Consider the following 52,363-nt stretch of genomic DNA (forward strand, 5'->3'; position numbering starts at 1 on the left):
GATTTGCGCGCTGTCCGGCAGCGCATCAGCCCCCATTACCGGCTTCTCGCCGCTGCCCGCAGGCAGGATCAGCAACGCCGGATTTTCCGGTAGCGCGATGTTATTCAGCGCCAGCTGCAGCAGATTGCCGTAATCGCTGGTGTCACCGACCAGCACCGCGCCCAGCAGCGTGCGGTTATCTTCGCTGACGATCAGGCGCTTATAGATATTTTTCTGCTCATCGAGCCACACGAAGCTGCGTGCGCCTGGCGTGCGGCCATGCGCATCACCAATGCCACCGACATCAACGCCCAGCAGTTTCAGCTTGGCGCTCATATCTGCTCCGGCAAACGCGTTGTCGCGGCCAACCAGCCGATCGCTGGCGACCTGCGCCATTTTGTAGCCCGGCGCGACTAAGCCATAAATACGGTTCTGCCAGGCGGCACACTCACCAATGGCGAAGATATCCGCATCGCTGGTCTGGCAATGATCGTCAATGGCGATACCGCCGCGCGCGCCCAGCTGCAGGCCGCACTGTTTGGCCAGCTTGTCTTGCGGGCGAATGCCGGTGGAGAAGACGATAAAATCGACATCCAGCGCGCTGCCGTCAGCAAACTCCAGCGTTTTACCGCCTTGCGCGTGATGGACGATCTGCTGGGTGTTTTTGCCGGTGTGAACGCATACGCCCATCTGCTCGATCTTACGACGCAGCTGCTCGCCGCCTTGCGGATCGAGCTGTTCTGCCATCAGCACCGGCGCGAACTCAATGACGTGGGTTTCGACGCCGAGGTTTTTCAGCGCGCCTGCCGCTTCCAGTCCCAACAGTCCGCCGCCAATTACCGCGCCGCGTTTGCTGCGGCGTGAACAGGCTTCAATGGCGTTGAGATCTTCAATGGTGCGATAGACATAGCAATCACTGCCTTCCGCGCCGGTAATCGGTGGAATCCACGGATAAGAGCCGGTGGCGAAAATCAGCGTGTCGTAATGCACCGCGCGACCGCTATTCGAGTGAATCAGTTTTTCATCGCGGTTAATGGTGATGGCGCGTTCGCCGAGCAGCAGCTTTACCTGATGCTTTTCGTAATACCCTTCGCGAACCAGTGAGAGTTCTTCGGCGGTGTGATGGGAAAAATAGGCGGAAAGGTGGACGCGGTCATAGGCGACGCGGGGTTCTTCACAGAAAACGGTTATCGCAAACTGATTAGATTCATCTTTATCGATAAGTTCTTCTATAAAGCGGTGGCCGACCATGCCGTTGCCAATAATAACGACACTGTGCTTGCTCATGCTTGCCTCAAAAATTGCGGTATCTGCGCCTACCTTAGCGCGGCGCTTTTGGAGCTTATTGATATACATCAAGCGCACCCTTATATACCTATTTCGAGTTATGTAACTGATTTTGAACGAATTAGTTAAGTGGCTTATTTGGTTGATAATTACCTAATCATTTTCTTCGCCGTACATTCCGTAGCGGTACGATTCATCGCGCAATACATTGCACCGCTACGGAATGTGCCCGCGGTGACAGGGGTTTTCATGCTAGCTTTAGGTTTTGTGTTTTACAGGAGTACGGCATGGCCAACCCGTCACTGAAGTGGATCAACAACCTGCGCTTAGCGGGCCAGCAAGGCTTGTGGCAGATCGAAATCGCCAACGGCAAGATTGCGCAGATTCGCCCGCAGCCGCCGCAAACTGCAGCCCAGCCTGACGCGCTGGATGCGGAGGGCGGACTGGCGAGCGCGCCGTTTATCGAGCCGCATATTCACCTCGATACCACGCAAACCGCTGGCGAACCCGCCTGGAACCAATCCGGCACGCTGTTTGAAGGCATCGAGCGCTGGGCGGAGCGCAAAGCGCTACTGAGCCATGACGACGTGAAACAGCGCGCGCAGCAAACCCTGAAGTGGCAAATCGCCAACGGGATTCAGCATGTGCGGACTCACGTCGATGTCTCCGATCCCACGCTGACCGCGTTAACAGCGATGCTGGAGGTGAAAGCGGAAATGGCGCCGTGGATCGACATCCAGATTGTGGCGTTTCCGCAGGAAGGCATTCTCTCTTATCCCAACGGCGAAGCGTTGCTGGAAGAGGCGCTACGCATGGGCGCGGATGTGGTAGGTGCGATTCCGCACTACGAATTCACCCGCGAATACGGCGTGGAGTCGCTGCATAAAACCTTTGCGCTGGCTAATCGCTACGATCGGCTGGTGGATGTGCACTGCGACGAGATCGACGATGAGCAGTCGCGCTTTGTCGAAACCGTGGCGGCGCTGGCACACCGCGATGGCAACGGCGAGCGCGTCACCGCCAGCCACACCACGGCGATGCACTCCTACAACAATGCCTACACGTCGCGGCTGTTCCGTCTGCTTAAGCTCTCGAATATCAACTTTGTCGCCAATCCGCTGGTGAATATCCATCTGCAAGGGCGCTTTGATAGCTATCCGAAACGTCGCGGCATCACGCGGGTGAAAGAGCTGCTGGAAGCGAATATCAACGTCTGCTTTGGCCACGATGATGTGTTCGATCCCTGGTATCCGCTCGGCACTGCTAGCATGCTGCAGGTGCTGCACATGGGATTGCATGTCTGTCAGCTGATGGGTTACGAGCAGATTGATAATGGATTGCAGCTGATTACCGCCAACAGCGCCAAAACCCTGCAGCTGACGAATTACGGTATTGAAGCAGGTAATGATGCCAGTCTGATTATCCTGCCGGCGGAGAGTGGATTTGATGCGGTGCGGCGTCAGGTGCCGGTGCGTTATTCAGTACGTAAAGGTGTATTGGTCGCTGCGACGCAGCCCGCCAGCAGCGAGATCTATTTAGCAGGAAAAGAAGCGGTAACCTTCAAACGCTGAAGAGCAGGGCGGACCGCGGTCCGCCCGTCAAACTTAGTGGGTGACGTGACCGTGCTGGCGATGTTTGGTCACAAAGCCGAGCAGAACACACATCACAAACACCACGGCGTACAAACCGTTAGCCGTTGAGAGCGCAGCATGTGCGCCACCTTGCGCCACGATTGGGCCGGTTACTACGAAGGTCAACATGGTGCCGACGGTGCCGCAGGTCAGGATGAAGTTCACCAGCTTCGGTGAAGAGACCTTGGTTTGCAGCGATCCCAGCGTGATGATGGTGGTGTAAATCGCGCTGGAGCTGAAGCCCAGCGTCATGATGATCCAGTGCAGCATGCTGGCGTCTTTGGAGGTGACGAACCAGTACATCAAGCCGGTGGCCAGCGCGGCCAGCACCATCAGGATGCGCTGCAGATCGAAGAAGCGCAGCACGAAGCTGAACACCCACATGCCGACCATGTACGCGGTCCAGAAGTTACCTACCAACTGACCGGCAGCGGCGATATCCATGCCCATCGATTTGGTAGCGTATTCCGGCACCCACGAGATGAAGCCGAGCTGGCCGAGGATGTAGCAGAGTGCTGCAATCGACAGGAACAGAACGCCGATGCCCCATTTCTCTTTCTCAACGCCTGGCTTAGCCGCTTCGCTTTTCAGCACCGGGAACTCAATGAATAGCGTCAGCACAAAGATCGAGACATAAATGATGCCGATGCAGGCGTAGACCCAATACCACGGCAGCGCGCGCGCCAGCAGGATACCGGCGATGATCGGAAAGATGGTGCCCGCCATGCTGAAGAACGAATCGGTAAACAGCAGACGTGCGCCGCGCTGACGGCCATCGTACAGATGGGTGATCAGGAAGGTACCGATCGACATCGTGATGCCGCTGACGACGCCGAGGATGAACATGCACAGCGAGAAGACGGTGAGATCGTGGCTGGTCATCAGACCGGCAACGGCGAGGATCATCAGCACAAAGCCAAAGATCAGCTGGCGCTTCAACGGCACAATCACCATCAGCCAGGCGTTCAGGAACACCGACACCAAAATGCCCGCATTGAGGAATGTGAAAGTGTTGCTCATTTCTGAAATAGGGCGCTGGAAATACTGCGCGATATTGTCCAGCACCATACCGGTAACGATCACCAGTGCGCCGGTGAGCGCATAGGAGAAATAGCTAATCCAGGTAAGGCCAATGCGATTACGGTTTGTCATGTTCTGAACCTGTTAAGCGACGAAGTTGGCAAAAAGTGTCATGAATTGTAAGTGTTGCTGTGATCTTAATAAACAACGAGTGTAACAAGGCGGAAATATTTCATTGAGAGTGTGATTTTCATCACGCAAATGATTGCGTGACGGCAAAAGTATGACAATAGCAACATCCGCGTAAATATCGGTAAAACGCTGGCTCTTGGATCACATGCTCTTTACAATCAATCTCGTTTTTGAGCTAGCTCTCCATGGTAAGGAATCTTTCATGCTTAAACGTACTTTGACAGCGGCGGTTGCCCTGTTAGCGCTCTCTTCCGTATCGTCTGCCGCGCTCGCCGCAAAAGGCGATCCTCATGTGCTGCTCACCACCTCTGCGGGCAATATTGAACTCGAACTGAACAACCAGAAAGCCCCGGTTTCGGTGAAAAACTTTGTTGATTACGTCAACAATGGTTTCTACAACAACACCATTTTCCACCGCGTTATTCCTGGCTTTATGATTCAGGGCGGCGGTTTCACTACCGACATGCAGCAGAAGCAAACGGTAGCGCCGATCAAGAACGAAGCCGACAACGGCTTGCGTAATCTGCGCGGCACCATTTCGATGGCGCGTACCGCAGATAAAGACAGCGCCACCAGCCAGTTTTTCCTCAACGTAGCCGATAATGCGTTCCTCGATCACGGTCAGCGTGATTTCGGCTATGCGGTATTTGGTAAAGTTGTGAAAGGCCAGGATGTGATCGACAAGATTGCGCAGGTCCCTACCAAAGATGTGGGACCGTACCAAAATGTGCCGTCAAAACCGATTGTTATCCTCTCCGCCAAAGTCCTGCCTTGATTCTGAAACGCGCCATTTTCGCATGGCGCGTCATTGGCTCTCCGGCAAAGCAAAAAATTGCTGCTTATACTTAGGGCTCATTGCTTGCCGGAGGCGCTATGACTAGCAAACTCACTGAGAAACAGAAAGCCACTTTGTGGCAGCAGCGCCGTGCTGCGAGCTACCAGGCCAGCTGTCGACTGGCCGGATATACCTATAGTGAAGCGCTTATCGATGCCGAACATGCTGAGGAGCGACTCGAGTCGCTGAGGAGGCAATATGGTGGATAACAGCTTAGCGGTACGCGATCCCTATTTGTGGCACAACGACAATGTGTTGAAGAATCGCCTCGATATTCATGATGAAGCCCAGCTGCGCAAAGCGGAACTGGCTTTCAGCACCGCGCGCCTGGCGACGTTAGAACTTGGCCAGCGCAGCATCGGTTTGCCACGTCTTTGCCATATTCATCGCACGCTGTTTCAGGATCTCTACAGCTGGGCGGGTGAATTGCGCACCATTGATATCTGGCGCGATGAAACGCCGTATTGTCATTGCGAATACATCGAGAAAGAGGGCAACACGCTGATGCAGGCGCTGGAGGAAGAGCGCGGCCTGGCTGACCTTGAACAGGAAGCGTTCGTGGCGCGTATCGCACATTACTATTGTGAGATCTTCGTGCTGCATCCGTTCCGCGCCGGCAATGGCCGCGCGCAGCGCATCTTCTTCGAGCAGTTGGCACTGCATGCCGGGTATCAGCTTTCGTGGGAAACACTCGAACGTGATGCGTGGCGCGCTGCGATCTCGGCGGGCGTCGCCGGCGATCTGGCACCGCTTACCGCGCAGTTTGCGAAAGTGGTGAGCCCGGCGAAGTAAAATGGGTAGAATAGCGCCGCTTTTACTGGCCTGAGGGCGCTATGCTGCTGCTAATCGATAACTACGACTCCTTCACCTGGAATCTCTACCAATACTTCTGCGAGCTGGGCGCGGATGTGCGTGTGGTGCGCAACGACGCCATTACGCTGGATGAGATGGCAGCGCTGCCGCTGACGCATCTGGTGATTTCGCCGGGCCCATGTACGCCGGATCAATCTGGCATCTCGCTCGCGGCTATTCGCCATTTTGCCGGGCGCTTGCCGATCCTCGGCGTTTGCCTTGGACATCAGGCGATTGCGCAAGCCTATGGCGCGCAGGTGGTACGCGCGCGGCAGGTGATGCATGGCAAAACCTCGCTGATTCAGCACACCAACCAAGGTGTGTTTCGTGATCTGAATAATCCACTTACCGTGACCCGCTATCACTCATTGATTGTGGCGCGCGATACGCTGCCCGCTGAGTTTGAAGTCACCGCGTGGAGCCTGCGCGACGGCCAGCCGGATGAGATCATGGGCTTCCGCCATCGCAGCTTGCCGCTGGAAGGCGTGCAGTTCCATCCGGAAAGCATCCTCAGTGAGCAAGGGCATCAGCTGCTGGCTAATTTCCTCAACGCGTAACTTATGTTTGCCTTCGTGTGACTTTTTATGCATATTTTGTGATTATAATTTCACACTAGCTCAACAAATAACCCGATGAGGTCGTCAATGGCAGCGGAAAAAATAGCGGTAACCCGGGAAACGTTCGATAACGTAATTTTGCCTGTTTATGCACCTGCGCAGTTTGTGCCGGTAAAAGGCAAAGGCAGCCGAGTGTGGGATCAGCAGGGCAAAGAGTATATCGATTTCTCTGGCGGTATCGCGGTGACTGCATTGGGCCATTGTCATCCGGCGCTGGTGGAAACGCTGAAAACCCAGGGCGAAACGCTGTGGCACACCAGCAACGTGTTCACCAACGAACCGGCGCTGCGTCTGGCGAGTAAACTGATTGCCGCGACCTTTGCCGATCGGGTGTTTTTCGGTAATTCTGGCGCGGAAGCCAATGAAGCGGCATTCAAGCTGGCGCGTTATTACGCCTGCAAAAAACACAGCCCGTTTAAAAGTAAAATCATCGCCTTCCATAACGCCTTCCACGGTCGCACGCTGTTCACCGTGTCGGTGGGTGGCCAGCCGAAATATTCTGATGGCTTCGGTCCAAAACCGGCGGATATCGTGCATGTGCCGTTCAACGATCTCGATGCGGTGAAAGCGGTGATTGACGACCATACCTGCGCCATCGTGGTCGAGCCGATTCAGGGCGAAGGCGGCGTGATGCCGGCTACGCCAGAATTTATGCAAGGCCTGCGCGCCCTCTGTGATGAACATCATGCGCTGCTAGTACTGGATGAAGTGCAGAGCGGCATGGGACGCAGCGGCAAACTCTTTGCGTATGAACATTACGGTATCAAGCCCGATATCCTCACCACCGCCAAAGCGCTGGGCGGCGGTTTCCCGGTGAGTGCGATGTTGACCACCAATGAAATCGCCTCAGTAATGGCGCCGGGCGTGCACGGCACCACTTACGGCGGCAATCCGCTGGCGTGTGCCATTGCTGAAACCGCGCTGGACATCATCAACACGCCAGAAGTGCTGGAAGGTGTGGAAGCGCGTCGTCAGCAGTTTGTTGAAGCGCTGCAAGCCATCGACAGCAAATTCGCTATCTTCAGCGAGATTCGCGGCAAAGGTCTGTTGATTGGTGCCGTGCTGAAGCCGCAGTTCGCCAGCAAAGCGCGTGACATCCTCAACGCTTCCGCCGCGGAAGGGCTGATGATTCTCACCGCAGGTACTGACGTGATCCGTTTTGTGCCGTCGCTGGTGATTGAACCGACCGATATCGCCGAAGGCATGACGCGTTTCGCCAGCGCGATTGAGAAGGTGCTGGCCGCTTAATCCGCTTTCGGACGTAACACCTTGAGCCAGCGGCCATGATGCGGTCGCTGGCTCCACGCCAGCGAAGAGATGGTGTGCATCACGCTGAGGTGCTGCAAGATCCGCTTCACATGCTGTTCAACAATCGTCACCGGCCCTTCATTAAGATTCTCCGGCGCTTCCAGAATATTGCTGTCGTTACCCGGACCGTCATACGCCAGCCGCTGCTGACAACGCTGCAGCGCGATTTCACAGGATTGCAGATAACGTTCTGCCAGCTTCGATGTCAGCATGGTGTGCTCGCGCGCCAGAATCGTCATGGCATTAATATGCTCGACGATGAACTGACTGTGCGTAACCCACATGCGCATATCTTTCAGATATTGCAGGTTAAAGCCCGGCTCGCTCGATGCCTGGTTCAATGAGTTGAACAGCGCGTTGTGCGCCTGATTAACCTTTATGCGCTGATAAGCCAGTTTATCGGGCGACTGTTCCGGCCCCAGCAGCAGTTGCAGCGCCTCCTGATAGGCTTCCAGCGCATCGTGCGCGTTCTTGCGCAGCAGCCCGCTTTGCCACTGCGGCCACAGCCAAATCATCCCGGCGAAGGCAATTAAACAGCCCATCAAGGTATCCATCATGCGCGGCAGCAGAAACTGTGCGCCGTTCAGCGACAGCAATTGCAGCGAATACACCGCCGTGACGGTAAAGCCAATCATCGACCAGCCATAATATTTCCGCGTGATCAGATAGCTCGCCAGCGTAATCCCCAGCATAAACAGCAGCGTGATCGATTCCGGCACCGCCAGCTGCAGCGACGCGGCGGCGATCAGCAATCCGGCGAAAGTACCCAGCGCACGGTGCTGAATACGCACGCGCGTGGCGTTGTAACCGTTCTGGCTGACGAACATGATGGTCATCAGAATCCAGTAAGGTTTGGGGATGTTAAAGAACAGCGCCAGCGAGCTGCCAAACATCAGCATCACAGCGAAGCGGGCTGCGGTGCGTAACGCGGTGGATTTGAATGACAGATAACTGCGCAGCGCCGGCAACAGCGGCAAACGGCGCTGGCGATCGGCCATTAGGTCACGCGTGTAGAGCGGCTTCTGCGTACGCAACACGCGGGCGATGCGACTGAAGTGATACAGGCAGAAGTTGCCGACCGGATTATCCGGATGCTGGCGTGCAATTTTCTCCAGCGCGCCGAGCTGTTTCTCCATGTGAAAACGGTCCGGCAGCTGATGGTAGAGAATCGCATCCGCCAGCACGCGCAGCCGCGCCGAGATAATCTTGGCGTTCCAGCGAATCACCGCTTCGGCGTGGCTCTCCTCAACCAGCTTCTGCACCTCTTCGGGCTGATGCAAACTCACGGAGATGTGTTCCTGTAAATCCAGCGCCACCTGGAAAGCGCGCGTCAGGCGTTTGTGGCTGTTATCGCGGCTCGCCGACAGCATATGCATTTGCTGATAACAGGTGGTAATGAGGTCGACCGCCTTTTGCTGGCGCGCCAGCAGCGGCGGCAGCGCTTTCTCCGGATCGGTCAGCTGCGTCAGTAAGGTGTATTTGGCATCGCAGTAATCCGCCAGCTCGCGGAACAGCAGGCTGAGCGATTCGCGCATCGGCTGCTCTTTCCACAGCCAGAACCAGAACCAGTTGAACAAGCCGTACCACAGCGTGCCGCCAATGTAGAGCAGCGGCGGCACCCACATCGGCATGCGTCCCACTAAGCTGAGCGTAAAGATGGCGGCGATGAGTGTGGCGGGCAGCAGGCGCGCGTGCAGCGGGCCGATTTCGCCGGTTACGCCAATCAGCAGCGGCAGCGCCAGCAAAATCAGCGGCAGCGGAATCTGGTAAGCGGTGAGGATTTGCATCAGGAAACTGCCGGTGGCAAACAGCGAACCACCCACAATCAGGCGTTTGAAGAAGCGTTTGTGCGGCGTATCCAGTCCCGCCATGTTGCAGCAGGCGGGCACTAACGAGAACAGCAGACCTTTTTGCAGATCGCCAAACAGCCAACCGAGAGCCACAGGCAGGCACAGCACCAGCGTTTGCCGCAGCGCATAGTTAACTTCGGGATGATAGATGATTCGGCGCCACATCAGCTCATCGCAAATAGAAACGGCGCGATGTTGCCATCACGCCGTGGGTGAGAAGAAATTAGCGGGTGCCGTAAACGACGATGGTTTTACCGTGTGCGGAGATCAGGTTCTGATCTTCCAGCATTTTCAGGATACGACCCACGGTTTCGCGTGAGCAGCCCACGATCTGACCAATCTCCTGACGGGTGATTTTGATTTGCATCCCGTCTGGGTGAGTCATCGCATCTGGCTGTTTGGCCAGATTTAGCAGCGTTTGCGCAATACGTCCGGTGACATCGAGGAAGGCGAGGTTGCCCACTTTCTCAGATGTCACTTGCAGACGACGCGCCATTTGCGACGAAAGTCGCATTAAAATATCCGGGTTTACCTGAATCAGCTGACGGAATTTTTTGTATGAAATTTCAGCCACTTCGCAGGCAGACTTCGCACGCACCCAAGCACTACGTTCCTGGCCTTCTTCGAAAAGACCGAGTTCGCCGATGAAATCCCCCTGATTGAGGTAGGAGAGAATCATCTCTTTGCCTTCTTCATCTTTAATCAGTACCGCTACGGAACCTTTTACGATGTAGTACAGCGTTTCCGCTTTCTCACCCTGATGGATGAGCGTGCTTTTGGATGGATATTTGTGAATATGGCAATGGGACAGGAACCATTCGAGTGTAGGGTCTGTTTGCGGTTTGCCGAGAACCATTCGCTATTATCCTCTGTTGTAATCGTGCCCAAAACACAGGGGGCGTTTTTTCCCTGTCAGGCGGTTTAATCGTCGAGCGTTTCCAGTAAAGGAAAAATTATTCCGGGTGGACTCTTAAGCTACGCTTTTGATTCTTCCGGCCTTCGTCTGTGATGACGAAAATATTTTCAGCACTGTTTGTAGCACAGCTTTTGCGAGCTGTCTTGTGTTGTCTCGCTTCAGCAGAAGGGGGATTACTCTGGATTGCTGTTTGTCAGGTGAAAGCGTACTCTGGCGGCAAAACCGCCGCTTCAGGAGAAAGAATCATGCAGGCACGAGTGAAATGGGTGGAAGGTCTTACCTTTCTCGGAGAATCCTCATCCGGCCATCAGGTATTGATGGATGGTAATTCCGGTGATAAAGCGCCAAGTCCAATGGAGATGGTGCTGATGGCCGCGGGCGGCTGTAGCGCTATTGATGTGGTGTCGATCCTGCAAAAAGGGCGCAGCGATGTGGCCGATTGCGAAGTGAAGCTCACATCGGAACGCCGTGAAGAAGCGCCACGCATTTTTACCCACATCAACCTGCATTTTATCGTTAGCGGTAAAGCGTTGAGTGATAAGGCCGTTTCGCGCGCGGTTGATCTGTCAGCGGAAAAATATTGTTCGGTAGCGATCATGCTGGGTAAAGGCGTGGAAATTACCCATAGCTATGAGGTGATCGAGTTATAACTCGGGTTGTAGCGGCGCAATAAATTGCGCCGCTACGGAATAACTTTGCTTATTCAATCCGCTTCCCTTCAATCAGTCGCTGTACCAGCGGCAGCATAATCAGCTCCATCGCCAATCCCATTTTGCCACCCGGCACCACCAGCGTATTGATGTGGGAAATAAACGATCCCTGAATCATCGCCAGCAGATAGGGGAACGCGATGCCTTCCAGACCACGGAAATGGATCACCACGAAGCTTTCGTCGAGCGACGGAATTTCGCGTGCGGCAAACGGGTTTGAGGTATCAACGGTCGGCACGCGCTGGAAGTTAATGTGGGTGCGCGAGAACTGTGGCGTGATGAAGTTAATGTAATCCTCCATTGACCGTACCACCGAATCCATCACCGCTTCGCGTGAATGGCCGCGCTCGCTGGTGTCACGCACCAGCTTCTGAATCCACTCAAGGTTAACAATCGGCACCACGCCAACCAGCAGATCGACATGCTCCGCCACATTTTGCTGCTGCGTGACCACGCCGCCGTGTAAGCCTTCATAGAACAGCACATCGGTGTTTTCCGGCAGCGGCTGCCACGGCGTAAAGGTGCCCGGCACCTGATTCCACGGCACGGCTTCATCGTAGGTATGCAGATATTTGCGCGATTCGCCAAGGCCGGTTTGGCCGTAATGTTTAAACGTCTGCTCCAGCAGGCCGAAGTCGTTGGCTTCCGGGCCGAAGTAGCTGATGTGGCGCCCGAGATCGCGCGCCTTGCGGATCGCCATGTCCATTTCCGGACGTGTGTAGCGATGGAAACTGTCGCCTTCGAGTTCCGCCGCATGCAAATTCAGCTGCTGGAAAATCTTACGGAAGGCGAGGCTGGTGGTGGTGGTTCCGGCGCCGCTGGAACCGGTGACGGCAATAATTGGATGCCTGGCTGACATAACAGAGCTCCCTGTGAAGTCCGGCGATGAGCATTGTTACCACGAATTGCCGCGGGGTGCATCAGCCGCGGAATTCACCCTTCGGCATAATATTGATCGATTCATGCAGTTCCGACCACACCAGCACCACGTCGCCGCGCTCCAGTTGGCGGCGTACGTCGGCGACTTTTTGCAGCAAACTGCGTTCCTGCTCGCCGTAATCAGTGCCTTCGCGTAACACGAAGGTTTCAATCAGGTTTTCCAGCGTGTCCGCTTCGAGTTCTTGCCAGGGAATAATCACAATTACACATCCAGATAGGTTGAGAGCCAGTCGGGCACGCGCTGTTCCAACCACATTTTCGGTTTAAGAACGGTGCCGCCGACGAAACCGACGTGGCCGCCTTGCTGCGTCAGCTGATACTGAATGGAGGCTGACAGCTGGTCAGGTTGCGGAATAACGGCATCGGTCATAAAGGGATCGTCTTGCGCGTGAATGATCAACAGCGGTTTACGCACACCAGTCAGCAACGGCATCGCGCTGGCTCGTTGATAATAGTCGTTGGCGTCAATAAAACCGTGCGCACGTGCGGTTATCGCATCATCGAACTCGCGTAAGCGGCGGAAAGCACGTAACTGGCTGAGATCGACCGGCAGCGTGCCAGGCCAGGCGCGCAGCTTGCGCGTGGCGTTCTTTTTCAGCTGCGTCAGTAAATAGTGCTGATAAAAGCGTGAAAAACCCACATCCAGCTTGCCGCTGCACGGCTCGAGCGCCAGCGGCGCTGAGATGGCGATGCCGGCATCAATCGGTACATCGTGACCTTGCTGACCCAGCAGGCAAGCGAGCATGTTGCCGCCCAGCGAAACGCCGACGGCGGCGGTGGGTACGCTGCCCCATTCGCGCTGCAGCCAGTGAAGGAAGTAGGTGGCGTCTTCGGTTTCACCGGAGTGATAGATGCGCTTTAAGCGATTAGGCTCGCCGCTGCAGCCACGAAAGTGCATTACCACCGCCAGCCAGCCGCGTGCCTGACACGCCTGCATCAGGCCGTGCGCATACGGGCTGCGAAAGCTGCCTTCCAGGCCGTGAAACATCACCATGCGCGGTTTATGACGCGCCTGCGCCGGATCTTCACTCCACGCTAAATCGACAAAATCGCCGTCCGGCAGGTCAAGACGCTGCCAGTGCGGACGTAACGTAACGCGGCGCCGCAGAATACGCGGCAGCAGCGTTTGCAGATGCGCGTTACTGAATCCGCGCAGGGGTTTAAAACGCTCGCCGCTGGGGCGATCAAAATAGCTTGGGTAAAGGCTTGTCTGATGCATAAGTCGCTGATAGCTTCGATGGGTTGTTCGCTTTACTGGGTGAGGAGCACCCGAATATACATGGAACTGAGTCTTTTTTTATCAATGTTAGGTTTTCTCTGGGTCGCGGCCATCACGCCCGGGCCCAATAATATGTTACTTACCGCCTCGGGTGCTAATTTTGGCTTCCTGCGCACCATTCCGCTGCTGATTGGTATCATGATTGGTATGCAAGTCATGTTGCTAATGGTGGCATTTGGCATCGGCGGCCTCATCCTGCTTTATCCCTCGCTGCATCTCATCCTGAAGATTGCCGGTAGCCTTTATCTGCTGTGGCTGGCATGGAAAATCGCCAGCGCTGAGTATGAAAAACTGGAAACCGACGCTGTCACGGTGAAGCAGATGCCTTTCTGGCAAGGCGGCTTGCTGCAGTTGATCAACCCGAAAGCATGGCTGATGGCGCTCGGCGCGGTGGCCAGCTTCAGCCTGGCGGGCAGCGAATATCTGCATTCGGTGGTGGCGATCAGCATCGGCATGTTCATGGTGAACGTGGTTTCCGGGGTGATCTGGATGGGCTTTGGCTCGCTGATTGGACGTCTGCTGCGCAGCCCACGCTCGTGGAAAATCTTCAATCTGGCGATGGGCTTGCTCACCGCTGCCTGCGTATTGCTGATTTGGCGCTAAGTTAGCTGGAAGCGCGTTCAACGCGCTTCCACGGCAACACTTCATGGACTACCGACGCGTTAGGCTGGCGGATGCGTTGCAGCAACAGCTGTACGCTGCGCACACCCATACGATTCATCGGCTGCTCAATCGTGGTCAGCGGTGGATTCAGGCTGCTGGTAAAGTTGATGCCATCAAATCCCACCACCGCTAAATCTTCCGGTACGCGTAAACCTGCTTCCAACGCCGCGTGGATGACGCCGACCGCCAACACATCTGATACCGCAAACACCGCATCCGGCGGTTCCGGCTGCGTGAGCAGTTCGCGCAAAGCCGCACTGCCCGCTTCGCAGGTGATATTCTCGGCATAAGCCACACCGCACCAGCTGAGATCCAGCTGCTCCAGCGCCGCGCGATATCCCTCTTCACGCTTATGTGAATAGAGGTAGCGCATATCACAGTTCACCAGCGCAATACGACGTCGGCCTTTGCTCGCCAGATAACGCACGGTTTCGAAAGCCGCTTCTTTATTATCAATCGCCACGCTTGAGGCGGCGATCGACGGATCGTATTCCGCGCACTGCACCCAAGGCTGATCGCCAATCAATTCTTTCAGCTCATGCAGGCTGCTGGCGGCATCCATGGTGATCACGCCGTCGACCACTTTGCCGGTGAGCAACGCAATGTAGGCCGCTTCGCGCCGCAGCTGCGATCCTGAGTTACACAGCAGAATGTGGTAACCCTGCGCTTCAGCTTCGGCTTCAATGCCCTGAACCACGCGTGAGCAGAATGGATTGGTGATGTCGGGAATCAGCACTAACAACATATGGCTTTGCGAAGTGCGCAACTGGCGCGCCAGCAGGTTGGGCTGATAGTCGCAGATGTCGATGGCCGCCAGCACTTTGGCACGCGTATCCGGGCGCACGCCGGGATTCTGGTTCAAAACCCGTGAAACGGTGGCTTTTGACACGCCAGCCAGGTGTGCGACTTTCTCTATCGACATGGATTCAGGACCGTTAGTAAAGAGTTAAAAAATGAGATCTCTATCAATATCACAGCTGCCATGTGAGCGTGTGACATATTTACCGCTTTCCCTTTTCTTTCCATTTGCACTTTTTGCATAGCCTTGCCCGATGTTGATCTAAGAACGGATCGTCATTAGGGATAATTTTTAATTCCTTTATGAAATTACTGTTGCTGGAGAAACTGCCCAGACAAAACACATTGGGGTGAATGATGATGGCAATGAAAAAAACAATAACGGCGGTCACAGCGGCTCTGGCCCTGATGGCGTTCCAGGCGCAAGCGGTCAACGTTACCGTGGCGTATCAGACCTCGGCTGAACCAGCCAAAGTGGCGCAGGCGGATAACACCTTCGCCAAAGAGAGCGGTGCTACCGTCGACTGGCGCAAATTTGATAGCGGGGCCAGCGTGTTACGTGCACTGGCGTCGGGCGACGTGCAGATTGGTAATATCGGTTCCAGCCCGCTGGCGGTCGCCGCCACGCAAAAGCTGCCGATTGAAGCTTTCCTGCTGGCCTCTCAGCTCGGTAACTCCGAAGCGCTGGTGGTGAAGAAAACCATCAAAGATCCTAAAGACCTGATTGGCAAGCGCATCGCCGTGCCGTTCATCTCGACTACGCACTACAGCTTCCTCGCCGCGCTCAAGCATTGGGGCATCAAGCCTTCGCAAGTGACCTTAGTCAACCTGCAGCCGCCGGCGATTATTGCTGCCTGGAAACGCGGTGACATTGACGGCGCTTACGTCTGGTCTCCGGCGGTCAACGAGCTGGAGAAAGATGGCAAGGTGCTGACGGACTCTTCGCAGGTCGGCAAGTGGGGCGCGCCAACGCTCGATGTGTGGGTGGTGCGTAAAGACTTTGCGCAGCAGCATCCAGAAATCGTCACCGCCTTTGCCCGCAGCGCCGTTGAAGCGCAGCAAGCTTACATTGCCAATCCGGATCAATGGCTGAAGCAGTCAGACAACCTGAGCAAGCTGGCGCGCCTGAGTGGTGTACCCGAAGCGGATGTGCCGGTGCTGGTAAAAGGCAACACGTACCTCACCGCGCAGCAGCAAGTGGAGCAGCTCAGCAAGCCGGTGAACAAGGCGATTGTCGATACTGCCGGCTTCCTGAAAGAGCAGGGCAAAGTGCCAGAAGCGGATAGCGATTACAGCAGCTTCGTCACCACGCGCTTCGTTGCACCCTTAGTGAAATAACCGGAGGCCGTATGCTTAACATCACCCATCTCAATGCGCGTTACGCCGGACAACCCGCGCTGCAGGACATCAACTTGCAGCTGGGCAGCCGAGACCTGCTGGTGGTGTTAGGTCCCTCCGGCTGTGGCAAAACCACGCTGCTGAACCTCATCGCCGGCTTTCTGCCGCTGGAATCTGGCAGCATTACGCTGGATGGCAAAGCGGTAAAAGGGCCGGGCGCTGAGCGCGGCGTAGTGTTTCAAAATGAAGGATTGCTGCCGTGGCGTAACGTGATCGATAACGTTTCGTTCGGTTTGCAACTGGCAGGCATGGCGAAGGCGGAGCGCCATACCATTGCACGCCGTTTGATCCGCAAAGTAGGACTGGAAGGTGCAGAGCAGCGTTATATCTGGCAGCTCTCTGGGGGTCAACGCCAGCGCGTGGGCATTGCGCGTGCGCTGGCGGCCGATCCTCAGTTGCTGCTGTTAGATGAGCCGTTTGGCGCGCTGGACGCCTTTACCCGTGAACAGATGCAAACCCTGCTGCTAACGCTGTGGCGTGATACCGGCAAGCAGATTCTGCTGATCACCCACGACATCGAAGAAGCGGTGTTCCTCGCCAGCGAACTGGTGCTGCTGTCGCCGGGACCGGGCCGCGTAGTGGAGCGTTTGAAACTCGACTTCGGCCAACGCTTCGCCGCCGGGGAACCGTGCCGCAGCATCAAATCCGATCCGGCGTTTATCGAACGTCGTGAATATGTACTGAATCAGGTGTTTTCCCAGCGTGAGGCGTTTATATGAGTGCGGTGATTGATGGGAAGACCCAAATGCGTCGTCGTGGACTGCGCTGGCCGTTCTCGCGCCAGTTCTCACTCAGCCTGCTCAGCGTGGGCTTGTTGCTGCTGTTGTGGTGGGCTATTACCGCGCTCGGCTTAGTGGCGCCGCTGTTCTTACCGCCGCCGCAAGTGGTGCTGCAGAAGCTGATATTGATTGCTAGCCCGCAAGGTTTTATGGACGCCACATTATGGCAGCATCTGGGTGCCAGCGTGGCGCGTATGCTGGTGGCGCTGTTCTTTGCCGCGCTGATTGGGATTCCGGTCGGCATCGCCATGGGCCTGAGCCCGGCGATTCGCGGCTTGCTTGATCCGCTGATCGAACTCTATCGCCCGGTACCGCCGCTGGCTTATTTGCCGCTGATGGTGATCTGGTTTGGCATCGGCGAAACCTCGAAGATTTTACTGATTTATCTGGCGATTTTCGCGCCGGTGACCTTGTCGACGCTGGCGGGTGTGAAGAATGCCCAGCAGGTACGGATTCGCGCGGCGCAGGCGCTTGGCGCATCGCGCTGGCAACTGCTGCGCTACGTGATTCTGCCTGGCGCGCTGCCGGAAATCCTCACCGGTTTGCGCATTGGTCTCGGCGTAGGTTGGTCAACGCTGGTGGCGGCGGAACTGATTGCCGCTACGCGTGGACTCGGCTTTATGGTGCAGTCGGCCGGTGAGTTCCTCGCCACCGACGTGGTGCTGGCCGGTATCGCCGTGATTGCCCTGATTGCCTTTGGCTTAGAACTGGGTCTGCGCGCCTTGCAGCGCCGACTGACCCCCTGGAATGGAGAACAGCAATGAACGAACGTCTTAATTTTACCGCGCTGGGCCCGAATATCGGGGCGCAGGTTAGCGATGTCGATCTCAGCCGTCCGCTGAGCGATGCCCAGTTTGAACAGCTCTATCATGGCTTGCTGCGCCATCAGGTGCTGTTCCTGCGCAATCAAGTGATTACCCCGGAACAGCAGCGCGCGCTGGCGATTCGCTTTGGCGATCTGCATATCCATCCGGTCTATCCGCATGCGGAAGGCGTGGAAGAGATCATCGTGCTGGATACGCATCAGGATAATCCGCCGGATAACGACAATTGGCACACCGATGTCACCTTTATTCAAACCCCGCCGGCAATTGCGATTCTGGCTTCGAAGCTGCTGCCGGAAAGCGGCGGCGATACCTTGTGGTCAACCGGCATTGCGGCCTATGAAGCGCTGTCTGAACCGTTTAAGACGCTGTTGAATGGGCTGCAGGCGGAACACGACTTTAAGAAGTCGTTTCAGGAGTACAAATACCGCAAAACCGAGGAAGAGCATCAGCGCTGGCAGCAAGCGGTGGCAAAGAACCCGCCGGTGCAGCATCCGGTGATTCGTACCCACCCGGTGAGCGGACGCAAGGCGCTGTTTGTCAACGAAGGTTTTACCACGCGTTTGCTGGGCTTGAGCGAAAAAGAGAGCGATGCGCTGCTTAACTTCCTGTTTTGGCATAGCGCCAAACCGGAGTTCCAGGTGCGCTGGCGCTGGCAGGAGAATGATGTGGCTATTTGGGATAACCGCGTGACCCAACACTATGCTAATGCGGATTATTATCCGGCGCGGCGGGTGATGCATCGCGCGACGGTGTTAGGGGATAAGCCGTTTTAATTTGAATGGTGCACGCTGTCCCCCTCCTCGGTCCTCCCCCATAAATGGGGGAGGAAGATGCTGCCACATGTAAGTGATGAAGCTGCATGTGGCAGCGTCTCCTTCCCCCGCTTGCGGGGGAAGGCCGGGATGGGGGACAGCGTGCACACTTCCATAAATGGGGGAGGACCGAGGAGGGGGGCAGCTTGCACACTCAACCCGCCAGCATCTGCTCCAGCTGTTCCTGCGCATCCAGCCACGCCATTTCGACCTCTTCCAGCGCCGCCTTGCTCTCGGCCTGACGCTGCAGCGCCACATTCAAATCGGCTTTGCGGCTCTGATCGTAAATCGCGCTGTCGGCTAACTGGGCTTCCGCGTCGCTGAGCTGGCTCTGCCACTTCACCATCTGCTTCTCAAGCTTCTCGATCTCTTTACGCAGCGGCTGCGTTTGTGCGCGCAGTTCGGCGTCGCGGCGTTTCTGGTCTTTGCGCGATTGCGCGCTGTTGCCGTTGTCCTGCTTCGGTGCGGCATCCTGTTGCGCTTGCTGCTTCTGCAAATCGCTCAGCCACTGCTGATAATCTTCCAGATCGCCCTCAAACACGTCGACCTTGCCGTCGTGCACCAGATAAAGATCGTCGGTGGTGGCGCGCAGCAGATGGCGATCGTGCGAGACCACCACCAGCGCGCCTTCGAAATCAATCAGCGCTTCGGTCAGCGCCTGACGCATATCAAGATCGAGGTGGTTAGTTGGTTCATCAAGCAGCAGCAGGTTCGGGCGCTGCCAGACAATTAATGCCAGCACCAGACGCGCTTTTTCGCCGCCGGAGAAACGTTCGGTGATTTCGCTGACTTTATCGCCCTGGAAGCCGAAGCCGCCAAGGTAGTCGCGCAGCTGCTGCTCCAGCACTTTCGGTGCGATGCGTGATAAATGCTGCAAGGGTGATTCATCGGCGCGCAGATATTCCAGCTGATGCTGGGCGAAGTAACCGAGCTTAATGCCTTTCGCCAGGCCAACTTTGCCATCCAGCGCGTCGAGCTCACCGGCTAGCAGTTTAATCAGCGTTGATTTACCCGCGCCGTTACGGCCCAGCAGGCCAATACGTGAACCCGGCACAAGGTTGAGTTTGATGGCGTCGAGAATGATGCGTTCGCCATAACCGGCGGTAACGCGCTCCATCTTCAGCAACGGATTCGGCAAGCTTTCTGGCGCGCGGAAACTGAAGCTGAATGGGTTATCGACGTGTGCTGGCGCAATCAATTCCATGCGCTCCAGCATTTTGATGCGGCTCTGCGCCTGCTTGGCTTTGGTCGCCTGCGCGCGGAAGCGATCGATATACTTCTGCAGGTGCGCCACTTTTTCCTGCTGGCTCTGGAACAGCGCTTGCTGCTGCGCCAGCTTGGCGCCGCGCTGACGTTCGAACGAGCTGTAGTTACCGGTGTATTCAAACATCGTCTGCTGTTCGATGTGGATGATCTTATCGACCACCGGATCGAGGAAGTCGCGGTCGTGCGAAATCAGCACCAGCGTGCCTTCGTAGCTTTTCAGCCAGCGTTCAAGCCAGATCACCGCATCCAGATCGAGGTGGTTAGTCGGTTCATCCAGCAGCAGCAGATCGGAACGGCACACCAGCGCCTGCGCGAGGTTAAGGCGCATGCGCCAGCCACCGGAGAAATCGCTCACCGGCCGCATTAATTGTTCCTGGCTAAAGCCCAAACCGTGCAACAAACTTGAGGCGCGAGCAGGTATGCTCCACGCCTGAATCGCATCCAGCTTGCCGTGCAGCAGGGCGATGGCGTTGCCATCGTTGCGCGCATTGGCGTCGGCCAATTCGGATTCAAGCTGACGATATTCACGGTCGCCGTCGATAACATACTCCAGCGCGGGTTTGCTCAGCGCCGGGGTTTCCTGATTGACCCACGCCAGCGCCCAGTTGCTCGGGAACGTAGCATTACCTGCATCGCTGCTGATTTCGCCCTTCAGCAATGACAGCAGCGTTGATTTGCCGCAGCCATTTTTGCCCACTAAGCCAACTTTCTGGCCTGGGTTAATGGTGGCTGTTGCGTTATCCAGCAGCACATTGGTGCCGCGGCGAATTTGTAGTGCTGAAAAGACAATCATAAGCGCCGTATCGTCAGAATATGTTAATTTACCGGCAACATAATTCGAGAAAATTTGTTGCGTCGAGCATGGTAGCGGAATTCCTGTGCCGTGACGACGCTTTGGAGGGGAACGATGTCGCAGCCACCCAAAATATTGCTGCTTTACGCCCATCCGGAATCACAGGATTCGATTGCTAATCGGGTTTTGCTGCAGTCGGCTATGGAACTGGACCACGTCACGGTGCACGATTTATACGCCCACTATCCGGATTTTTTTATTGATATTCACTATGAGCAGCAGCTGCTGCGCGACCATCAAATCGTTGTATTCCAACATCCACTTTATACCTACAGCTGCCCGGCGCTCCTGAAGGAGTGGCTGGATCGTGTGCTGTCGCGCGGCTTTGCCAGCGGACCGGATGGTAATGCGCTGGAAGGCAAATACTGGCGCAGCGTGGTCACCACCGGCGAACCGGAAGCGGCGTATCACCCTAGCGGCCTGAATCGCTATCAGATGAGTGACATCATGCGTCCGTTTGAGCTGACGGCGCAGATGTGCCGCATGCACTGGATGACGCCGATGGTGATTTACTGGGCGCGTCGACAAACGCCGGACGTGATGCGTAATTTTGCGCGCGCGTATGGTGACTGGCTGGCTTCACCGCTGCCGCAGGGAGGTGTGTGATGGAAGGCGAAACGTTACTGACGGCGGGCGTGATTTATCTGGTCGCGGCGGTGCTGATTGTGCCGATTGCGGCGCGTCTCGGCATTGGCGCGGTGCTGGGCTATCTGCTGGCCGGTATCGCGATTGGTCCGTGGGGTTTGGGGTTCATCAGCGACGTTGAGGAGATTCTGCACTTCTCGGAACTCGGCGTGGTGTTCCTGATGTTCATCATCGGGCTTGAACTGAACCCCTCGAAACTGTGGGCGCTGCGCCGTTCGATATTTGGCGTTGGTGCGGCTCAGGTGCTGATTTCCGCCGCCATTCTCGGCGGATTGCTGTGGCTGACCGATTTTAGCTGGCAGGCGGCGGTGATTGGCGGCATTGGTCTGGCAATGTCATCCACGGCGATGGCGCTGCAGCTGATGCGCGATAAAGGCATGAACCGCAGTGAATCGGGACAGCTCGGTTTCTCAGTGTTGCTGTTCCAGGATTTAGCGGTGATTCCCGCGTTGGCGCTGGTGCCGCTGCTGGCGGGCGGCGACAGCGGTCATGTTGACTGGTTGAAAGTTGGGATGAAAGTGCTGGCGTTCGGCGGGATGCTGATTGGTGGTCGTTATCTGCTGCGCCCGATTCTGCGCTTCATTGCCGCATCCGGCGTGCGCGAAGTGTTTACTGCCGCCTCACTGCTGCTGGTGCTGGGTTCGGCACTATTTATGGATGCGCTCGGCCTGTCGATGGCGCTCGGTACTTTCATCGCGGGTATTCTGTTGGCGGAAAGCGAGTATCGCCACGAGCTGGAAGTGGCCATTGAACCGTTCAAAGGTTTGTTGCTGGGCTTGTTCTTTATTTCGGTTGGCATGGCGCTGAATCTCGGCGTGCTTTATACCCACATCACTGAAATTTTGTTGGGCGTGCTGATTCTGGTGACGGTGAAAACGCTGGTGCTGTATGTGCTGGGGCGCATTTATGGCCTGCGCAGTTCGGAGCGCCAGCAGTTTGCCGGTGTGTTAAGCCAGGGCGGCGAGTTTGCCTTTGTGCTGTTCTCGGCGGCGTCGTCGGCCAAAATGTTCAGCGGCGACCAAATGCCGCTGCTGCTGGTGACGGTGACGTTATCCATGATGACCACGCCGCTGCTGATGAACGGCATCGATCGTCTACTGGCGCACCGCTTTAATGAGCCCGATGAAAATGCCGAGAAGCACTTTGTTGAGGACGATCGGCCGCAGGTCATTGTGGTGGGCTTTGGTCGTTTTGGTCAGGTTGTTGGCCGTTTGCTGATGGCGAACAACAAGCGCATTACCGTGCTGGAGCGTGATATCTCCGCGGTGAGCCTGATGCGTAAATATGGCTATAAGGTTTACTATGGCGACGCCACTGAGCTGGAGCTGCTGCGTGCGGCGGGCGCGGAGAATGCGCAATCCATCGTCATTACCTGTAACGATCCGGAAGATTCGATGACCATCGTGCAACTGTGTCAGCAGCATTTCCCGCAGCTGGAAATCCTGGCGCGTGCGCGTGGACGTGTTGAGGCGCACGAACTGTTGCAGGCGGGTGTTACGCTGTTCTCGCGTGAGACGTTCTCCAGTGCGCTGGAGCTGGGTCGTAAAACGCTGATCTCGCTGGGCATGCATCCGCATCAGGCGCAGCGCGCGCAGCAACATTTCCGTCGTCTGGATATGCGTATGCTGCGTGAGCTGGTGCCCAGCCACGATGACAGCGCGCAGGTTTCGCGTGTGCGTGAGGCGCGGCGCGAGCTGGAGGATATCTTCCAGCGCGAAATGCAGCACGAGAAACGTCAGTTTGACGGCTGGGATGACGAGTAGAACTATACTTACTTAATCCGTTCACTAACGACGGCAGGAAACAGTATGCGTAAACAATTTATTGCCGGTGCGGTTTGCCCGCACTGCCAGGAAAAAGACACGTTGGCATTGTGGCGTGAAAACAATGTTGATGTGGTGGAGTGCGTCGAGTGCGGTCATCAAATGCGGGAAGCGGATAAGCAGGTGCGCGATCAGGTTCGCAGCAATGAGCAAGTGATCGGCATTTTTCATCCTGAGTAGCGCAATGGCTCAGCTTTTTTTAAGCTTGAACTTACAGCGGGATTGAATTCCGTTACAATCGGCGCCATTAACGCTGAGCAGTATGCAACAACACATTTGTTGGCATCCTCAGTCTTGAACCTTTCTGGTTGGTTATTGCACGCAAAATTGACCAATGGGACGGGATCTTAGTTCTCAACGGTTAGGAGATATCATGAAAGTAGCAAAAGACCTGGTGGTGAGCCTGGCGTATCAGGTTCGTACCGAAGACGGTGTGTTGGTTGACGAGTCACCGGTGAGTGCACCGTTGGACTATCTGCACGGTCATGGTTCCCTGATTTCTGGTCTGGAAAAAGCGCTGGAAAATCATGATGTAGGCGATAAGTTTGACGTGCATATCCCGGCGAACGACGCTTACGGTCAATACGATGACAACCTCGTACAGCGCGTGCCAAAAGACGTGTTTATGGGCGTTGACGAACTGCAGGTTGGCATGCGCTTCCTGGCAGAAACCGATCAGGGTCCAGTTCCGGTTGAAATCACCGAAGTTGAAGATGAGCACGTAGTGGTTGATGGTAACCACATGCTGGCGGGTCAGAACCTGAACTTCAACGTGGAAGTTGTGGCGATTCGCGCAGCAACCGAAGAAGAGCTGGCGCACGGTCACGTGCATGGCGCTGATGGTCATCATCACGATCATGACCACGACCATGGTCACGACCACGGCCAGGGCGGTTGTGGCACTGGCGGTTGCGGCTGCAGCCACTAATTAGTGTGATGCTGGCGAGGCCACCTTCGGGTGGCCTTTCTTATATACAGCATCTAAGAATGTGCGAGCAACATTGAGGCAAGGCGCCAGGAATCGGGAGAGCGCAGCATACTGTAGTATGTGAGCATCTCACGGTGACGCAGCAACGCGGCATCGATGTGGCGCAGCCATTCTGGACATTAGTAATGCGGCGGCGGGGTTTCTTCTGCTTGTGATGCGATCATCGACGGCGCGCTATCTTTCACTTTATCGATTAACAGACGGACCTGCTCACGCAGTCTGATCATCTCCAGCTCATGCTGAACCACCGTTTGATTGAGCTGATCGATGGTGTATTCCTGAAAAGCCAGCTTGCTCTCCAGCGCCTCAAGGCGTTGTTCCCATTCTGTTGGTTGCATGATCTTTCCTCATCTTGCGGTGCTGCACGTTAGTCTGTTTCGGGCCTGATTCTACGGCCTTTCGCTTCAGAATCACCTGATATTTTACCTTTCCGCGCCATGCTGCATTGAAACGGCGCATAACGCCTATATCTCTGATGAAACTTCCTGAAGCAAAAAAGGTCGGAGGTTGGACGGGTAATTACATTGTGGGAGTGTTCGCCGCTGCCACGTAAAGTTATAGTGTGGGCCTCAGTCCGCAATGATTCCCGAGGTTAGAGGCTTCGGTTTTGGAGAAAGGATGAATTCACTGTTTAAAGTCACATTGTTAGCTACCACCATGGCCTTCGCGCTGAATGCACCGCTGGCAATGGCAGCAGAAACCGCCGCTGCTCCAGCAGACGCCGCTCAGGCTGCGCCGCAAGCACCGAAAAATGCTGCCTTCAAAAACGAAGACCAGCAATCAGCTTATGCACTTGGCGCGTCCCTGGGTCGCTACATGGACAACTCTCTGAAGGAACAAGAGAAGCTGGGCATCAAACTTGATAAAGATCAGTTGATCGCGGGTGTTCAGGACGCCTTTGGCGGCAAGAGCAAACTCTCTGATCAAGAGATCGAGCAAACCCTGCAGGCCTTTGAAGGCCGCGTAAAAGGTGCTGCTCAGGCGAAGATGGAAAAAGACGCGAAAGAGAACTCTGATAAGGGTTCCGCTTACGCTGACAAATTCGCTAAAGAAAAAGGCGTGAAGAAAACCGAATCTGGCCTGCTGTATCAGGTAGAGAAAGAAGGTACCGGTAGCGCGCCGAAAGACAGCGACACTGTGGTTGTGAACTACAAAGGGACGCTGATCGACGGTACTGAGTTCGATAACTCTTATACCCGCGGTGAGCCGCTGTCGTTCCGTCTGGACGGTGTGATTCCGGGCTGGACCGAAGGTCTGAAGCACGTGAAGAAAGGCGGTAAAATCAAGCTGGTGATCCCACCGAACCTGGCTTACGGCAAAAATGGCGTTCCGGGTATTCCGGCCAACTCCACGCTGGTGTTCGATGTTGAACTGCTCGACATCAAACCCGCGCCGAAAGCGGACGAAAAAGCGCAGGCTCCAGTCGCTGCCGATCAGAAAGCACAGTAATCTTAACTTTCTGCATCACGCCGCCCTCGGGCGGCGTTTTTATTGCGGAGAAGAGAGTAAAGGTCTGGCTAAAGACCAGCACATTTGCCAGACTAGCGCCTGCACAATTATCACAATATGAGTCTGCCCCAATGCTGTCGAGACAGGCTCCAGCCATTTAGGGTAATGTCTTCGATGTCTAATCCATTCAATCCCGGTGAACTGACTGACTTCGATTTACTGGAGCAACGTCCGTTCGAGCAAGCAGATTACGATATCCTCAAATCCTACGAAGCCGTTGTCGATGGCCTGGCGATGTTGATTGGCTCGCACTGCGAAATCGTGCTTCATTCGCTGGAAGATTTGAAGTGTTCTGCGGTGCGTATCGCCAACGGTGAACATACCGGGCGTAAAGTGGGTTCGCCGATTACCGATTTAGCGCTGCGTATGCTGCACGATATGCACGGCGCCGACAGCAATGTCTCCAGAGCCTACTTCACGCGCGCGAAAAGCGGTGTGCTGATGAAATCGGTCACGATCGCGATTCGTAATCGCCAGCAGCGCGTTATTGGCTTGCTGTGCATCAACATGAACCTCGACGTTCCGTTCTCGCAGATTATGTCGACCTTTATGCCGCCGGAGATGCAGCAGGTGGATTCCAACGTCAACTTTGCCAGCTCGGTGGAAGATCTGGTGATGCAGACGCTTGAGTTCGCGATTGAAGAAGTGAGCGCTGACCGTAACGTCTCTAATAATGCTAAGAATCGCCAGATCGTGCTCAATATGTATGAGAAGGGTATCTTCGACATTAAAGATGCGATTAACCAGGTGGCCGATCGCCTCAATATCTCCAAGCACACGGTTTACCTCTATATTCGTCAGTTTAAAAGCGGTGATTTTCAGGGGCAGGATCGCTAATGCGCTACACCTTGCTGGTCACCGGACCGGCATACGGCACGCAACACGCCAGCAGCGCGCTGCTGTTTGCGCGTGCACTCATCAAGGCCGGGCACCAGCTGGAGAGCGTGTTCTTCTATCGTGAAGGCGTGTTGAATGCCAACCAACTGAGCGCGCCGGCCAGCGATGAGGTGGATATGGTGCGTGAATGGCAGCAGTTGCGCGCTGAAAGTGGCGCCGTGCTGAATATCTGCGTGGCCGCAGCATTACGTCGTGGCGTAACCGACGCGCATGAAGCCGCGCGCTTGCAACTGGCGGGCAGTAACTTGCAGCCGGGTTTTGAACTCAGCGGTTTGGGCGCATTGGCAGAAGCCGCGCTCAGCTGCGATCGTCTGGTGCAATTCTGATGAACCGCGTGGCTTTTCTATTTACCCAGGCACCGCACGGCAGCAGCGCGGGCAGGGAAGGGCTGGATGCTGTGCTGGCGACGGGCGCGCTAAGCGAAGATATCGGTCTGTTCTTTATCGGGGATGGCGTGCTGCAGCTCAATCGCGACCAACAACCTGAGCAAATTCTGGCGCGTAACTACATCGCGACCTTTGGCGTGCTGGAGTTGTACGATATTGACCAGTGTTTTGTCTGCGCCGATTCGCTGCTGGCGCGCGGGCAAAGTTTGACGGCCGAACGTGTGTTAAACGCTGAAGTGATGGATGCCGCATCGCTACGCGAGAAGCTGGCTTACTATCATCGTGTTATTCGATTCTGAGAACTGATCATGCTCTACACGCTGCTGCAATCTCCCTGGCAATGCGACCTCGATAGCCTGCTGCTTTTATTGCAGGAAGGCGACGAGCTGCTTTTATTGCAGGATGGCGTCACCGCCGCTTTGGCTGGCAGCCAAATGTTAATCAAGCTCAGCGCATCGCCGGCTACGCTGTGGGTATTAGAAGAAGATGTGGGCGCGCGCGGCCTGGATGAGCAAATTTCGACCAATGTAGCACGTTTGGACTATACTGGTTTCGTTGCGATGACAGCGAAGCATCCACAACAAGTGGCCTGGTAAGAGCGAAAACCTGGTTATTTCTTGACACCCTTTTGACACAGCCCTAAAATTCTGCCTCCTCGTAGTAATACGAGGCGATTTATTACGTGTTTACGAAGCAAAAAGCTAAATCCCAGGAGCTATTTAATGGCAACAGTTAACCAGCTGGTTCGCAAACCACGCGTACGCAAAGTTGCAAAGAGCAACGTGCCTGCGCTGGAAGCTTGCCCGCAGAAACGTGGTGTATGTACTCGTGTGTACACCACTACCCCTAAAAAACCAAACTCAGCACTGCGTAAAGTTTGCCGTGTGCGTTTGACCAACGGTTTTGAAGTTACCTCCTACATCGGTGGTGAAGGTCATAACCTGCAGGAACACTCAGTGATCCTGATCCGTGGCGGTCGTGTTAAAGACTTGCCAGGTGTGCGTTACCACACCGTTCGTGGCGCGCTGGACTGCTCAGGTGTTAAAGACCGTAAGCAGTCACGCTCCAAGTACGGCGTGAAGAAGCCAAAGGCTTAATGGTTCTCCGTTAAGTAAGGCCAAACGTTTTAACTTAAATGTCAAACTAAACTCGTAGAGTTTTGGACAATCCTGAATTAACAACGGAGTATTTCCATGCCACGTCGTCGCGTCATTGGTCAGCGTAAAATTCTGCCGGATCCTAAGTTCGGATCAGAGCTGCTGGCTAAATTTGTAAATATCCTGATGGTAGATGGTAAAAAATCTACTGCTGAATCTATCGTCTATACCGCGCTTGATACCCTGGCTCAACGCGCTGGTAAAGATGGCCTGGAAGCGTTCGAGGTTGCTCTCGAAAACGTACGTCCGACTGTCGAAGTTAAGTCACGTCGCGTTGGTGGTTCTACCTACCAGGTTCCAGTTGAAGTCCGTCCGGTTCGTCGTAATGCCCTGGCAATGCGTTGGATCGTAGAAGCTGCTCGTAAACGCGGTGATAAATCTATGGCTCTCCGCCTGGCGAACGAACTTTCTGATGCTGCAGAGAACAAAGGTACTGCAGTTAAGAAACGTGAAGACGTTCACCGCATGGCTGAAGCCAACAAGGCGTTCGCACACTACCGCTGGTAACAGCAACGTAGTTGTTATAAACCCAGCGGGCGTCCCAGTGACTCACCTGCTGGGCTTTTTTAACTTAGAACGTCTAAGAATCAGAGGAATCAAATGGCTCGTAAAACACCCATTGAGCGCTACCGTAACATTGGTATCAGTGCGCACATCGACGCCGGTAAGACTACAACTACCGAACGTGTTCTGTTCTACACCGGTGTAAACCACAAAATCGGTGAAGTTCATGACGGCGCAGCAACCATGGACTGGATGGAGCAGGAGCAGGAACGTGGTATTACCATCACGTCTGCTGCGACTACCTGTTTCTGGTCTGGTATGGCTAAGCAGTTTGAACCACACCACGTAAACATCATCGACACCCCGGGACACGTTGACTTCACCATCGAAGTTGAGCGTTCTATGCGTGTGCTTGATGGCGCAGTAATGGTTTACTGTGCAGTTGGTGGTGTTCAGCCACAGTCTGAAACCGTATGGCGTCAGGCTAACAAATATAAAGTTCCACGCATCGCGTTCGTTAACAAAATGGACCGCATGGGTGCTAACTTCCTGAAAGTTGTTGACCAGATGAAAGTGCGCTTGGGTGCAAACCCAGTTCCACTTCAGCTGGCTATCGGCGCAGAAGAAGGTTTCACCGGTGTTGTTGACCTGGTGAAAATGAAAGCGATCAACTGGAACGATGCCGATCAGGGCGTTACCTTCGTTTACGAAGATATTCCAGCTGATATGCAGGAACTGGCTGAAGAGTGGCGTGCGAAGCTGGTTGAAGCCGCTGCTGAAGGTTCTGATGAGCTGATGGAGAAGTTCTTCGGCGGTGAAGAACTGACCGAAGAAGAGATTAAAACTTCTCTGCGTAAGCGCGTTCTGAAAAACGAAATCATCCTGGTTACCTGTGGTTCTGCATTTAAGAACAAAGGTGTTCAGGCGATGCTGGATGCGGTAGTTGAATACCTGCCAGCACCGACTGACGTTACCGCGATTAACGGTATGCTGGACGACGGTAAAGACACGCCGGCTGAGCGTCATTCCGATGACAAAGAGCCGTTTGCTGCACTGGCGTTCAAAATCGCTACCGACCCGTTTGTTGGTAACCTGACCTTCTTCCGCGTTTACTCTGGTGTTGTTAACACCGGTGACACCGTGTTCAACCCGGTTAAGTCAAACCGTGAGCGTCTGGGCCGTATCGTTCAGATGCACGCGAACAAACGCGAAGAGATCAAGGAAGTTCGTGCGGGCGATATCGCCGCTGCGATCGGTCTGAAAGACGTAACCACTGGTGACACCCTGTGTGACCCAGACAACGTCATCATTCTTGAGCGTATGGAATTCCCTGAGCCGGTAATCTCTATCGCCGTTGAGCCGAAAACCAAAGCTGACCAGGAAAAAATGGGTCTGGCTCTGGGTCGTCTGGCGAAAGAAGATCCATCATTCCGCGTATGGACTGATGAAGAAACCAACCAGACCATCATCGCAGGTATGGGTGAGCTGCACCTCGACATCATCGTTGACCGCATGAAGCGTGAATTCAACGTTGAAGCGAACGTCGGTAAACCTCAGGTTGCTTACCGTGAAGCGATTCGCGCGAAAGTTACCGATATCGAAGGTAAACACGCCAAGCAGTCTGGTGGTCGTGGTCAGTATGGTCATGTTGTTATCGACATGTACCCACTGGAGCCGGGCGTTAATCCGAAAGGTTACGAATTTGTCAACGATATCAAGGGCGGTGTGATTCCAACTGAATACATCCCTGCGGTTGATAAAGGTCTCCAGGAGCAGCTGAAATCAGGTCCACTGGCTGGTTATCCGGTAGTTGATCTGGGTGTTCGTCTGCACTTCGGTTCATACCATGATGTCGACTCCTCTGAGCTGGCGTTTAAACTGGCTGCTTCTTTAGCCTTTAAAGATGGCTTTAAGAAAGCACAACCTGTTCTGCTTGAGCCAATCATGAAGGTTGAAGTAGAAACTCCGGAAGAGAACACCGGTGACGTTATCGGTGACCTTAGCCGTCGTCGTGGTATGCTCAAAGGACAGGAATCTAACGCTACTGGCGTTCAGATCCATGCTGAAGTTCCGCTGTCTGAAATGTTCGGATATGCAACCCAGCTGCGTTCTCTGACCAAAGGCCGTGCTTCTTACTCCATGGAGTTCCTGAAGTACGATGATGCGCCGAACAACGTCGCTCAGGCCGTTATTGAAGCTCGTAGCAAATAAGCTACGGTTTAAAAATTGTGAACTGATGCCTTCATGACTCATGAAGGCACAACGTAAGGAATTATCGCCATGGCGAAAGAGCAATTTCAGCGTAACAAACTGCACGTAAACGTGGGCACCATCGGTCACGTCGACCACGGTAAAACCACCCTGACTGCAGCAATTACTACCGTACTGGCTAAAACCTACGGCGGTAAGGCAAGCAAATTCGATGAGATCGATAAAGCGCCAGAAGAGAAAGCACGTGGTATCACCATCAACACTTCTCACGTTGAATATGAAACCCCGTCTCGCCACTATGCGCACGTTGACTGCCCAGGCCACGCCGACTATGTGAAAAACATGATCACCGGTGCTGCGCAGATGGACGGCGCGATCCTGGTTGTTGCTGCGACTGATGGCCCAATGCCACAGACCCGTGAGCACATCCTGCTGGGTCGTCAGGTTGGCGTTCCTTACATCATCGTGTTCCTGAACAAGTGCGACATGGTTGATGATGAAGAGCTGCTGGAACTGGTAGAGATGGAAGTACGTGACCTGCTGTCAGCTTATGACTTCCCAGGCGACGACACTCCAATCGTACGTGGTTCTGCTCTGAAAGCGCTGGAAGGCGACGCTGAGTGGGAAGCTAAGATCATTGAGCTGGCTGAGCACCTGGATACTTACATCCCAGAGCCAGTTCGTGCAATCGACAAGCCGTTCCTGCTGCCAATCGAAGACGTATTCTCAATCTCTGGCCGTGGTACCGTTGTTACCGGTCGTGTTGAGCGCGGTATCGTTAAAGTGGGCGACGAAGTTGAAGTTGTTGGCCTTAAAGACACTGTGAAATCAACCTGTACTGGCGTTGAAATGTTCCGCAAACTGCTGGACCAGGGTCAGGCAGGCGAGAACTGTGGTGTTCTGCTGCGTGGTATCAAGCGTGAAGACATCGAGCGTGGCCAGGTTCTGGCTAAGCCGGGTTCAATCAAGCCACATACCCAGTTCACTTCAGAAGTTTACGTTCTGTCTAAAGATGAAGGCGGCCGTCATACTCCGTTCTTCAAAGGCTACCGTCCTCAGTTCTACTTCCGTACTACTGACGTGACCGGTGACGTTCAACTGCCAGAAGGCGTTGAGATGGTAATGCCAGGCGACAACGTAAAAATGACCGTTACTTTGATCAAGCCAATCGCTATGGATCAGGGTCTGCGTTTTGCAATCCGTGAAGGCGGCCGTACTGTTGGTGCGGGTGTTGTTGCTGAAATTATCGCTTAATTGCGTTAATGTCGATGGCTGTTTCGGCAGTCATCGCAGCATGAAAAAGAGCACTTCGGTGCTCTTTTTTTATGTCTGAATTTTGCCGTTTCGATTAATCCCACATAAAAGCTGCGTTTGAAATAAAAACCATTCTCATTTACAATTTGATCATAAATTGTACGGGAGTCCGCAGTAAATGTACGTCTGCTTGTGTAATGCCGTGAGTGATAAAACTCTGCGCGAAGTGGTTCGCCGCTATCAACCCAAATCGATTCAACAATTGCGCCAGTTGGTTCCCATTGGAAAGCAATGTGGCAAGTGCTTGCGGTTTGCGCGTGAAATTATGGAAGATGAACTGCAAAACGTGCCGCTCTACAAAGAGATAGCTTAATAAAGTAATTTTGCACTTCCTAATACCCACAATAACTGTCGCGTTTTTTTGACTTCCTTTCATCCGCATCTACGCTCTATTTAGTTGGAAGCGGAGGAAGCAAAAATGAAGGGCGACAGTAAAATCATATTTCATCTCAACAAATTGCTGGGGAATGAACTGGTTGCGATTAATCAGTACTTCCTTCATGCGCGTATGTTCAAAAATTGGGGTCTGACCCGGCTCAATGACGTTGAGTATCATGAGTCAATCGATGAAATGAAACATGCGGACAAATACATCGAACGCATTCTTTTTCTTGAAGGAATTCCTAACCTGCAAGATCTAGGTCGATTACGCATCGGTGAAGACGTGCCGGAAATGCTGCAATCTGACCTGGCATTAGAACTGGAAGGCGCAAAGGATTTGCGTGAGGCGATAGCCTATGCCGACAAGGTTCATGACTACGTCAGCAGAGACATGATGATTGAGATTCTTACGGAAGAGGAAGGGCACATAGACTGGCTGGAAACGGAACTCGATCTGGTGAACAAACTCGGCCTGCAAAATTATCTTCAGACTCAATTAAAAGATCAGAACGAACATTAGCCATATGCCCATCGTCACGCAAGCCCGCTCAGTCAAAACGATTGCTGCGGGTTTTTTTCGGTCTGTAACCAGATTGATGTGGTTAAAAACACAACACGGGTTGCTTCCTGAACTGATTTACGTATAATGCGCGGGCCTGCCGATATTGGTGTGGCGCGATTCGAGCAGAATCGCAGGGGATAGCTGTTTATGTATCGCCTAACAATACTCCCAATTGGGGAGTTATATGCTGAACGATTACACTCCTCCATCAATCGTAATGGATGCGGGTAGTAATTCTTTTCGTTTATAAAATGTTTGGAGCCTTGGTCTCATGTCGAACCAAAGAATCCGTATTCGTCTTAAAGCGTTTGATCATCGCCTGATCGATCAATCAACCGCGGAAATCGTTGAGACTGCCAAGCGCACTGGTGCGCAGGTACGTGGTCCGATCCCGCTGCCAACCCGCAAAGAGCGTTTTACCGTTCTGATCTCTCCGCACGTTAACAAAGACGCGCGTGATCAGTACGAAATCCGCACTCACAAGCGTCTGGTAGACATCGTTGAGCCAACTGAAAAAACCGTTGATGCTCTGATGCGTCTGGACCTGGCTGCCGGTGTTGACGTGCAGATCAGCCTGGGTTAATCAGGTCATCGAGCGATTGAGAGGTTGATACAATGATTGGTTTAGTCGGTAAAAAAGTGGGTATGACCCGCATCTTCACTGAAGATGGCGTTTCAATCCCAGTAACCGTTATCGAAGTTGAAGCGAACCGCGTTACTCAGGTCAAAGGCCTGGACAACGATGGTTACCAAGCTATTCAGGTTACCACCGGTGCTAAAAAAGCAAGCCGTGTGAGCAAGCCTGAAGCAGGTCATTTTGCTAAAGCTGGCGTTGACGCTGGCCGTGGTCTGTGGGAATTCCGCACCGAAGGTGAAGATTTCTCTGTTGGCCAGAGCATCAGTGTTGAAATTTTCGCTGACGTTAAAAAAGTAGACGTGACCGGTACCTCTAAAGGTAAAGGTTTCGCAGGTACCGTTAAGCGCTGGAACTTCCGTACCCAGGATGCTACACACGGTAACTCCTTGTCACACCGCGTTCCGGGTTCTATCGGTCAGAACCAGACTCCGGGCAAAGTGTTCAAAGGCAAGAAAATGGCTGGTCAGCTGGGTAATGAGCGCGTAACCGTTCAGAGCCTGGAAGTAGTACGTGTTGACGCTGAGCGCAACCTGCTGCTGGTCAAAGGTGGCGTCCCGGGTGCAACTGGGTGCGATCTGATTGTTAAACCAGCTGTGAAGGCGTAAGGGGATAGCAATGGAATTAGTACTGAAAGACGCGCAGAGCGCGCTGACTGTTTCCGAAACTACCTTCGGTCGTGATTTCAACGAAGCGCTGGTTCACCAGGTTGTTGTTGCTTATGCTGCTGGTGCTCGTCAGGGTACTCGTGCGCAGAAGACTCGTGCTGAAGTTACTGGTTCAGGCAAAAAGCCTTGGCGCCAGAAAGGTACCGGCCGTGCGCGTTCAGGTTCTGTAAAGAGCCCGATCTGGCGTTCAGGTGGCGTAACCTTCGCTGCACGTCCACAGGACCACAGTCAAAAAGTTAACAAAAAGATGTACCGCGGCGCGCTGAAAAGCATTCTGTCCGAGCTGGTACGTCAGGACCGTCTGATCGTTGTCGAGACGTTCTCTGTAGAAGCGCCTAAAACTAAGCTGCTGGTACAGAAACTGAAAGACATGGCGCTGCAAGATGTGCTGATCATCACCGGTGAACTGGATGAGAATCTGTTCCTGGCTGCGCGTAACCTGTACAAGGTTGACGTGCGTGATGCAGCGGGCATCGACCCAGTTAGCCTGATCGCCTTCGACAAAGTCGTTATGACTGCGGAAGCAGTTAAGCAAGTTGAGGAGATGCTGGCATGATCCGTGAAGAACGTCTGCTGAAAGTAGTGCGTGCACCGCACGTATCAGAAAAAGCATCTACTGCGATGGAAAAAACCAATACCATCGTTCTCAAAGTTGCTAAAGACGCGACCAAAGCAGAGATCGTTGCTGCTGTTGAGAAGCTGTTCGAAGTGGAAGTTAAAGACGTAAACACCCTGGTAGTTAAAGGGAAAGTTAAGCGTCACGGACAGCGTATCGGTCGTCGTAGCGACTGGAAAAAAGCTTACGTCACCCTGAAGGAAGGCCAGAATCTGGACTTCGTCGGCGGCGCTGAGTAAGTCGGAGGAGAAAGACAATGGCAGTTGTTAAATGTAAACCGACATCTCCGGGTCGTCGCCACGTAGTTAAAGTGGTGAACCCAGAGCTGCACAAGGGCAAACCATTTGCTCCGCTGGTAGAAAAAAACAGCAAATCCGGTGGTCGTAACAACAATGGTCGTATCACTACCCGTCATATCGGTGGTGGTCACAAGCAGGCTTACCGTATTGTTGACTTCAAACGCAACAAAGATGGTATCCCAGCAGTTGTTGAGCGTCTTGAGTACGATCCGAACCGTTCTGCGAACATCGCACTGGTTCTGTACAAAGATGGCGAGCGCCGTTACATCCTGGCCCCTAAAGGCCTGAAAGCCGGCGATCAGATTCAATCTGGCGTTGATGCTGCGATTAAAGCAGGTAACACCCTGCCGATGCGTAACATCCCGGTGGGTTCTACCGTTCATAACGTAGAAATGAAACCAGGCAAAGGCGGTCAGATTGCTCGCTCAGCTGGTACTTACGTGCAGATCGTAGCGCGTGAGGGTTCCTACGTTACCCTGCGTCTGCGTTCAGGCGAAATGCGCAAAGTTGAATCCGAATGTCGTGCAACTCTCGGCGAAGTCGGCAACTCTGAGCACATGCTGCGCGTACTGGGTAAAGCTGGTGCAACCCGTTGGCGTGGTGTTCGTCCTACCGTTCGCGGTACTGCGATGAACCCAGTCGATCACCCGCACGGTGGTGGTGAAGGTCGTAACTTTGGTAAGCACCCGGTAACTCCGTGGGGCGTTCAGACCAAAGGTAAGAAGACCCGTAGCAACAAGCGTACTGATAAATTTATCGTACGTCGCCGTAGCAAATAATTTTAGAGGATAAGCCATGCCACGTTCTCTCAAGAAAGGTCCTTTTATTGACCTGCACTTGCTGAAGAAGGTAGAGAAAGCGGTGGAAAGCGGTGACAAGAAGCCCCTGCGCACTTGGTCCCGTCGTTCAACGATCTTCCCTAACATGATCGGTTTGACCATCGCTGTCCATAATGGTCGTCAGCACGTTCCTGTCTTTGTTTCCGACGAAATGGTCGGCCACAAACTGGGTGAATTTGCACCGACACGTACTTATCGCGGCCATGCTGCAGATAAGAAAGCCAAGAAGAAATAAGTAGGAGGAAGAGATGGAAACTATTGCTCAACATCGCCATGCTCGTTCTTCTGCTCAGAAGGTTCGCCTGGTGGCAGACCTGATTCGCGGTAAGAAAGTGTCGCAGGCTCTGGATATTCTGACCTACACCAACAAGAAAGCTGCTGTGTTGGTTAAGAAAGTCCTGGAATCTGCCATTGCGAACGCCGAACACAACGATGGCGCTGATATCGACGATCTGAAAGTCGCGAAAATCTTCGTAGACGAAGGCCCAAGCATGAAGCGCATTATGCCGCGTGCGAAAGGTCGTGCAGATCGCATCCTGAAGCGCACCAGCCACATTACTGTGGTTGTGTCCGATCGCTGAGACTCTGGAGACTAGCAATGGGTCAGAAAGTACATCCTAATGGTATTCGCCTGGGTATTGTAAAACCATGGAACTCTACCTGGTTTGCGAACACCAAAGAATTCGCTGACAACCTGGACAGCGATTTTAAAGTCCGTCAGTTCCTGACCAAGGAACTGTCTAAAGCGTCTGTATCTCGTATCGTTATCGAGCGTCCGGCTAAGAGCATCCGTGTGACTATTCACACTGCTCGCCCGGGTATCGTTATCGGTAAAAAAGGTGAAGACGTAGAAAAACTGCGTACGGTCGTCGCGAAAATCGCTGGCGTTCCTGCACAGATCAACATCGCCGAAGTCCGTAAGCCGGAACTGGACGCTAAATTGGTTGCTGATAGCATCACTTCACAGCTGGAGCGTCGTGTGATGTTCCGTCGTGCTATGAAGCGTGCTGTACAGAACGCAATGCGTCTGGGCGCGAAGGGTATTAAAGTCGAAGTCAGCGGCCGTTTGGGCGGTGCCGAGATCGCACGTACCGAATGGTACCGTGAAGGTCGCGTACCGTTGCACACACTGCGTGCAGATATTGACTACAACACCTCTGAAGCGCACACCACTTATGGTGTAATCGGCGTTAAGGTATGGATCTTCAAAGGCGAGATCCTGGGTGGTATGGCTGCTGTTGAACAACCGGAACCGGCTGCTCAACCTAAAAAGCAGCAGCGTAAAGGCCGTAAGTAAGGAGAGTCGCTGATGTTACAACCAAAGCGTACGAAATTCCGTAAAGTGCACAAAGGCCGCAACCGTGGTCTGGCGCAAGGTACGGATGTCAGCTTCGGTACTTTCGGTCTGAAAGCTGTTGGCCGTGGTCGTCTGACTGCTCGTCAGATCGAAGCAGCACGTCGTGCTATGACCCGTGCAGTTAAGCGTCAAGGTAAAATTTGGATCCGTGTATTCCCGGACAAACCAATTACCGAGAAGCCGCTGGAAGTGCGTATGGGTAAAGGTAAGGGTAACGTGGAGTATTGGGTTGCCCTCATTCAACCGGGTAAAGTCCTGTATGAAATGGACGGAGTTTCGGAAGAATTGGCCCGTGAAGCCTTCAAGCTGGCAGCAGCAAAACTGCCTATCAAAACCACCTTTGTTACTAAGACGGTGATGTAATGAAAGCAAATGAGCTGCGTGAAAAAAGCGTTGAAGAGCTGAATACTGAGCTACTTAACCTGCTGCGTGAGCAGTTTAACCTGCGCATGCAAGCAGCATCCGGCCAACTTCAGCAAACCCATCTGCTGAAAGAAGTTCGCCGTAATGTTGCACGTGTTAAGACTTTACTGACTGAGAAGGCGGCGTAATGACCGATAAAATCCGTACTCTGCAGGGTCGTGTTATTAGTGACAAAATGCAGAAATCTGCAGTTGTTGCTATCGAACGTGTCGTGAAACACCCGATCTACGGTAAATTCATCAAGCGTACGACTAAGCTGCACATCCATGACGAGAACAATGAATGCGGTATTGGTGACGTGGTTGAAATCCGCGAAACCCGTCCGCTGTCCAAGACTAAGTCTTGGACGCTGGTTCGCGTTGTAGAGAAAGCGGTTCTGTAATAGAATCCGTTTCCTCTAAAAAATAAAACGAACGGCTCGTCTGAGCCGTTCGTTTTTTCTACCCATGTGCGAGAACCGGTGTTATAATGCCGCGCCCTCAATTATGGGGCTTTTTAACGACCTGAGGTTTGGGTCCCGAAGTAGTAGTTGACATTAGCGGAGCACTAAAATGATCCAAGAACAGACTATGCTGAACGTCGCCGACAACTCCGGTGCACGTCGCGTAATGTGTATCAAGGTTCTGGGTGGCTCGCACCGTCGCTACGCAGGCGTCGGCGATATCATCAAAGTGACCATCAAGGAAGCAATTCCTCGTGGCAAGGTGAAAAAAGGTGATGTCCTGAAAGCGGTAGTGGTGCGCACCAGGAAGGGTGTTCGTCGCCCGGACGGTTCTGTCATTCGCTTCGATGGTAATGCATGCGTTATTTTAAACAATAACAGCGAGCAACCTATCGGTACGCGTATTTTTGGGCCGGTAACTCGTGAACTTCGTACTGAAAAGTTCATGAAAATTATCTCTCTGGCACCAGAAGTACTCTAAGGAGCGAGCAATGGCAGCGAAAATCCGTCGTAACGACGAAGTTATCGTGCTTACCGGCAAAGACAAAGGTAAACGCGGTAAAGTAAAGAACGTCCTGACTTCTGGTAAAGTCATCGTTGAAGGTATCAACTTGGTTAAGAAACATCAGAAGCCGGTTCCGGCCCTGAACCAGCCAGGTGGCATCGTTGAAAAAGAAGCTGCTATTCAAGCTTCCAACGTTGCACTCTTCAATGCGGCAACCGGCAAGGCTGACCGTGTAGGCTTTAGATTCGAAGACGGCAAAAAAGTCCGTTTCTTCAAGTCTAATAGCGAAACTATCAAGTAATTTGGAGTAGTACGATGGCGAAACTGCATGATTACTACAAAGACGAAGTAGTCCAGAAACTCATGACAGAGTTCGGCTACAATTCTGTCATGCAAGTCCCTCGGGTCGAGAAGATCACCCTGAACATGGGTGTTGGTGAAGCGATCGCTGACAAGAAACTGCTGGATAACGCAGCAGCTGACCTGGCAGCAATCTCCGGTCAAAAACCGCTGATCACCAAAGCACGCAAATCAGTTGCAGGCTTCAAAATCCGTCAGGGCTATCCGATCGGCTGTAAAGTAACTCTGCGCGGTGAGCGTATGTGGGAGTTCTTTGAGCGTCTGATCACTATTGCTGTACCACGTATTCGTGACTTCCGCGGTTTATCTGCTAAGTCGTTCGACGGTCGTGGTAACTACAGCATGGGCGTTCGTGAGCAGATCATCTTCCCAGAAATCGATTATGACAAAGTCGATCGCGTTCGTGGTTTGGATATTACCATTACCACTACTGCGAAATCTGATGATGAAGGCCGTGCTCTGCTGGCTGCCTTTGAATTCCCATTCCGCAAGTAAGGTAGGGTTACTTAATGGCTAAGCAATCGATGAAAGCACGCGAAGTTAAGCGTGTGAAATTAGCAGACAAGTTCTTCGCCAAGCGCGTTGAACTGAAAGCGATCATTTCTGATGTGAACGCATCCGACGAAGATCGTTGGGATGCCGTTCTCAAGCTGCAGAGTCTGCCGCGTGATTCCAGCCCTTCCCGTCAGCGTAACCGCTGCCGTCAGACAGGTCGTCCGCACGGTTTCTTGCGGAAGTTTGGGTTGAGCCGTATCAAGGTCCGTGAAGCCGCAATGCGCGGTGAAATCCCGGGTCTTAAAAAGGCTAGCTGGTAATTGTCACCATTTGAATCACGGGAGTAACACAGATGAGCATGCAAGATCCGATCGCGGATATGCTGACCCGTATCCGTAACGGTCAGGCCGCGAACAAAGTTGCGGTCTCTATGCCTTCCTCCAAGCTGAAAGTGGCAATTGCCAACGTGCTGAAGGAAGAAGGCTATATTGAAGATTTTAAAATCGAAGGCGATATCAAGTCTGAGCTGGAAGTTACTTTAAAGTATTTCCAGGGCAAGGCTGTGGTAGAGAGCATTCAGCGTGTTAGTCGTCCAGGTCTGCGCATCTATAAGAAAAAAGATGAGCTGCCAAAAGTAATGGCTGGTCTGGGCATCGCTGTAATCTCTACCTCTAAAGGTGTCATGACTGATCGTGCAGCGCGCCAAGCTGGTCTTGGTGGCGAAATTATCTGCTACGTAGCGTAATCGGAGGAATAAAATGTCTCGTGTTGCAAAAGCACCTGTCGTTGTTCCTGCGGGCGTAGAGGTAAAACTCAGCGGTCAGGAAGTTTCGATCAAAGGCAAAAACGGCGAGCTGACTCGTACTATCAACAGTGCTGTAGAAGTTAAGCATGCAGACAACGCCCTGACTTTCGCTCCACGCGAAGGTTATGCGGATGGTTGGGCACAAGCAGGTACTGCTCGTGCGCTGCTGAACGGCATGGTTATCGGTGTTACCGAAGGCTTCACCAAGAAGCTGCAACTGGTTGGTGTTGGTTATCGTGCAGCTGTTAAAGGCAACTCTGTGAGCTTGGCCCTGGGCTTCTCTCACCCTGTTGACCATGCACTGCCGGCCGGCATCACTGCTGAATGTCCAACTCAGACTGAGATCGTGCTGAAAGGCGCAGATAAACAGCTGATTGGTCAGGTTGCAGCTGATCTGCGCGCCTACCGTCGTCCTGAGCCTTATAAAGGCAAGGGTGTTCGTTACGCCGACGAAGTCGTGCGTACCAAAGAGGCTAAGAAGAAGTAAGGTAACACTATGGATAAGAAATCTGCTCGTATCCGTCGTGCGACCCGTGCACGTCGCAAGCTCAAAGAGCTGGGTGCTACTCGCCTGGTGGTACATCGTACCCCGCGTCATATCTACGCACAGGTGATCGCCCCGAACGGTTCCGAAGTTCTGGTTGCTGCTTCTACTGTAGAAAAAGCTATTGCCGAACAACTGAAGTATACCGGTAACAAAGACGCCGCTGCAGCTGTAGGTAAAGCTCTGGCTGAGCGCGCTGTTGAGAAAGGCATTACTAATGTCTCTTTCGACCGTTCCGGGTTCCAATATCATGGTCGTGTCCAGGCACTGGCAGATGCTGCCCGTGAAGCTGGCCTTCAGTTCTAAGGTAGAGGTCTAAGATGTCAAACATCGAGAAACAAGCTGGCGAACTGCAGGAAAAACTGATCGCGGTAAACCGTGTATCTAAAACTGTAAAAGGTGGTCGTATTTTCTCCTTCACCGCACTGACTGTAGTGGGTGATGGTAACGGCCGCGTTGGTTTTGGTTACGGTAAAGCGCGTGAAGTTCCAGCAGCGATCCAGAAAGCGATGGAGAAAGCCCGTCGCAATATGATTAACGTCGCGCTGACTCACGGTACCCTGCAGCACCCTGTTAAAGGTGCTCACACAGGTTCTCGTGTGTTCATGCAGCCAGCTTCTGAAGGTACCGGTATCATCGCCGGCGGTGCAATGCGCGCCGTTTTAGAAGTTGCTGGAGTACATAACGTTCTTGCTAAAGCGTATGGTTCTACCAACCCGATTAACGTGGTTCGTGCAACTATCGATGGCCTGGGCAATATGAATTCTCCGGAAATGGTCGCTGCCAAGCGTGGTAAATCCGTTGAAGAAATTCTGGGGTAATCACGATGGCTAAGACAATTAAAATTACACAAACCCGCAGTTCAATCGGCCGCCTGCCTAAGCACAAAGCGACTCTGGTTGGCTTGGGTCTGCGTCGCATCAATCACACCGTTGAGCGTGAAGATACGCCTGCTGTACGCGGTATGATTAACGCGATTTCCTACATGCTGAAAGTGGAGGAGTAAGAGATGCGTTTAAACACTCTGTCTCCGGCCGAAGGGTCTAAACACGCTTCTAAGCGTCTGGGTCGTGGTATCGGTTCTGGCCTCGGTAAAACTGGTGGTCGTGGTCACAAAGGGCAGAACTCTCGTTCTGGCGGTGGCGTACGTCGCGGTTTCGAGGGTGGCCAGATGCCTCTGTACCGTCGTCTGCCGAAATTCGGTTTCACCTCTCGCAAAGCAATGATCACGACAGAAGTTCGTCTGTCTGATCTGGCGAAAGTTGAAGGCGGTATTGTTGACCTGAATACGCTGAAAGCGGCCAATATTATCGGTGTTCAGATTGAATTCGCGAAAGTGATTCTTTCTGGTGAAGTTTCTGCACCGGTAACGGTTCGCGGTCTGCGTGTCACCAAAGGTGCTCGTGCTGCAATCGAAGCTGCTGGCGGTAAAATCGAGGAATAAGTAGCAGATGGCAAAGCAACCGGGATTAGATTTTCAAAGTGCCAAAGGTGGCTTTGGTGAACTGAAGCGCAGACTGTTGTTTGTAATCGGTGCACTCATTGTCTTCCGAATTGGCTCTTTTATTCCAATCCCCGGTATCGATGCCACTGTACTTGCCAAACTGCTTGAGCAACAGCGTGGTACCATCATTGAAATGTTCAACATGTTCTCTGGTGGTGCTCTCAGTCGTGCCTCAATCTTCGCTCTGGGTATCATGCCGTATATTTCGGCTTCTATTATTATCCAGCTGCTGACGGTGGTTCATCCAGCGTTAGCTGAGATTAAGAAAGAGGGTGAAGCTGGTCGTCGCAAGATTAGCCAGTACACTCGCTACGGCACACTGGTTCTGGCTGTATTCCAGTCGATCGGTATTGCTACCGGTTTACCGAATATGCCTGGAATGCAGGGGCTGGTAATGAATCCAGGCTTTGCATTCTACTTTACCGCTGTTGTAAGTCTGGTTACTGGGACAATGTTTCTGATGTGGCTGGGCGAACAGATTACTGAGCGAGGTATCGGTAACGGTATCTCGATCATTATCTTCGCAGGTATTGTTGCGGGACTCCCGCCGGCCATTGGCCATACCATCGAGCAAGCGCGGCAAGGTGACCTGCACTTCCTTCTGTTGCTGTTGGTTGCAGTTCTAGTATTTGCAGTGACGTTCTTTGTTATTTTCGTCGAGCGTGGCCAGCGCCGCATTGTGGTCAACTACGCTAAACGTCAGCAAGGCCGTCGTGTATATGCTGCACAGAGCACACATTTACCGTTGAAAGTGAATATGGCGGGCGTAATCCCAGCTATTTTTGCTTCCAGCATTATTCTGTTCCCGGCGACCATAGCATCATGGTTCGGGGGCGGTACCGGTTGGAACTGGCTGACAACAATTTCGCTGTATTTGCAACCAGGACAGCCGCTTTATGTGCTACTCTATGCGACTGCAATCATCTTCTTCTGTTTCTTCTACACGGCGTTGGTCTTCAACCCACGTGAAACAGCAGATAACCTGAAGAAGTCTGGTGCATTCGTACCGGGAATTCGTCCGGGAGAGCAAACGGCGAAGTACATCGATAAAGTAATGACACGTCTGACCTTAATCGGCGCACTGTATATTACTTTTATCTGCCTGATCCCGGAGTTCATGCGTGATGCTATGAAAGTTCCATTCTACTTTGGCGGCACATCGCTGCTCATCGTAGTGGTCGTCATCATGGACTTTATGGCTCAAGTGCAAACTCTGATGATGTCGAGTCAGTACGAGTCTGCATTGAAGAAAGCTAACCTGAAGGGCTACGGCCGTTAATTCGGGTGCTTGAGAAGTTACGGAGAGTAAAAATGAAAGTTCGTGCTTCCGTCAAGAAATTATGTCGTAACTGCAAAATCATTCGCCGCGACGGTGTCGTACGTGTGATCTGCAGCGCCGAGCCAAAGCATAAACAGCGCCAAGGCTGATATTGTCACATATTTTTCTTGCAAAGTCGGGTTGAGCTGGCTAGATTAGCCAGCCAATCTTTTGTATGTCGATGCGTTACCATTTGAGTATCCTGAAAACGGGCTTTTCAGCATGGGACGCATTTGTTTAATTATAGGAGTGCATAGTGGCCCGTATAGCAGGCATTAACATTCCTGATCAAAAACATACCGTTATCGCATTAACTTCGATTTTCGGTATCGGTAAAACTCGTTCTAAAGCCATCTGTGCTTCAACGGGTATTGCTGAAAATGTTAAGATCAGAGAGCTGTCTGAAGAACAAATTGAACAGCTGCGTGAAGCAGTTGGTAAATTCGTTGTTGAAGGTGATCTGCGCCGTGAAATCACCCTGAGCATCAAGCGTCTAATGGACCTTGGTTGCTATCGTGGTTTACGCCATCGTCGTGGTCTGCCAGTTCGCGGTCAGCGTACTAAGACCAATGCACGTACCCGTAAGGGTCCGCGTAAACCGATCAAGAAATAATCGGGGTGAGTAAATAATGGCAAAGGCACCAGTTCGTGCACGCAAGCGTGTAAGAAAACAAGTCTCAGATGGCGTGGCTCATGTCCATGCATCTTTTAACAACACCATCGTTACAATTACTGATCGTCAGGGTAACGCACTGGGTTGGGCAACCGCCGGTGGTTCCGGTTTCCGCGGTTCACGTAAATCTACTCCGTTTGCTGCTCAGGTAGCTGCAGAGCGCTGTGCAGAAGCAGTGAAAGATTACGGTATTAAGAATCTGGAAGTTATGGTTAAGGGTCCGGGTCCAGGACGCGAATCAACAATTCGTGCTCTGAACGCTGCTGGTTTCCGCATCACTAATATTACTGATGTGACTCCAATCCCTCACAACGGTTGTCGTCCGCCGAAAAAACGTCGCGTTTAATCGCCCGTTTTTAGGTTAGTTGGAGAAAGAAAATGGCAAGATATTTGGGTCCTAAGCTCAAGCTGAGCCGTCGTGAGGGTACCGACTTATTCCTTAAGTCTGGCGTTCGCGCGATCGATACCAAGTGCAAAATTGAACAACCACCTGGTCAGCATGGTGCGCGTAAACCGCGTCTGTCTGACTACGGCGGCCAGTTGCGTGAAAAGCAGAAAGTTCGTCGTATGTACGGCGTGCTGGAGCGTCAGTTCCGCAACTACTATAAAGAAGCAGCACGTCTGAAAGGCAACACAGGTGAAAACCTGCTGGCCCTGCTGGAAGGCCGTCTGGATAACGTTGTTTACCGTATGGGCTTTGGCGCCACTCGTGCAGAAGCACGTCAGCTGGTTAGCCATAAATCTATCCTGGTGAACGGTCGCGTTGTTAACATCGCTTCTTATCAGGTATCTCCGAATGATGTCGTAAGCATCCGTGAGAAAGCCAAACAGCAATCTCGCGTGAAGGCCGCTCTGGAGCTGGCTGAGCAGCGTGAAAAGCCAACCTGGCTGGAAGTTGATGCTACTAAGATGGAAGGTGTGTTCAAGCGTATTCCTGAACGTACTGATCTGTCTGCGGACATTAACGAACACCTGATCGTCGAGCTTTACTCTAAGTAAAGCTTAGTACCAAAGAGAGGACACAATGCAGGGTTCTGTGACAGAGTTTCTAAAACCGCGCCTGGTAGATATCGAGCAAGTGAGTTCGACGCACGCCAAGGTGACCCTTGAGCCGTTAGAGCGTGGCTTTGGCCATACTCTTGGCAACGCACTGCGCCGTATTCTGCTTTCTTCCATGCCGGGTTGCGCGGTGACCGAGGTTGAGATTGATGGTGTGCTTCATGAGTACTCCACCAAAGAGGGCGTACAGGAAGATATCCTGGAAATCCTGCTTAACCTGAAAGGGTTGGCGGTAAGAGTTCAAGGTAAAGATGAAGTCATCCTTACTTTGAATAAATCTGGCATTGGCCCTGTGACTGCAGCCGACATCACCCACGACGGTGATGTTGAAATCGTCAAGCCGCAGCATGTGATCTGCCACCTGACCGATGAAAACGCATCTATTAGCATGCGTATCAAAGTTCAGCGTGGTCGTGGTTATGTGCCGGCTTCTGCCCGAATTCATTCGGAAGAAGATGAGCGCCCAATCGGCCGTCTGTTGGTTGACGCTTGCTACAGCCCTGTAGACCGTATTGCCTACAATGTTGAAGCAGCGCGTGTAGAACAGCGTACCGACCTGGACAAGCTGGTCATCGAAATGGAAACCAACGGCACAATCGATCCTGAAGAGGCGATTCGTCGTGCGGCAACCATCCTGGCAGAACAACTGGAAGCTTTCGTTGACTTACGTGATGTACGTCAGCCGGAAGTAAAAGAAGAGAAACCAGAATTCGATCCGATCCTGCTGCGCCCTGTTGACGATCTGGAATTGACTGTCCGCTCTGCTAACTGCCTCAAGGCAGAAGCTATCCACTACATCGGTGATCTGGTACAGCGTACCGAGGTTGAGCTGCTTAAAACGCCTAACCTGGGTAAAAAATCTCTTACCGAGATTAAAGATGTGCTTGCTTCACGTGGTTTGTCTCTGGGCATGCGCCTGGAAAACTGGCCACCAGCAAGCATTGCTGATGAATAAACCGATCACAGGTTAAGGTTTCACTGAGAAGGATAAGGTCATGCGCCATCGTAAGAGTGGTCGTCAACTGAACCGCAACAGCAGCCATCGTCAGGCTATGTTCCGCAACATGGCTGGTTCTCTGGTTCGTCATGAGATCATTAAGACGACTCTGCCGAAAGCCAAAGAGCTGCGCCGCGTAGTTGAGCCGCTGATTACTCTTGCCAAGACCGACAGCGTAGCTAATCGTCGTCTGGCATTCGCCCGCACTCGTGATAACGAGATCGTGGCAAAACTGTTTAACGAGCTGGGCCCGCGTTTCGCGAGCCGTGCCGGTGGTTACACTCGCATTTTGAAGTGTGGCTTCCGTGCTGGTGACAACGCTCCGATGGCTTACATCGAGCTGGTTGATCGTCCAGAAGCTCAAGCAGAAGCTACTGCAGAGTAATTTGCAGTATCGTAAAAAACCCGCTTCGGCGGGTTTTTTATTGTCCGTAATTCCTTTCCATTTACTCCCCTTTCGCTATGCTGATGGCTGATACACCTATCAGGAACTCCCTTATGTGGCTAATTGATCAACTTGTAGAGCAACACATACGTGAAGCTCAGGAAAAGGGCGAGCTGAGTAATTTGCCCGGCGAAGGTGCACCTTTACAGCTAGATGATGACAGCGGAGTGCCAGTTGAACTGCGCACGGCATATCGGCTGTTGAAAAATTCTGGTTACTTACCTCCGGAACTTGAAATGCGTCGAGAAGCATTGGCGGTAAACGATCTGCTACGCGAACTGGATCCTGACGATGGCAAGGCGCGAGAACTGTCGAAACGCTTAGCTTTGCTAGAAATAAAACTCCAGCAAGCCGGAATCAGTACCGAATTTTTGCGCGGCGAGTATAGCGATAACATCCATCATCATTTGCAGCGGGAGAAATAGCATGTATCGGATTGGCCAGCTGGCAAAAATGGCGGATGTGACGCCAGACACCATCCGCTTTTATGAAAAACAGCAGATGATGAATCATGAGGTACGCACTGAGGGCGGTTTTCGTCTTTATAGCGACGATGATTTACAGCGGCTGCGTTTTATTCGTTATGGTCGCCAACTCGGCTTTAGCTTAGAGTCAATCCGTGGTTTATTGTCGATCCGCATCGATCCTGAACATCATACTTGCCAGGAATCCAAAGCCATTGTGGCGAAAAGATTGGATGAAGTGAATGGCATGATTGCCGAACTACAGACGATTCAACGTTCATTGCATCGTTTAGCTGAAACCTGCTGCGGCGACATACATAGCAGCGCTTGCTGTTCAATACTTGAAGCTCTGGAGAGAGGTGAGGAGCCGCAGCCTGAAATTTGTTGTAGTAAGGATTGAATTTTGCGCTGGAAGGAATATAGTTGCGCCGTTAATAACCGGAGGACGAGATGACTCGCTATCAGCACCAAAAAGGTAAAATCAACGATAATGCACTGGAAACATTATTACATGATCCACTGTTTAGGCAGCGCATTGAGAAGAATCAGAAAGGAAAGGGCAGCTATCAACGTAAAGACAAACATGGCAAAGGACGTAACTGGGAGGCCAGTGATAAGCAGAAAAGTTTATCACTGGCCTTCTTCTTTAAAGACAAAAAAGCGCCTTACTTGGGCGGCTTCTTCATTATAATTTATCGTGATTTTGTTGTTTTAACAGGTCACGGATTTCAGTGAGCAGTAACTCTTCATTCGTCGGCTTAGGTGCCGCTTTCTCAACTTCTTTTTTCTGATACAGCTTGTTCATTACTTTAATTGCCAGGAATATCGCGAAGGCAACAATAACGAAATCGAACACGGTCTGAATAAAGTTACCGTACTCCATTACCACAGCAGGAATATCACCTTCTGCCGGTTTTAATATCCATTTAAACTGTTTGAAATCGACGCCACCAATCAGCAAGCCAAGTGGCGGCATGATGATATTGGCGACCAGTGAAGAAACAATCTTACCAAAAGCGGCACCGATGATGACACCTACCGCCAGATCAACCACGTTCCCGCGCATTGCAAAATCACGAAACTCTTTGAATAAACTCATTGTTATCTCCTTGCCTTGGCCAATGGCTAAAGTCTAACAAACCTTTGTGCAATTGCCATTAGAACAATGGATTAAGCGAAATTTTCACGGCGGGCTTTCGCCCGCAGCTTTTACAGGAAGAATGGACTTGGCTGGAACAGGCGCTCAACATCGGGCACAAACTTCTTATCCGTCAGGAACATAATTACGTGATCGCCCTGTTCGACGCGCACATTATCATTGGCGATGATCACCTCATCACCGCGCACCACAGCACCGATAATGGTTCCCGGCGGCAACTTAATATCTTCTATTAAACGCCCAACCACGCGTGAGGTGGTTTCATCGCCGTGTGCGATCGCTTCGATTGCTTCTGCAATACCGCGACGCAATGAGGACACGCCCACTATATCGGCTTTACGTACGTGACTTAGCAGCGCCGAGATCGTGGCTTGTTGCGGCGAGATCGCAATATCGATCACGCTGCCTTGAACAAGATCGACGTAGGCGCGTCGCTGGATCAGCACCATTACTTTTTTCGCGCCCATTTTCTTAGCCAGCATGGCCGACATAATATTGGCTTCATCGTCGTTAGTGACCGCGATGAAGAGATCCACCTGATCGACATGCTCTTCGGCCAGCAATTCCTGATCCGAGGCATCACCGTAAAACACGATAGTATCGTGCAAACGTTCTGCCAGTTCTGCCGCGCGTTGTTGATTACGTTCGATCAACTTCACGCTGTACTGTTTTTCCAGGCGCTGCGCCAATCCAAAGCCGATATTTCCGCCGCCAACTAACATGATGCGCTTATACGGTTTTTCCAGACGCTGCATTTCACTCATCACCGCGCGGATGTGTTGGCTCGCGGCAATAAAGAACACTTCATCGCCGGCTTCCACAATCGTAGAACCCTGGGGACGAATGGGACGATCCTGACGAAAAATCGCCGCGACTCGCGTATCAATATGCGGCATATGTTCACGCATGATCGACAAAGGATTCCCGACCAGCGGTCCGCCATAATAGGCTTTAACCACAGCGAGGCTCACTTTGCCTTCGGCAAAATTCACTACCTGAAGTGCGCCAGGATACTGAATCAGGCGGTAGATATTGTCGATCACCAACTGCTCAGGAGAGATCAGATGATCAATTGGTACGGCTTCAGGTACAAACAGCTTCTCAGCATCGCGTAAGTATTCAGCGGCGCGAATACGCGCGATACGATTGGGCGTATTGAAAAGGGAATACGCAATCTGACAAGCCACCATGTTGGTTTCATCGGAGTTGGTTACCGCCACCAGCATATCTGCATCTTCAGCACCTGCTTCACGCAAAATACGCGGATGTGATCCGTGACCATGCACGACGCGCAGATCAAATTTGTCCTGCAAAACGCGTAAACGCGTCGCATCGCTATCGACGACGGTGATATCGTTATTTTCCCCGACCAGATTTTCTGCCAGGGTTCCGCCGACCTGGCCGGCGCCGAGGATAATGATTTTCATGGCTTAGATGCTCTTGTCAGTGTGCGCAGCACTATTTTTTCATCAGCTTAGCGTAGAAGAAGCCGTCGCCGCCATCGATGGTCGGGAAAACCTGCCAGCCATTATCCTGGCCCTGTGGCAACGTCTCGACCACGGCGTCGCTGTGCGCTGCCAAAAAGGCACTGATTTGATTGTAATTCTCTTCCGGCAATATTGAGCAGGTGGCATATATCATCGTGCCGCCAGATTTTAGACGCGGCCAGACGGCCTCAAGTATTTCGCGCTGTAGATTCGCCAGCTCAGGAATATCACGATCGCGACGTAGCCACTTGATGTCTGGATGGCGGCGAATAACGCCTGTGGCAGAGCAGGGCGCATCGAGCAGGATACGATCAAACAGCATATCGCCACACCATTCTGCCGGTGTACGACCATCGCCCTGACGCACTTCGGCCTGCATGCCCAGGCGCTGTAAGTTCTCATGCACACGGAGCAGGCGTTGCGGGTCAACATCGACGGCTAAGACTTTGGCCTGCGGGGCGATTTCGAGGATATGCGTGGTTTTACCACCCGGAGCAGCACAGAGATCGAGAATAGTTTCCCCATCTTTTGGCTCAAGCAGCAGTGCGCAACGTTGTGCAGAAAGATCCTGCACCGTCACCCAACCTTGATCGAAACCCGGCAGCTGGCTGACTGGAGCGGGTGATTCCAGTCGCAATGCATCTTGTGCATCGCCAGGAAAAGCAACTTTCTCTTCTGCCTGCAATAGCGCCAGCCAGGCATCGCGACTGTGATACTGGCGATTGACGCGCAGCCACATCGGCGGTCGCTGATTGTTAGCTTCAACAATCTGTTGCCACTGTTCTGGCCATGCCGCTTGCAGACGTTTCAGCAACCAGCCTGGATGCCAGTAACGTTGCGAGCCCTGATCGACTTCGGCTAACAGCGCTTCTTGCTGGCGCAGGAACTGGCGCAACACGCCATTTAACAGGCCTTTTAAAGCCGTGCGCTTCAGCACTTCAGCACCCGCCACGGTTTCTGCCAGTGCCGCATGGGCCGGCACGCGGGTATATAGCAGCTGATAGAGGCCAACCATCAACAGATAATGCAACACTCGCTGCTTACCGGTTAAGGTGCGCTCCATCAGTTTGCCGATTAAGGCTTCCAGCTGCGGCAGCGTGCGCATCACGCCAAAACAGAGTTCTTGCAGCAGCGCGCCATCTTTATCGGATAGGTTCTTTTGCGCGCCTGGCAAAATGGCACTTAGCGATTCGCCTTTGTCCACAACGCGTTCAATGAGTTGCGCGGCCAGGCTGCGCAAGTTGGTAGCTTTTTTCATGTTATTTCATCAAACAAAAAGCCCGGTCAAACCGGGCTTGGAGGATCAGGCCAGAACGGTTCCAGGTACGAACCATTCGCGGCGCGAATTGAGCAGGTCCTGAGCGGACATGGCTTTTTTACCGGCAGGTTGCAGCGATACCAGATTCAGCACACCATCGGCCGTTGCGATCTGAATGCCTTGTTTATCAGCATGGACGATTTCACCGGGTTGCTTGTTCTGATGCGGCAAAACCGTTGCCTGCCAGACTTTTACCGGTTGCTCTTCAATCATGAAATAGCTCATTGGCCATGGATTGAAGGCACGAATACAACGTTCCAACTGCGCTGCTGAAAGTGACCAATCAAGACGCGCTTCTTCTTTACTCAGTTTCTCAGCATAAGAGACCAGCGCTTCATCCTGAACTTCTGGCCTGGCATTACCGCTTGCTAGCAGATCCAGCGTTAACAGCATGCCTTGCGGGCCGAGTTGCGCCAGCTTCTCATACAGCGACGCGCTGGTGTCTTCAGCCGTAATTGGGCAGGAGAGTTTATGCAGCATGTCGCCGGTATCGAGGCCAACATCCATCTGCATAATGGTGACACCGGTTTCGGTATCGCCAGCCCAGAGAGAGCGTTGGATGGGTGCAGCACCGCGCCAGCGTGGCAGCAGCGAACCATGCACATTGATACAACCCAGGCGCGGCATCGCCAGCACGGCTTTTGGCAGGATCAAGCCATAAGCGACCACCACCATGATATCGGCCTGCAGATCGTCAACCAGATGCTGGTTCTCTTCAGGCTTCAGGGATTTCGGCTGAAATACCGGAATATCGTGCGTCTGTG

At 53.1% G+C, this 52,363-nt stretch carries 72 protein-coding genes (2 of these 72 running past the window's edge); 58 read left to right on the plus strand and 14 right to left on the minus strand.

Annotated features, from left to right (window positions below; genetic code table 11):
- Window positions 1-1,266, minus strand: the start of a protein-coding gene (gene nirB, locus KVT28_RS20945) for a nitrite reductase large subunit NirB (RefSeq protein WP_217549925.1). Its footprint begins 1,275 nt before the window's first position; the window shows 1,266 of its 2,541 coding nt (coding positions 1-1,266); its start codon is at window positions 1,264-1,266; its stop codon lies off the left edge, out of view.
- A 287-nt stretch (window positions 1,267-1,553) separates the two neighbouring features.
- Between nirB and KVT28_RS20950 the strand changes: the two genes are divergently transcribed.
- Window positions 1,554-2,837 (plus strand): cytosine deaminase, encoded by a 1,284-nt coding sequence (locus tag KVT28_RS20950; RefSeq protein ID WP_137386650.1) that lies wholly within the window; start codon window positions 1,554-1,556, stop codon window positions 2,835-2,837.
- A 33-nt stretch (window positions 2,838-2,870) separates the two neighbouring features.
- Here KVT28_RS20950 and tsgA read toward each other — a convergent pair whose 3' ends face one another.
- Complete coding sequence (gene tsgA / locus KVT28_RS20955; RefSeq protein WP_217549927.1) at window positions 2,871-4,049, minus strand: MFS transporter TsgA; 1,179 nt, start codon at window positions 4,047-4,049, stop codon at window positions 2,871-2,873.
- A 262-nt stretch (window positions 4,050-4,311) separates the two neighbouring features.
- Here tsgA and ppiA point away from each other — a divergent pair, with 262 nt between their 5' ends.
- The 5 genes from ppiA to KVT28_RS20980 all read left to right on the plus strand — a co-directional run bounded on the left by ppiA (window position 4,312) and on the right by KVT28_RS20980 (window position 7,661).
- Window positions 4,312-4,884 carry a peptidylprolyl isomerase A gene (ppiA, locus tag KVT28_RS20960; protein WP_008101803.1) on the plus strand — a complete coding sequence of 191 codons (573 nt, stop codon included), beginning with the start codon at window positions 4,312-4,314 and terminating at the stop codon, window positions 4,882-4,884.
- 98 nt (window positions 4,885-4,982) lie between these two features.
- A complete protein-coding gene (locus tag KVT28_RS20965; RefSeq protein ID WP_101762654.1) occupies window positions 4,983-5,153 on the plus strand; it encodes a YhfG family protein in 171 nt (56 codons plus the stop codon).
- Window positions 5,143-5,736 (plus strand): putative adenosine monophosphate-protein transferase Fic, encoded by a 594-nt coding sequence (locus tag KVT28_RS20970; RefSeq protein ID WP_101762653.1) that lies wholly within the window; start codon window positions 5,143-5,145, stop codon window positions 5,734-5,736. The genes KVT28_RS20965 and KVT28_RS20970 overlap by 11 nt, the downstream gene beginning before the upstream one ends.
- Before the next feature lie 41 nt (window positions 5,737-5,777).
- Entirely contained in the window at window positions 5,778-6,353 is a 576-nt protein-coding gene (locus tag KVT28_RS20975; RefSeq protein ID WP_137386648.1) for an aminodeoxychorismate synthase component II, read from the plus strand.
- Window positions 6,354-6,440: 87 nt separating this feature from the next.
- Complete coding sequence (locus KVT28_RS20980) at window positions 6,441-7,661, plus strand: aspartate aminotransferase family protein (RefSeq protein ID WP_217549929.1); 1,221 nt, start codon at window positions 6,441-6,443, stop codon at window positions 7,659-7,661.
- Here the strand turns inward: KVT28_RS20980 and KVT28_RS20985 are convergent.
- Complete coding sequence (locus tag KVT28_RS20985; protein WP_217549931.1) at window positions 7,658-9,736, minus strand: YccS/YhfK family putative transporter; 2,079 nt, start codon at window positions 9,734-9,736, stop codon at window positions 7,658-7,660. The two genes, KVT28_RS20980 and KVT28_RS20985, sit on opposite strands and share 4 nt — an antisense overlap.
- Window positions 9,737-9,794: 58 nt before the next feature.
- Window positions 9,795-10,427 carry a cAMP-activated global transcriptional regulator CRP gene (crp, locus tag KVT28_RS20990; protein WP_003852956.1) on the minus strand — a complete coding sequence of 211 codons (633 nt, stop codon included), beginning with the start codon at window positions 10,425-10,427 and terminating at the stop codon, window positions 9,795-9,797.
- Window positions 10,428-10,732: 305 nt separating this feature from the next.
- Here crp and KVT28_RS20995 point away from each other — a divergent pair, with 305 nt between their 5' ends.
- Window positions 10,733-11,137: an OsmC family protein gene (locus KVT28_RS20995; RefSeq protein WP_101762649.1), complete on the plus strand. Its 405-nt coding sequence runs from the start codon at window positions 10,733-10,735 to the stop codon at window positions 11,135-11,137.
- 49 nt (window positions 11,138-11,186) lie between these two features.
- Here KVT28_RS20995 and KVT28_RS21000 read toward each other — a convergent pair whose 3' ends face one another.
- The 3 genes from KVT28_RS21000 to KVT28_RS21010 all read right to left on the minus strand — a co-directional run bounded on the left by KVT28_RS21000 (window position 11,187) and on the right by KVT28_RS21010 (window position 13,355).
- A complete protein-coding gene (locus KVT28_RS21000) occupies window positions 11,187-12,056 on the minus strand; it encodes a phosphoribulokinase (protein WP_101762648.1) in 870 nt (289 codons plus the stop codon).
- 61 nt (window positions 12,057-12,117) lie between these two features.
- Window positions 12,118-12,336 (minus strand): YheU family protein, encoded by a 219-nt coding sequence (locus tag KVT28_RS21005; RefSeq protein WP_007892223.1) that lies wholly within the window; start codon window positions 12,334-12,336, stop codon window positions 12,118-12,120.
- Between the two features lie 2 nt (window positions 12,337-12,338).
- Window positions 12,339-13,355 carry a hydrolase gene (locus KVT28_RS21010; RefSeq protein WP_101762647.1) on the minus strand — a complete coding sequence of 339 codons (1,017 nt, stop codon included), beginning with the start codon at window positions 13,353-13,355 and terminating at the stop codon, window positions 12,339-12,341.
- Between the two features lie 60 nt (window positions 13,356-13,415).
- Here KVT28_RS21010 and KVT28_RS21015 point away from each other — a divergent pair, with 60 nt between their 5' ends.
- Window positions 13,416-14,018: a LysE family translocator gene (locus KVT28_RS21015; RefSeq protein WP_217549933.1), complete on the plus strand. Its 603-nt coding sequence runs from the start codon at window positions 13,416-13,418 to the stop codon at window positions 14,016-14,018.
- 1 nt (window position 14,019) lies between these two features.
- Here KVT28_RS21015 and KVT28_RS21020 read toward each other — a convergent pair whose 3' ends face one another.
- Window positions 14,020-15,000, minus strand: a complete 981-nt coding sequence (locus KVT28_RS21020; protein ID WP_101762645.1) for a LacI family DNA-binding transcriptional regulator — start codon at window positions 14,998-15,000, stop codon at window positions 14,020-14,022.
- A 236-nt stretch (window positions 15,001-15,236) separates the two neighbouring features.
- On the opposite strand from KVT28_RS21020, the gene tauA reads away from it, so the two are divergent.
- From tauA to tauD, 4 genes are read left to right on the plus strand one after another with little or no spacing between them, the layout of a single operon-like run.
- Complete coding sequence (gene tauA / locus KVT28_RS21025) at window positions 15,237-16,214, plus strand: taurine ABC transporter substrate-binding protein (RefSeq protein WP_217549935.1); 978 nt, start codon at window positions 15,237-15,239, stop codon at window positions 16,212-16,214.
- An 11-nt stretch (window positions 16,215-16,225) separates the two neighbouring features.
- Window positions 16,226-16,993, plus strand: coding sequence for a taurine ABC transporter ATP-binding subunit (tauB, locus tag KVT28_RS21030; RefSeq protein ID WP_137386642.1), 768 nt, complete (start codon window positions 16,226-16,228; stop codon window positions 16,991-16,993).
- The gene (gene tauC / locus KVT28_RS21035; RefSeq protein ID WP_217549937.1) at window positions 16,990-17,817 is read left to right on the plus strand and encodes a taurine ABC transporter permease TauC; all 828 of its coding nucleotides are present in this window, start codon (window positions 16,990-16,992) and stop codon (window positions 17,815-17,817) included. The genes tauB and tauC overlap by 4 nt, the downstream gene beginning before the upstream one ends.
- Complete coding sequence (gene tauD / locus KVT28_RS21040; protein ID WP_110867602.1) at window positions 17,814-18,653, plus strand: taurine dioxygenase; 840 nt, start codon at window positions 17,814-17,816, stop codon at window positions 18,651-18,653. Before tauC ends, tauD begins: the two co-directional genes overlap by 4 nt.
- Before the next feature lie 193 nt (window positions 18,654-18,846).
- Here tauD and KVT28_RS21045 read toward each other — a convergent pair whose 3' ends face one another.
- The gene (locus tag KVT28_RS21045) at window positions 18,847-20,751 is read right to left on the minus strand and encodes an ABC transporter ATP-binding protein (RefSeq protein ID WP_192236999.1); all 1,905 of its coding nucleotides are present in this window, start codon (window positions 20,749-20,751) and stop codon (window positions 18,847-18,849) included.
- A 114-nt stretch (window positions 20,752-20,865) separates the two neighbouring features.
- Between KVT28_RS21045 and kefG the strand changes: the two genes are divergently transcribed.
- The 4 genes from kefG to slyD all read left to right on the plus strand — a co-directional run bounded on the left by kefG (window position 20,866) and on the right by slyD (window position 24,207).
- Window positions 20,866-21,417 (plus strand): glutathione-regulated potassium-efflux system ancillary protein KefG, encoded by a 552-nt coding sequence (gene kefG / locus KVT28_RS21050; RefSeq protein WP_217549939.1) that lies wholly within the window; start codon window positions 20,866-20,868, stop codon window positions 21,415-21,417.
- Entirely contained in the window at window positions 21,417-23,219 is a 1,803-nt protein-coding gene (gene kefB, locus KVT28_RS21055; RefSeq protein WP_110867600.1) for a glutathione-regulated potassium-efflux system protein KefB, read from the plus strand. Before kefG ends, kefB begins: the two co-directional genes overlap by 1 nt.
- Window positions 23,220-23,264: 45 nt before the next feature.
- Window positions 23,265-23,459: a YheV family putative zinc ribbon protein gene (locus tag KVT28_RS21060; RefSeq protein WP_007892203.1), complete on the plus strand. Its 195-nt coding sequence runs from the start codon at window positions 23,265-23,267 to the stop codon at window positions 23,457-23,459.
- 193 nt (window positions 23,460-23,652) lie between these two features.
- Window positions 23,653-24,207: a peptidylprolyl isomerase gene (gene slyD / locus KVT28_RS21065; protein WP_049851962.1), complete on the plus strand. Its 555-nt coding sequence runs from the start codon at window positions 23,653-23,655 to the stop codon at window positions 24,205-24,207.
- A 179-nt stretch (window positions 24,208-24,386) separates the two neighbouring features.
- Here slyD and KVT28_RS21070 read toward each other — a convergent pair whose 3' ends face one another.
- Window positions 24,387-24,605 (minus strand): protein SlyX, encoded by a 219-nt coding sequence (locus tag KVT28_RS21070; RefSeq protein WP_101762638.1) that lies wholly within the window; start codon window positions 24,603-24,605, stop codon window positions 24,387-24,389.
- 280 nt (window positions 24,606-24,885) lie between these two features.
- Between KVT28_RS21070 and fkpA the strand changes: the two genes are divergently transcribed.
- The 42 genes from fkpA (at window position 24,886) to KVT28_RS21280 (ending at window position 48,370) form a co-directional block, all read left to right on the plus strand.
- Window positions 24,886-25,716: an FKBP-type peptidyl-prolyl cis-trans isomerase gene (fkpA, locus tag KVT28_RS21075; protein ID WP_101762637.1), complete on the plus strand. Its 831-nt coding sequence runs from the start codon at window positions 24,886-24,888 to the stop codon at window positions 25,714-25,716.
- 174 nt (window positions 25,717-25,890) lie between these two features.
- Window positions 25,891-26,613 carry a transcriptional regulator gene (locus KVT28_RS21080; protein WP_007886240.1) on the plus strand — a complete coding sequence of 241 codons (723 nt, stop codon included), beginning with the start codon at window positions 25,891-25,893 and terminating at the stop codon, window positions 26,611-26,613.
- Window positions 26,613-26,999 (plus strand): sulfurtransferase complex subunit TusD, encoded by a 387-nt coding sequence (gene tusD / locus KVT28_RS21085; protein WP_137386636.1) that lies wholly within the window; start codon window positions 26,613-26,615, stop codon window positions 26,997-26,999. The genes KVT28_RS21080 and tusD overlap by 1 nt, the downstream gene beginning before the upstream one ends.
- Window positions 26,999-27,358 carry a sulfurtransferase complex subunit TusC gene (gene tusC / locus KVT28_RS21090; protein WP_217549941.1) on the plus strand — a complete coding sequence of 120 codons (360 nt, stop codon included), beginning with the start codon at window positions 26,999-27,001 and terminating at the stop codon, window positions 27,356-27,358. The genes tusD and tusC overlap by 1 nt, the downstream gene beginning before the upstream one ends.
- A 9-nt stretch (window positions 27,359-27,367) precedes the next feature.
- Window positions 27,368-27,655: a sulfurtransferase complex subunit TusB gene (gene tusB / locus KVT28_RS21095; RefSeq protein ID WP_217549943.1), complete on the plus strand. Its 288-nt coding sequence runs from the start codon at window positions 27,368-27,370 to the stop codon at window positions 27,653-27,655.
- Between the two features lie 126 nt (window positions 27,656-27,781).
- Entirely contained in the window at window positions 27,782-28,156 is a 375-nt protein-coding gene (gene rpsL / locus KVT28_RS21100; protein WP_006120575.1) for a 30S ribosomal protein S12, read from the plus strand.
- 96 nt (window positions 28,157-28,252) lie between these two features.
- Window positions 28,253-28,723: a 30S ribosomal protein S7 gene (rpsG, locus tag KVT28_RS21105; protein ID WP_007886246.1), complete on the plus strand. Its 471-nt coding sequence runs from the start codon at window positions 28,253-28,255 to the stop codon at window positions 28,721-28,723.
- Window positions 28,724-28,816: 93 nt separating this feature from the next.
- Window positions 28,817-30,931 carry an elongation factor G gene (gene fusA / locus KVT28_RS21110; RefSeq protein ID WP_101762633.1) on the plus strand — a complete coding sequence of 705 codons (2,115 nt, stop codon included), beginning with the start codon at window positions 28,817-28,819 and terminating at the stop codon, window positions 30,929-30,931.
- A gap of 69 nt (window positions 30,932-31,000) precedes the next feature.
- Complete coding sequence (gene tuf / locus KVT28_RS21115) at window positions 31,001-32,185, plus strand: elongation factor Tu (protein WP_110867595.1); 1,185 nt, start codon at window positions 31,001-31,003, stop codon at window positions 32,183-32,185.
- A 178-nt stretch (window positions 32,186-32,363) separates the two neighbouring features.
- Window positions 32,364-32,558 carry a bacterioferritin-associated ferredoxin gene (gene bfd / locus KVT28_RS21120; protein WP_101762565.1) on the plus strand — a complete coding sequence of 65 codons (195 nt, stop codon included), beginning with the start codon at window positions 32,364-32,366 and terminating at the stop codon, window positions 32,556-32,558.
- 105 nt (window positions 32,559-32,663) lie between these two features.
- Complete coding sequence (gene bfr / locus KVT28_RS21125) at window positions 32,664-33,146, plus strand: bacterioferritin (RefSeq protein WP_217549945.1); 483 nt, start codon at window positions 32,664-32,666, stop codon at window positions 33,144-33,146.
- 313 nt (window positions 33,147-33,459) lie between these two features.
- Window positions 33,460-33,771 carry a 30S ribosomal protein S10 gene (gene rpsJ / locus KVT28_RS21130; RefSeq protein WP_006120582.1) on the plus strand — a complete coding sequence of 104 codons (312 nt, stop codon included), beginning with the start codon at window positions 33,460-33,462 and terminating at the stop codon, window positions 33,769-33,771.
- A 32-nt stretch (window positions 33,772-33,803) separates the two neighbouring features.
- Window positions 33,804-34,430 (plus strand): 50S ribosomal protein L3, encoded by a 627-nt coding sequence (gene rplC, locus KVT28_RS21135; RefSeq protein ID WP_008104741.1) that lies wholly within the window; start codon window positions 33,804-33,806, stop codon window positions 34,428-34,430.
- A 10-nt stretch (window positions 34,431-34,440) separates the two neighbouring features.
- Window positions 34,441-35,046, plus strand: a complete 606-nt coding sequence (gene rplD / locus KVT28_RS21140) for a 50S ribosomal protein L4 (protein WP_007891650.1) — start codon at window positions 34,441-34,443, stop codon at window positions 35,044-35,046.
- The gene (gene rplW / locus KVT28_RS21145; RefSeq protein ID WP_007891652.1) at window positions 35,043-35,345 is read left to right on the plus strand and encodes a 50S ribosomal protein L23; all 303 of its coding nucleotides are present in this window, start codon (window positions 35,043-35,045) and stop codon (window positions 35,343-35,345) included. The genes rplD and rplW overlap by 4 nt, the downstream gene beginning before the upstream one ends.
- Before the next feature lie 17 nt (window positions 35,346-35,362).
- Window positions 35,363-36,184, plus strand: coding sequence for a 50S ribosomal protein L2 (gene rplB, locus KVT28_RS21150; RefSeq protein ID WP_007891654.1), 822 nt, complete (start codon window positions 35,363-35,365; stop codon window positions 36,182-36,184).
- A 16-nt stretch (window positions 36,185-36,200) separates the two neighbouring features.
- Window positions 36,201-36,479: a 30S ribosomal protein S19 gene (gene rpsS, locus KVT28_RS21155; RefSeq protein WP_001138115.1), complete on the plus strand. Its 279-nt coding sequence runs from the start codon at window positions 36,201-36,203 to the stop codon at window positions 36,477-36,479.
- Window positions 36,480-36,492: 13 nt separating this feature from the next.
- A complete protein-coding gene (rplV, locus tag KVT28_RS21160) occupies window positions 36,493-36,825 on the plus strand; it encodes a 50S ribosomal protein L22 (protein ID WP_007891659.1) in 333 nt (110 codons plus the stop codon).
- Window positions 36,826-36,842: 17 nt separating this feature from the next.
- Window positions 36,843-37,541 carry a 30S ribosomal protein S3 gene (rpsC, locus tag KVT28_RS21165; protein WP_007891660.1) on the plus strand — a complete coding sequence of 233 codons (699 nt, stop codon included), beginning with the start codon at window positions 36,843-36,845 and terminating at the stop codon, window positions 37,539-37,541.
- Window positions 37,542-37,553: 12 nt separating this feature from the next.
- On the plus strand, window positions 37,554-37,964 hold the full coding sequence (rplP, locus tag KVT28_RS21170; protein WP_015962145.1) for a 50S ribosomal protein L16: 411 nt from the start codon (window positions 37,554-37,556) through the stop codon (window positions 37,962-37,964).
- On the plus strand, window positions 37,964-38,152 hold the full coding sequence (gene rpmC, locus KVT28_RS21175; protein WP_007891662.1) for a 50S ribosomal protein L29: 189 nt from the start codon (window positions 37,964-37,966) through the stop codon (window positions 38,150-38,152). Before rplP ends, rpmC begins: the two co-directional genes overlap by 1 nt.
- Window positions 38,152-38,406: a 30S ribosomal protein S17 gene (gene rpsQ / locus KVT28_RS21180; protein WP_007891663.1), complete on the plus strand. Its 255-nt coding sequence runs from the start codon at window positions 38,152-38,154 to the stop codon at window positions 38,404-38,406. The genes rpmC and rpsQ overlap by 1 nt, the downstream gene beginning before the upstream one ends.
- 169 nt (window positions 38,407-38,575) lie before the next feature.
- On the plus strand, window positions 38,576-38,947 hold the full coding sequence (gene rplN / locus KVT28_RS21185; protein WP_006120590.1) for a 50S ribosomal protein L14: 372 nt from the start codon (window positions 38,576-38,578) through the stop codon (window positions 38,945-38,947).
- A 10-nt stretch (window positions 38,948-38,957) separates the two neighbouring features.
- Window positions 38,958-39,272, plus strand: coding sequence for a 50S ribosomal protein L24 (rplX, locus tag KVT28_RS21190; protein ID WP_007891664.1), 315 nt, complete (start codon window positions 38,958-38,960; stop codon window positions 39,270-39,272).
- A 14-nt stretch (window positions 39,273-39,286) separates the two neighbouring features.
- A complete protein-coding gene (gene rplE, locus KVT28_RS21195) occupies window positions 39,287-39,826 on the plus strand; it encodes a 50S ribosomal protein L5 (RefSeq protein WP_007891665.1) in 540 nt (179 codons plus the stop codon).
- A 14-nt stretch (window positions 39,827-39,840) separates the two neighbouring features.
- Window positions 39,841-40,146, plus strand: coding sequence for a 30S ribosomal protein S14 (rpsN, locus tag KVT28_RS21200; RefSeq protein WP_007891666.1), 306 nt, complete (start codon window positions 39,841-39,843; stop codon window positions 40,144-40,146).
- A 32-nt stretch (window positions 40,147-40,178) separates the two neighbouring features.
- Complete coding sequence (gene rpsH, locus KVT28_RS21205; protein WP_007891668.1) at window positions 40,179-40,571, plus strand: 30S ribosomal protein S8; 393 nt, start codon at window positions 40,179-40,181, stop codon at window positions 40,569-40,571.
- A 13-nt stretch (window positions 40,572-40,584) separates the two neighbouring features.
- Window positions 40,585-41,118, plus strand: coding sequence for a 50S ribosomal protein L6 (gene rplF / locus KVT28_RS21210; protein WP_008104735.1), 534 nt, complete (start codon window positions 40,585-40,587; stop codon window positions 41,116-41,118).
- Window positions 41,119-41,127: 9 nt separating this feature from the next.
- Window positions 41,128-41,481, plus strand: coding sequence for a 50S ribosomal protein L18 (gene rplR, locus KVT28_RS21215; protein ID WP_008104733.1), 354 nt, complete (start codon window positions 41,128-41,130; stop codon window positions 41,479-41,481).
- A 14-nt stretch (window positions 41,482-41,495) separates the two neighbouring features.
- Window positions 41,496-41,996, plus strand: a complete 501-nt coding sequence (gene rpsE, locus KVT28_RS21220) for a 30S ribosomal protein S5 (protein WP_007891679.1) — start codon at window positions 41,496-41,498, stop codon at window positions 41,994-41,996.
- Between the two features lie 5 nt (window positions 41,997-42,001).
- On the plus strand, window positions 42,002-42,181 hold the full coding sequence (rpmD, locus tag KVT28_RS21225) for a 50S ribosomal protein L30 (RefSeq protein WP_007891681.1): 180 nt from the start codon (window positions 42,002-42,004) through the stop codon (window positions 42,179-42,181).
- Window positions 42,182-42,184: 3 nt separating this feature from the next.
- Window positions 42,185-42,619: a 50S ribosomal protein L15 gene (rplO, locus tag KVT28_RS21230; RefSeq protein WP_007891684.1), complete on the plus strand. Its 435-nt coding sequence runs from the start codon at window positions 42,185-42,187 to the stop codon at window positions 42,617-42,619.
- Window positions 42,620-42,626: 7 nt separating this feature from the next.
- Window positions 42,627-43,958: a preprotein translocase subunit SecY gene (gene secY, locus KVT28_RS21235; protein WP_007891686.1), complete on the plus strand. Its 1,332-nt coding sequence runs from the start codon at window positions 42,627-42,629 to the stop codon at window positions 43,956-43,958.
- A gap of 32 nt (window positions 43,959-43,990) precedes the next feature.
- On the plus strand, window positions 43,991-44,107 hold the full coding sequence (gene rpmJ, locus KVT28_RS21240; RefSeq protein ID WP_004160566.1) for a 50S ribosomal protein L36: 117 nt from the start codon (window positions 43,991-43,993) through the stop codon (window positions 44,105-44,107).
- A 146-nt stretch (window positions 44,108-44,253) separates the two neighbouring features.
- Complete coding sequence (gene rpsM / locus KVT28_RS21245; RefSeq protein WP_034830736.1) at window positions 44,254-44,610, plus strand: 30S ribosomal protein S13; 357 nt, start codon at window positions 44,254-44,256, stop codon at window positions 44,608-44,610.
- Between the two features lie 16 nt (window positions 44,611-44,626).
- Complete coding sequence (rpsK, locus tag KVT28_RS21250) at window positions 44,627-45,016, plus strand: 30S ribosomal protein S11 (protein ID WP_004160563.1); 390 nt, start codon at window positions 44,627-44,629, stop codon at window positions 45,014-45,016.
- A gap of 32 nt (window positions 45,017-45,048) precedes the next feature.
- Window positions 45,049-45,669 (plus strand): 30S ribosomal protein S4, encoded by a 621-nt coding sequence (rpsD, locus tag KVT28_RS21255; protein WP_007891687.1) that lies wholly within the window; start codon window positions 45,049-45,051, stop codon window positions 45,667-45,669.
- Between the two features lie 25 nt (window positions 45,670-45,694).
- Window positions 45,695-46,684: a DNA-directed RNA polymerase subunit alpha gene (rpoA, locus tag KVT28_RS21260; RefSeq protein WP_007891688.1), complete on the plus strand. Its 990-nt coding sequence runs from the start codon at window positions 45,695-45,697 to the stop codon at window positions 46,682-46,684.
- A 40-nt stretch (window positions 46,685-46,724) separates the two neighbouring features.
- A complete protein-coding gene (gene rplQ, locus KVT28_RS21265; protein ID WP_008104728.1) occupies window positions 46,725-47,111 on the plus strand; it encodes a 50S ribosomal protein L17 in 387 nt (128 codons plus the stop codon).
- 113 nt (window positions 47,112-47,224) lie between these two features.
- A complete protein-coding gene (locus tag KVT28_RS21270) occupies window positions 47,225-47,596 on the plus strand; it encodes a DUF1992 domain-containing protein (protein WP_101762567.1) in 372 nt (123 codons plus the stop codon).
- A 1-nt stretch (window position 47,597) separates the two neighbouring features.
- The gene (zntR, locus tag KVT28_RS21275) at window positions 47,598-48,035 is read left to right on the plus strand and encodes a Zn(2+)-responsive transcriptional regulator (RefSeq protein ID WP_101762568.1); all 438 of its coding nucleotides are present in this window, start codon (window positions 47,598-47,600) and stop codon (window positions 48,033-48,035) included.
- Window positions 48,036-48,085: 50 nt separating this feature from the next.
- Window positions 48,086-48,370 (plus strand): alternative ribosome-rescue factor A, encoded by a 285-nt coding sequence (locus KVT28_RS21280; protein WP_101762569.1) that lies wholly within the window; start codon window positions 48,086-48,088, stop codon window positions 48,368-48,370.
- Here the strand turns inward: KVT28_RS21280 and mscL are convergent.
- The 4 genes from mscL to fmt form a co-directional block, all read right to left on the minus strand.
- Complete coding sequence (gene mscL / locus KVT28_RS21285; RefSeq protein ID WP_007891693.1) at window positions 48,321-48,734, minus strand: large-conductance mechanosensitive channel protein MscL; 414 nt, start codon at window positions 48,732-48,734, stop codon at window positions 48,321-48,323. The genes KVT28_RS21280 and mscL overlap by 50 nt on opposite strands.
- Window positions 48,735-48,844: 110 nt before the next feature.
- Window positions 48,845-50,221 (minus strand): Trk system potassium transporter TrkA, encoded by a 1,377-nt coding sequence (gene trkA, locus KVT28_RS21290; protein ID WP_007891694.1) that lies wholly within the window; start codon window positions 50,219-50,221, stop codon window positions 48,845-48,847.
- A gap of 31 nt (window positions 50,222-50,252) precedes the next feature.
- On the minus strand, window positions 50,253-51,539 hold the full coding sequence (gene rsmB, locus KVT28_RS21295) for a 16S rRNA (cytosine(967)-C(5))-methyltransferase RsmB (RefSeq protein WP_217549947.1): 1,287 nt from the start codon (window positions 51,537-51,539) through the stop codon (window positions 50,253-50,255).
- 45 nt (window positions 51,540-51,584) lie between these two features.
- Window positions 51,585-52,363, minus strand: partial view of a methionyl-tRNA formyltransferase gene (gene fmt / locus KVT28_RS21300; protein ID WP_101762571.1) — the 3' portion only. It continues 166 nt past the right edge of the window; the window shows 779 of its 945 coding nt (coding positions 167-945); the start codon falls outside the window, past its right edge; the stop codon is at window positions 51,585-51,587.

The sequence above is a fragment of the Pantoea sp. GbtcB22 genome (assembly GCF_019091025.1).
Lineage (GTDB): Bacteria > Pseudomonadota > Gammaproteobacteria > Enterobacterales > Enterobacteriaceae > Pantoea > Pantoea leporis.

Excerpts from the sequence above, each read along its gene's own strand:
- KVT28_RS20950 (WP_137386650.1), top strand. The coding sequence starts at position 1,554 with ATGGCCAACCCGTCACTGAAGTGGATCAACAACCTGCGCTTAGCGGGC.
- tsgA (WP_217549927.1), bottom strand. The coding sequence starts at position 4,049 with ATGACAAACCGTAATCGCATTGGCCTTACCTGGATTAGCTATTTCTCC.
- ppiA (WP_008101803.1), top strand. The coding sequence starts at position 4,312 with ATGCTTAAACGTACTTTGACAGCGGCGGTTGCCCTGTTAGCGCTCTCT.
- KVT28_RS20965 (WP_101762654.1), top strand. The coding sequence starts at position 4,983 with ATGACTAGCAAACTCACTGAGAAACAGAAAGCCACTTTGTGGCAGCAG.
- KVT28_RS20970 (WP_101762653.1), top strand. The coding sequence starts at position 5,143 with ATGGTGGATAACAGCTTAGCGGTACGCGATCCCTATTTGTGGCACAAC.
- KVT28_RS20975 (WP_137386648.1), top strand. The coding sequence starts at position 5,778 with ATGCTGCTGCTAATCGATAACTACGACTCCTTCACCTGGAATCTCTAC.
- KVT28_RS20980 (WP_217549929.1), top strand. The coding sequence starts at position 6,441 with ATGGCAGCGGAAAAAATAGCGGTAACCCGGGAAACGTTCGATAACGTA.
- KVT28_RS20985 (WP_217549931.1), bottom strand. The coding sequence starts at position 9,736 with ATGTGGCGCCGAATCATCTATCATCCCGAAGTTAACTATGCGCTGCGG.
- crp (WP_003852956.1), bottom strand. The coding sequence starts at position 10,427 with ATGGTTCTCGGCAAACCGCAAACAGACCCTACACTCGAATGGTTCCTG.
- KVT28_RS20995 (WP_101762649.1), top strand. The coding sequence starts at position 10,733 with ATGCAGGCACGAGTGAAATGGGTGGAAGGTCTTACCTTTCTCGGAGAA.
- KVT28_RS21000 (WP_101762648.1), bottom strand. The coding sequence starts at position 12,056 with ATGTCAGCCAGGCATCCAATTATTGCCGTCACCGGTTCCAGCGGCGCC.
- KVT28_RS21010 (WP_101762647.1), bottom strand. The coding sequence starts at position 13,355 with ATGCATCAGACAAGCCTTTACCCAAGCTATTTTGATCGCCCCAGCGGC.
- KVT28_RS21015 (WP_217549933.1), top strand. The coding sequence starts at position 13,416 with ATGGAACTGAGTCTTTTTTTATCAATGTTAGGTTTTCTCTGGGTCGCG.
- KVT28_RS21020 (WP_101762645.1), bottom strand. The coding sequence starts at position 15,000 with ATGTCGATAGAGAAAGTCGCACACCTGGCTGGCGTGTCAAAAGCCACC.
- tauA (WP_217549935.1), top strand. The coding sequence starts at position 15,237 with ATGGCAATGAAAAAAACAATAACGGCGGTCACAGCGGCTCTGGCCCTG.
- tauB (WP_137386642.1), top strand. The coding sequence starts at position 16,226 with ATGCTTAACATCACCCATCTCAATGCGCGTTACGCCGGACAACCCGCG.
- tauC (WP_217549937.1), top strand. The coding sequence starts at position 16,990 with ATGAGTGCGGTGATTGATGGGAAGACCCAAATGCGTCGTCGTGGACTG.
- tauD (WP_110867602.1), top strand. The coding sequence starts at position 17,814 with ATGAACGAACGTCTTAATTTTACCGCGCTGGGCCCGAATATCGGGGCG.
- KVT28_RS21045 (WP_192236999.1), bottom strand. The coding sequence starts at position 20,751 with ATGATTGTCTTTTCAGCACTACAAATTCGCCGCGGCACCAATGTGCTG.
- kefG (WP_217549939.1), top strand. The coding sequence starts at position 20,866 with ATGTCGCAGCCACCCAAAATATTGCTGCTTTACGCCCATCCGGAATCA.
- kefB (WP_110867600.1), top strand. The coding sequence starts at position 21,417 with ATGGAAGGCGAAACGTTACTGACGGCGGGCGTGATTTATCTGGTCGCG.
- KVT28_RS21060 (WP_007892203.1), top strand. The coding sequence starts at position 23,265 with ATGCGTAAACAATTTATTGCCGGTGCGGTTTGCCCGCACTGCCAGGAA.
- slyD (WP_049851962.1), top strand. The coding sequence starts at position 23,653 with ATGAAAGTAGCAAAAGACCTGGTGGTGAGCCTGGCGTATCAGGTTCGT.
- KVT28_RS21070 (WP_101762638.1), bottom strand. The coding sequence starts at position 24,605 with ATGCAACCAACAGAATGGGAACAACGCCTTGAGGCGCTGGAGAGCAAG.
- fkpA (WP_101762637.1), top strand. The coding sequence starts at position 24,886 with ATGAATTCACTGTTTAAAGTCACATTGTTAGCTACCACCATGGCCTTC.
- KVT28_RS21080 (WP_007886240.1), top strand. The coding sequence starts at position 25,891 with ATGTCTAATCCATTCAATCCCGGTGAACTGACTGACTTCGATTTACTG.
- tusD (WP_137386636.1), top strand. The coding sequence starts at position 26,613 with ATGCGCTACACCTTGCTGGTCACCGGACCGGCATACGGCACGCAACAC.
- tusC (WP_217549941.1), top strand. The coding sequence starts at position 26,999 with ATGAACCGCGTGGCTTTTCTATTTACCCAGGCACCGCACGGCAGCAGC.
- tusB (WP_217549943.1), top strand. The coding sequence starts at position 27,368 with ATGCTCTACACGCTGCTGCAATCTCCCTGGCAATGCGACCTCGATAGC.
- rpsL (WP_006120575.1), top strand. The coding sequence starts at position 27,782 with ATGGCAACAGTTAACCAGCTGGTTCGCAAACCACGCGTACGCAAAGTT.
- rpsG (WP_007886246.1), top strand. The coding sequence starts at position 28,253 with ATGCCACGTCGTCGCGTCATTGGTCAGCGTAAAATTCTGCCGGATCCT.
- fusA (WP_101762633.1), top strand. The coding sequence starts at position 28,817 with ATGGCTCGTAAAACACCCATTGAGCGCTACCGTAACATTGGTATCAGT.
- tuf (WP_110867595.1), top strand. The coding sequence starts at position 31,001 with ATGGCGAAAGAGCAATTTCAGCGTAACAAACTGCACGTAAACGTGGGC.
- bfd (WP_101762565.1), top strand. The coding sequence starts at position 32,364 with ATGTACGTCTGCTTGTGTAATGCCGTGAGTGATAAAACTCTGCGCGAA.
- bfr (WP_217549945.1), top strand. The coding sequence starts at position 32,664 with ATGAAGGGCGACAGTAAAATCATATTTCATCTCAACAAATTGCTGGGG.
- rpsJ (WP_006120582.1), top strand. The coding sequence starts at position 33,460 with ATGTCGAACCAAAGAATCCGTATTCGTCTTAAAGCGTTTGATCATCGC.
- rplC (WP_008104741.1), top strand. The coding sequence starts at position 33,804 with ATGATTGGTTTAGTCGGTAAAAAAGTGGGTATGACCCGCATCTTCACT.
- rplD (WP_007891650.1), top strand. The coding sequence starts at position 34,441 with ATGGAATTAGTACTGAAAGACGCGCAGAGCGCGCTGACTGTTTCCGAA.
- rplW (WP_007891652.1), top strand. The coding sequence starts at position 35,043 with ATGATCCGTGAAGAACGTCTGCTGAAAGTAGTGCGTGCACCGCACGTA.
- rplB (WP_007891654.1), top strand. The coding sequence starts at position 35,363 with ATGGCAGTTGTTAAATGTAAACCGACATCTCCGGGTCGTCGCCACGTA.
- rpsS (WP_001138115.1), top strand. The coding sequence starts at position 36,201 with ATGCCACGTTCTCTCAAGAAAGGTCCTTTTATTGACCTGCACTTGCTG.
- rplV (WP_007891659.1), top strand. The coding sequence starts at position 36,493 with ATGGAAACTATTGCTCAACATCGCCATGCTCGTTCTTCTGCTCAGAAG.
- rpsC (WP_007891660.1), top strand. The coding sequence starts at position 36,843 with ATGGGTCAGAAAGTACATCCTAATGGTATTCGCCTGGGTATTGTAAAA.
- rplP (WP_015962145.1), top strand. The coding sequence starts at position 37,554 with ATGTTACAACCAAAGCGTACGAAATTCCGTAAAGTGCACAAAGGCCGC.
- rpmC (WP_007891662.1), top strand. The coding sequence starts at position 37,964 with ATGAAAGCAAATGAGCTGCGTGAAAAAAGCGTTGAAGAGCTGAATACT.
- rpsQ (WP_007891663.1), top strand. The coding sequence starts at position 38,152 with ATGACCGATAAAATCCGTACTCTGCAGGGTCGTGTTATTAGTGACAAA.
- rplN (WP_006120590.1), top strand. The coding sequence starts at position 38,576 with ATGATCCAAGAACAGACTATGCTGAACGTCGCCGACAACTCCGGTGCA.
- rplX (WP_007891664.1), top strand. The coding sequence starts at position 38,958 with ATGGCAGCGAAAATCCGTCGTAACGACGAAGTTATCGTGCTTACCGGC.
- rplE (WP_007891665.1), top strand. The coding sequence starts at position 39,287 with ATGGCGAAACTGCATGATTACTACAAAGACGAAGTAGTCCAGAAACTC.
- rpsN (WP_007891666.1), top strand. The coding sequence starts at position 39,841 with ATGGCTAAGCAATCGATGAAAGCACGCGAAGTTAAGCGTGTGAAATTA.
- rpsH (WP_007891668.1), top strand. The coding sequence starts at position 40,179 with ATGAGCATGCAAGATCCGATCGCGGATATGCTGACCCGTATCCGTAAC.
- rplF (WP_008104735.1), top strand. The coding sequence starts at position 40,585 with ATGTCTCGTGTTGCAAAAGCACCTGTCGTTGTTCCTGCGGGCGTAGAG.
- rplR (WP_008104733.1), top strand. The coding sequence starts at position 41,128 with ATGGATAAGAAATCTGCTCGTATCCGTCGTGCGACCCGTGCACGTCGC.
- rpsE (WP_007891679.1), top strand. The coding sequence starts at position 41,496 with ATGTCAAACATCGAGAAACAAGCTGGCGAACTGCAGGAAAAACTGATC.
- rpmD (WP_007891681.1), top strand. The coding sequence starts at position 42,002 with ATGGCTAAGACAATTAAAATTACACAAACCCGCAGTTCAATCGGCCGC.
- rplO (WP_007891684.1), top strand. The coding sequence starts at position 42,185 with ATGCGTTTAAACACTCTGTCTCCGGCCGAAGGGTCTAAACACGCTTCT.
- secY (WP_007891686.1), top strand. The coding sequence starts at position 42,627 with ATGGCAAAGCAACCGGGATTAGATTTTCAAAGTGCCAAAGGTGGCTTT.
- rpmJ (WP_004160566.1), top strand. The coding sequence starts at position 43,991 with ATGAAAGTTCGTGCTTCCGTCAAGAAATTATGTCGTAACTGCAAAATC.
- rpsK (WP_004160563.1), top strand. The coding sequence starts at position 44,627 with ATGGCAAAGGCACCAGTTCGTGCACGCAAGCGTGTAAGAAAACAAGTC.
- rpsD (WP_007891687.1), top strand. The coding sequence starts at position 45,049 with ATGGCAAGATATTTGGGTCCTAAGCTCAAGCTGAGCCGTCGTGAGGGT.
- rpoA (WP_007891688.1), top strand. The coding sequence starts at position 45,695 with ATGCAGGGTTCTGTGACAGAGTTTCTAAAACCGCGCCTGGTAGATATC.
- rplQ (WP_008104728.1), top strand. The coding sequence starts at position 46,725 with ATGCGCCATCGTAAGAGTGGTCGTCAACTGAACCGCAACAGCAGCCAT.
- KVT28_RS21270 (WP_101762567.1), top strand. The coding sequence starts at position 47,225 with ATGTGGCTAATTGATCAACTTGTAGAGCAACACATACGTGAAGCTCAG.
- zntR (WP_101762568.1), top strand. The coding sequence starts at position 47,598 with ATGTATCGGATTGGCCAGCTGGCAAAAATGGCGGATGTGACGCCAGAC.
- KVT28_RS21280 (WP_101762569.1), top strand. The coding sequence starts at position 48,086 with ATGACTCGCTATCAGCACCAAAAAGGTAAAATCAACGATAATGCACTG.
- mscL (WP_007891693.1), bottom strand. The coding sequence starts at position 48,734 with ATGAGTTTATTCAAAGAGTTTCGTGATTTTGCAATGCGCGGGAACGTG.
- trkA (WP_007891694.1), bottom strand. The coding sequence starts at position 50,221 with ATGAAAATCATTATCCTCGGCGCCGGCCAGGTCGGCGGAACCCTGGCA.
- rsmB (WP_217549947.1), bottom strand. The coding sequence starts at position 51,539 with ATGAAAAAAGCTACCAACTTGCGCAGCCTGGCCGCGCAACTCATTGAA.